Source organism: Alphaproteobacteria bacterium (assembly GCA_018063245.1).
Classification (GTDB): Bacteria; Pseudomonadota; Alphaproteobacteria; order JAGPBS01; family JAGPBS01; genus JAGPBS01.
This window is the reverse complement of record JAGPBS010000011.1, coordinates 1-45422: the sequence shown is the minus strand read 5'-3', so window position 1 is coordinate 45422 and position 45422 is coordinate 1. Positions and strand designations below refer to the sequence as shown.

38 protein-coding genes are annotated in these 45422 nt (G+C 41.1%); 18 read left to right on the top strand and 20 right to left on the bottom strand.

Going from position 1 to position 45422, the window contains the following annotated elements; all coding sequences use genetic code 11:
* From KBF71_02550 to KBF71_02540, 3 genes are all read right to left on the bottom strand, one after another.
* A partial coding sequence (locus tag KBF71_02550; protein ID MBP9877199.1) for a hypothetical protein occupies window positions 1-290 on the bottom strand: 290 nt, incomplete at its 3' end.
* Between the two features lie 583 nt (window positions 291-873).
* Window positions 874-1335 carry a DNA polymerase III subunit chi gene (locus KBF71_02545; protein MBP9877198.1) on the bottom strand — a complete coding sequence of 154 codons (462 nt, stop codon included), beginning with the start codon at window positions 1333-1335 and terminating at the stop codon, window positions 874-876.
* A gap of 11 nt (window positions 1336-1346) precedes the next feature.
* The gene (locus KBF71_02540; protein MBP9877197.1) at window positions 1347-2882 is read right to left on the bottom strand and encodes a leucyl aminopeptidase; all 1536 of its coding nucleotides are present in this window, start codon (window positions 2880-2882) and stop codon (window positions 1347-1349) included.
* A 125-nt stretch (window positions 2883-3007) separates the two neighbouring features.
* Here KBF71_02540 and lptF point away from each other — a divergent pair, with 125 nt between their 5' ends.
* The 4 genes from lptF to rsmA are packed head-to-tail and all read left to right on the top strand — an operon-like array spanning window position 3008 to window position 7424.
* Window positions 3008-4150, top strand: a complete 1143-nt coding sequence (gene lptF, locus KBF71_02535) for an LPS export ABC transporter permease LptF (GenBank protein MBP9877196.1) — start codon at window positions 3008-3010, stop codon at window positions 4148-4150.
* A complete protein-coding gene (gene lptG / locus KBF71_02530) occupies window positions 4147-5247 on the top strand; it encodes an LPS export ABC transporter permease LptG (GenBank protein ID MBP9877195.1) in 1101 nt (366 codons plus the stop codon). Before lptF ends, lptG begins: the two co-directional genes overlap by 4 nt.
* 21 nt (window positions 5248-5268) lie before the next feature.
* Window positions 5269-6564, top strand: a complete 1296-nt coding sequence (locus tag KBF71_02525) for a peptidylprolyl isomerase (GenBank protein MBP9877194.1) — start codon at window positions 5269-5271, stop codon at window positions 6562-6564.
* Window positions 6564-7424, top strand: a complete 861-nt coding sequence (gene rsmA, locus KBF71_02520) for a 16S rRNA (adenine(1518)-N(6)/adenine(1519)-N(6))-dimethyltransferase RsmA (protein ID MBP9877193.1) — start codon at window positions 6564-6566, stop codon at window positions 7422-7424. Before KBF71_02525 ends, rsmA begins: the two co-directional genes overlap by 1 nt.
* Window positions 7425-7426: 2 nt before the next feature.
* Here rsmA and KBF71_02515 read toward each other — a convergent pair whose 3' ends face one another.
* From KBF71_02515 to KBF71_02505, 3 genes are all read right to left on the bottom strand, one after another.
* The gene (locus KBF71_02515; protein MBP9877192.1) at window positions 7427-7717 is read right to left on the bottom strand and encodes a hypothetical protein; all 291 of its coding nucleotides are present in this window, start codon (window positions 7715-7717) and stop codon (window positions 7427-7429) included.
* A gap of 12 nt (window positions 7718-7729) precedes the next feature.
* Window positions 7730-8290, bottom strand: a complete 561-nt coding sequence (locus tag KBF71_02510) for a hypothetical protein (GenBank protein ID MBP9877191.1) — start codon at window positions 8288-8290, stop codon at window positions 7730-7732.
* 62 nt (window positions 8291-8352) lie between these two features.
* Entirely contained in the window at window positions 8353-8643 is a 291-nt protein-coding gene (locus KBF71_02505; GenBank protein MBP9877190.1) for a hypothetical protein, read from the bottom strand.
* A 162-nt stretch (window positions 8644-8805) separates the two neighbouring features.
* Between KBF71_02505 and ispG the strand changes: the two genes are divergently transcribed.
* Entirely contained in the window at window positions 8806-10038 is a 1233-nt protein-coding gene (gene ispG / locus KBF71_02500; protein MBP9877189.1) for a flavodoxin-dependent (E)-4-hydroxy-3-methylbut-2-enyl-diphosphate synthase, read from the top strand.
* A gap of 18 nt (window positions 10039-10056) precedes the next feature.
* Window positions 10057-11646, top strand: coding sequence for an ABC-F family ATP-binding cassette domain-containing protein (locus tag KBF71_02495; GenBank protein MBP9877188.1), 1590 nt, complete (start codon window positions 10057-10059; stop codon window positions 11644-11646).
* An 8-nt stretch (window positions 11647-11654) separates the two neighbouring features.
* Here KBF71_02495 and KBF71_02490 read toward each other — a convergent pair whose 3' ends face one another.
* Window positions 11655-12566 carry a nucleotidyl transferase AbiEii/AbiGii toxin family protein gene (locus KBF71_02490; GenBank protein MBP9877187.1) on the bottom strand — a complete coding sequence of 304 codons (912 nt, stop codon included), beginning with the start codon at window positions 12564-12566 and terminating at the stop codon, window positions 11655-11657.
* On the bottom strand, window positions 12559-13281 hold the full coding sequence (locus KBF71_02485; GenBank protein ID MBP9877186.1) for a type IV toxin-antitoxin system AbiEi family antitoxin: 723 nt from the start codon (window positions 13279-13281) through the stop codon (window positions 12559-12561). The genes KBF71_02490 and KBF71_02485 overlap by 8 nt, the downstream gene beginning before the upstream one ends.
* A 362-nt stretch (window positions 13282-13643) precedes the next feature.
* Between KBF71_02485 and KBF71_02480 the strand changes: the two genes are divergently transcribed.
* The 8 genes from KBF71_02480 to KBF71_02445 all read left to right on the top strand — a co-directional run bounded on the left by KBF71_02480 (window position 13644) and on the right by KBF71_02445 (window position 28116).
* A complete protein-coding gene (locus KBF71_02480) occupies window positions 13644-16916 on the top strand; it encodes a hypothetical protein (GenBank protein ID MBP9877185.1) in 3273 nt (1090 codons plus the stop codon).
* Window positions 16917-17045: 129 nt separating this feature from the next.
* On the top strand, window positions 17046-20861 hold the full coding sequence (locus KBF71_02475; protein ID MBP9877184.1) for a hypothetical protein: 3816 nt from the start codon (window positions 17046-17048) through the stop codon (window positions 20859-20861).
* 332 nt (window positions 20862-21193) lie between these two features.
* Window positions 21194-22165 carry an FAD-dependent thymidylate synthase gene (locus tag KBF71_02470; GenBank protein MBP9877183.1) on the top strand — a complete coding sequence of 324 codons (972 nt, stop codon included), beginning with the start codon at window positions 21194-21196 and terminating at the stop codon, window positions 22163-22165.
* Between the two features lie 51 nt (window positions 22166-22216).
* Entirely contained in the window at window positions 22217-23386 is a 1170-nt protein-coding gene (locus KBF71_02465) for a D-alanyl-D-alanine carboxypeptidase (GenBank protein ID MBP9877182.1), read from the top strand.
* 2 nt (window positions 23387-23388) lie between these two features.
* Window positions 23389-24045, top strand: coding sequence for a dTMP kinase (locus KBF71_02460; protein ID MBP9877181.1), 657 nt, complete (start codon window positions 23389-23391; stop codon window positions 24043-24045).
* Window positions 24045-25265 carry an AAA family ATPase gene (locus KBF71_02455; protein ID MBP9877180.1) on the top strand — a complete coding sequence of 407 codons (1221 nt, stop codon included), beginning with the start codon at window positions 24045-24047 and terminating at the stop codon, window positions 25263-25265. Before KBF71_02460 ends, KBF71_02455 begins: the two co-directional genes overlap by 1 nt.
* A gap of 8 nt (window positions 25266-25273) precedes the next feature.
* Window positions 25274-26047: a TatD family hydrolase gene (locus tag KBF71_02450; GenBank protein MBP9877179.1), complete on the top strand. Its 774-nt coding sequence runs from the start codon at window positions 25274-25276 to the stop codon at window positions 26045-26047.
* Window positions 26048-26115: 68 nt separating this feature from the next.
* A complete protein-coding gene (locus KBF71_02445) occupies window positions 26116-28116 on the top strand; it encodes a sel1 repeat family protein (GenBank protein MBP9877178.1) in 2001 nt (666 codons plus the stop codon).
* 422 nt (window positions 28117-28538) lie between these two features.
* Here KBF71_02445 and KBF71_02440 read toward each other — a convergent pair whose 3' ends face one another.
* The 6 genes from KBF71_02440 to KBF71_02415 form a co-directional block, all read right to left on the bottom strand.
* Complete coding sequence (locus tag KBF71_02440) at window positions 28539-28793, bottom strand: hypothetical protein (protein ID MBP9877177.1); 255 nt, start codon at window positions 28791-28793, stop codon at window positions 28539-28541.
* 541 nt (window positions 28794-29334) lie between these two features.
* The gene (infC, locus tag KBF71_02435) at window positions 29335-29862 is read right to left on the bottom strand and encodes a translation initiation factor IF-3 (GenBank protein MBP9877176.1); all 528 of its coding nucleotides are present in this window, start codon (window positions 29860-29862) and stop codon (window positions 29335-29337) included.
* 160 nt (window positions 29863-30022) lie between these two features.
* Window positions 30023-31996, bottom strand: coding sequence for a threonine--tRNA ligase (gene thrS, locus KBF71_02430; protein MBP9877175.1), 1974 nt, complete (start codon window positions 31994-31996; stop codon window positions 30023-30025).
* A gap of 232 nt (window positions 31997-32228) precedes the next feature.
* Window positions 32229-33467, bottom strand: coding sequence for a type II toxin-antitoxin system HipA family toxin (locus tag KBF71_02425; protein ID MBP9877174.1), 1239 nt, complete (start codon window positions 33465-33467; stop codon window positions 32229-32231).
* A 10-nt stretch (window positions 33468-33477) separates the two neighbouring features.
* Window positions 33478-33798 carry a helix-turn-helix domain-containing protein gene (locus KBF71_02420; GenBank protein ID MBP9877173.1) on the bottom strand — a complete coding sequence of 107 codons (321 nt, stop codon included), beginning with the start codon at window positions 33796-33798 and terminating at the stop codon, window positions 33478-33480.
* 103 nt (window positions 33799-33901) lie between these two features.
* A complete protein-coding gene (locus KBF71_02415) occupies window positions 33902-35065 on the bottom strand; it encodes a glycosyltransferase family 4 protein (GenBank protein MBP9877172.1) in 1164 nt (387 codons plus the stop codon).
* 44 nt (window positions 35066-35109) lie between these two features.
* On the opposite strand from KBF71_02415, the gene KBF71_02410 reads away from it, so the two are divergent.
* A complete protein-coding gene (locus KBF71_02410; protein MBP9877171.1) occupies window positions 35110-35859 on the top strand; it encodes an alpha/beta hydrolase in 750 nt (249 codons plus the stop codon).
* 141 nt (window positions 35860-36000) lie between these two features.
* Window positions 36001-37608, top strand: a complete 1608-nt coding sequence (locus KBF71_02405; protein ID MBP9877170.1) for a hypothetical protein — start codon at window positions 36001-36003, stop codon at window positions 37606-37608.
* A 526-nt stretch (window positions 37609-38134) separates the two neighbouring features.
* Here KBF71_02405 and rpmF read toward each other — a convergent pair.
* The 5 genes from rpmF to KBF71_02380 all read right to left on the bottom strand — a co-directional run bounded on the left by rpmF (window position 38135) and on the right by KBF71_02380 (window position 42412).
* The gene (gene rpmF / locus KBF71_02400) at window positions 38135-38341 is read right to left on the bottom strand and encodes a 50S ribosomal protein L32 (GenBank protein ID MBP9877169.1); all 207 of its coding nucleotides are present in this window, start codon (window positions 38339-38341) and stop codon (window positions 38135-38137) included.
* Between the two features lie 78 nt (window positions 38342-38419).
* Window positions 38420-39034 carry a hypothetical protein gene (locus tag KBF71_02395; GenBank protein ID MBP9877168.1) on the bottom strand — a complete coding sequence of 205 codons (615 nt, stop codon included), beginning with the start codon at window positions 39032-39034 and terminating at the stop codon, window positions 38420-38422.
* Between the two features lie 43 nt (window positions 39035-39077).
* Entirely contained in the window at window positions 39078-39641 is a 564-nt protein-coding gene (locus tag KBF71_02390; GenBank protein MBP9877167.1) for a ubiquinol-cytochrome C chaperone, read from the bottom strand.
* Between the two features lie 56 nt (window positions 39642-39697).
* Window positions 39698-41599, bottom strand: coding sequence for a glycosyltransferase (locus KBF71_02385; GenBank protein ID MBP9877166.1), 1902 nt, complete (start codon window positions 41597-41599; stop codon window positions 39698-39700).
* Window positions 41600-41608: 9 nt separating this feature from the next.
* On the bottom strand, window positions 41609-42412 hold the full coding sequence (locus KBF71_02380) for a hypothetical protein (protein ID MBP9877165.1): 804 nt from the start codon (window positions 42410-42412) through the stop codon (window positions 41609-41611).
* Window positions 42413-42519: 107 nt separating this feature from the next.
* On the opposite strand from KBF71_02380, the gene KBF71_02375 reads away from it, so the two are divergent.
* Window positions 42520-42969 (top strand): outer membrane protein assembly factor BamE, encoded by a 450-nt coding sequence (locus KBF71_02375; protein ID MBP9877164.1) that lies wholly within the window; start codon window positions 42520-42522, stop codon window positions 42967-42969.
* A 92-nt stretch (window positions 42970-43061) separates the two neighbouring features.
* Window positions 43062-43565: a peptide-methionine (S)-S-oxide reductase MsrA gene (gene msrA, locus KBF71_02370; protein MBP9877163.1), complete on the top strand. Its 504-nt coding sequence runs from the start codon at window positions 43062-43064 to the stop codon at window positions 43563-43565.
* Window positions 43566-43769: 204 nt separating this feature from the next.
* Here the strand turns inward: msrA and pyk are convergent, their stop codons facing one another.
* Window positions 43770-45182, bottom strand: coding sequence for a pyruvate kinase (gene pyk / locus KBF71_02365; protein ID MBP9877162.1), 1413 nt, complete (start codon window positions 45180-45182; stop codon window positions 43770-43772).
* Window positions 45183-45422 lie beyond the last annotated feature (240 nt).

The following is a 45422-nucleotide window of genomic DNA, read 5'->3' as shown; positions in this document are numbered from 1 at the left end:
TCTTGAAAGGTGGCAAGAAGCGCCTCGCGATTATCACAGACTTTCGTCAATTTTTGTTCAATGCCGAATTGAATGAGCTTTGTTTCTAATTCTTGTGGAAGGTTGAGTGCTTGCACGCTTGCTATTCTTTTTTCCAGAGGAAGTTTATTTATCTGTGAGGCTTGATATGATAGCATCGCGTCAGATAATTTAGGAACGGGTCTTCCGATTTCGAGTCTGATGGTGTCCGGCTTTTGAGTTGCTTGAGTTGGTAATTGGTCTTGTTTGTTTAATGAAGAAATCAATGTCATGTTTTATGTCTTTCATCGAATATTGTTTTAAAAATAAAGTATAGAGAGAATATATAAAATTATATTATATTTGTCAAGGCTTAATGTGAGGAATTTGTATGATGAGGGCTGGATCTCTTTTTCAGCAGCGTCCTTGAGGCTAACGAGATTATTTAAGCCGGCATGCCGAAGTCATCTGGTGTGTCAATCTTACAGCCATTCGCGCGTAAAGTAAGAAGCCATTGTCTCGTCGAAGCGAAGCGTAGATGGATGGCGTAGGCTGATGAGGATCCAGTTGAATTATAAACAGCAGTATTACCAATGTTTGCACTTGTTGAAGCATTTCTGGATGGTCGCGTCGCGACAAGTCGTTCCTCACCATGACGGCGAGGAGAGAGTTGTAATGCTATTCGTCGCCCCGAACTGATCATAGGTCATCCTTATCGTCACTCAGAGCCCTCCTTTTGGGAGGGCGTGGAGTCTCATATATTAGAATTTAATGCAGAATTTGTTGATATATAGCAGAGATTCCACGTCACACCTTATGGGGGTGACTCTGAATGACGGGTAATTGTTCTCTAATATCGGACGAGTAAAAAATACCCTACTTCTTCGCCCAGCCGGTATCGCTTTGTTGCCAGTAGGTGAGCTCATGGCCAGATGCTTTAGAGAGGCTTTTCCACATGGTGCGAGCATCATCAAGAGCCTTTGCCTCATTGCCATCGAAAAAATGGAACCATTGATCATAAGGAAACTGATAGTCCGCATCAAAAAGACCATTCGCTGTGGTTGAAATCAAAAGATTTGCCTTGTTTTCAGGTCTTTCAGTGGGAATAGAGCAGCCGAGCAGAATTGGTTGACGCTCCCGATGCGTCTCTTCAAGTGAGCCATGAGGGATAAAGCCTTGCGGTTTGTGTGACCAAATGGCCTTAGAAAGCCCCTGGAGAGAGGGCTTGTCAGCACAATAGATGTAAGTCAAAAGGCTCCGCTCATAGGCCTTATCCAAAATTTGAGGTAAGGCCTTTGTGATCGGTGTACGCGATAGATGGTAAAAGCGGATCTCCATCGTCTTGTCACTTACCCTTCAAAGTGAGTCTTAACAAGCGTATTAAGGAGCCTGACGCCGTGAGCTGTTGAGCCTTTGGTATAAAGAGCGCCATTTTTGTAAGCCCAAGCTGTACCAGCAATATCAAGATGAGCCCAATTGACATCTTTTTCAATGAAGCGAGAAAGGAATTGTGCTGCTGTGATACTGCCTGCGCCAACCTTATCAGTTGGGATGTTCTGAAGATCAGATACGCTGCCATCGAGCGCTTTATCAAAAACCTCGTGTAAAGGAAGACGCCAGACTTTGTCACCAGATTCAAGGCCAACTTTATAAAGGTGATCAGCCAATGTATCATTGTTTGAAAAGAGGCCAGCAAACTCATAGCCAAGTGACATAATGATCGCGCCTGTGAGTGTTGCAAGATCGATCACGGTTCCAGGATTATATTCGCGCTGAACATAGGTGAGAATATCAGCCAGAACCAGGCGGCCTTCTGCATCTGTATTGAGGATCTCAATGGTTTTACCAGAGAGACTTGTGACGATATCGCTCGGGCGTGTTGCGCTTCCAGATGGCATATTTTCAACAAGACCAATGATGCCAACAGCGTGAACATTCGCTTTGCGTAAAGCGAGAGCTTTCATGAGGCCTGTGACAACAGCAGCACCAGCCATGTCGAATTTCATATCCCACATGCCTGGGCCGGGTTTGAGTGAAATACCGCCTGTATCAAAGGTCACTCCTTTTCCAACAAAGGCAATTGGTTTATCATCTTTTTTCTTTTTGGATGTTCCCTTGTATTCCATAATCACAACGTAAGGGTCTTTAGGGCTGCCCTGTGATACAGCAAGAAGGGAATTCATTCCGATTTTTTCAAGTTTGGATTTGTTCAGAACCTTCACATCAATACCGATTTTGCTTAAGGATTTGCAGACGTTTGCGAATGTTTCAGGGTAGATGACATTTGGCGGCTCTGACACGAGATCTTTTGTAAGAGAGATCCCGCTTGTAACTGCTTCTAATTCTGCAAAGCACTTCTGAGTTTCTTTGAGGTCGGTTGTATAGACATGAACGGTTTTAATGGTTTTTCTGGCCTCAGCCTTATCGCCATCTTGCTTGAAGTACTTCTCAAAGCTATAAGATTTTAAAAGCATACCGTTTGCGATATGAGCAACAATTTCAGCGGACGAGAGGCTTGATTTTGGAAGCTCATCAAAATGAAGGTGGATATTGTCATGAGCTGGAGCACGTAGTTGGTCGTATAATTTGCCGCCGAGTTCTTCAAAATCGAGAGCTTTTGTTTTCTTTGGATCCAGGCCTTGAAGGATGAGTTTTGTGATGCCTTCCTCTTCAGGGAGAATCAGGCTTGTGACATGACCTTTTTCGGCTTTAAAATCTTGGTGAGCCAAAGCAGCTTCGATCATTTTTTTTGATGACTTTGAAAAGGCAGAAAAAGAGGTGGATAAATGGTTTGATTTTAAAAGGGGTAGTAAAATTTCTTTAATTTTCTTTTTTGCTTTGAGTGTATCAAGCGATTCAGTGTAAAATTTTATCGTAAGTGTCATGGTAAACCTTTGTATTTTTCGTAGATTGTGGTAAAAGAAATAAGTTTCTAAATATTGTAGTCGGTCTTTGGAAATTTCGGTAGGTTTTTCTTTCACCCCCCTTAATAGGATTTGTTATATATCAAATGAAACTTTTTTTCAAATATGGAATCACAAATCTTGCAATAGCACTCGTGGTCATTCTTTTTGGGCTGATTTGCGCCTTGTGGTTGACTCAGTCTATTCGACTCATTGAATTTGTGATTGCGGGTGGTGCGTCATTTTACATGTTTGTGAAGCTTTTGTTCTTAACCTTACCAAGCTTTTTGTATCTGATTTTGCCGATTGCTGCTTTGATTGCCGTTTTGTTTGTTTATAATAAAATGCTCCAAGATAATGAACTTGTTGTGTTGAAAGCCGCTGGGATGAGTACATTGCAGCTTATGAGGCCAGCTTTGGTTTTTGCGATTGTGCTGACTCTGTTTTCTTTTGCTTTAACGATTGAATATGCGCCTCAGGCTCAAAAGAAAATGACGACGATTCAACAGACAATTAAAAACGATTTTTCAGCCTTTATGATTCGGGAAGGTGTTTTTGTTGATATTTCAAAGAATCTGACGGTTTTTGTGAGTGAGAAAAGTAACAAGGGTGAGCTTTTTGGTGTGTTGATTTATGATACGCGTCAGAAAGAAAAGCCTGTAACAATCTTTGCGCAGTCAGGGCAGATTGTTGAACTTGATGAATCAAAGGGGCGTGTTTTGATTTATAACGGATCAAGGCAAGAATATAATGAACAAACCGGCAGAATTGGAACTTTGAATTTTGCTGAGTATAAAATTGATTTGGATCAGTTTAAGCGTAAAACAACAGAGAGTTTCAAGGATGTGAAAGAGAAGAATTTTTCAGATCTTTGGGAGAGTATTGCTGTTGAGGAAAAGCCTTTGCGTAAGAACAAGATGATTATTGAGATGCATCGTCGTTTTACGATTCCTCTTTACATACTCGGTTTCACGGTTTTAGGTGCATCAGTTTTATTAAATTCATCTTTTTCTCGACGTGGGTTTTCTAAGAATATTGTGCTGATTATGGTTATTGCGATGGCCATTCGGTTTTTGGGACTTATGCTTGAAAAGCTCGCGATCAAAAATCCAGTCTTGACGCCTCTTTTGTATATATTGCCGTTGGCACCGATTCTTTATTTTGCAGGATATGGAAGCTATACAAAGCTTTTCACGCAGATGAGGCACGCGACAAATAAGCGCTTATCTCACGGAAGGGGGGCTAGATGAAATATTATTTTTCGCCTGTTCTTTTTAAATATCTGTCTCGGCAATTTTTGACCTGGTTTTTGGTTGTTTTTGCCATTTTACTTTTTTTGATCTGGACGGTTGAAATTGTTGAATTGCTTCGTAAAACGGGATCAAAAGTGGGTGTTTCCTTCGGTCTTGTTTTAGAGATGGCTTTTTTGAAGCTGCATGAATCTCTCCAGAAAGTGTTTCCTTTTATTGTGCTTTTTGCGAGTATGATTTCTTTCCTGCGGTTAAGTCGCAATCAAGAATTAACGGTTATGCGATCCGCTGGTAATTCGATATGGCAAATGATGCTGCCGATTATCTGCTGTGCTTTTTTGATTGGTGTGATTAATGTGACCATGCTTAATCCAGTTGGGGCTTTGATGCTTGAAAAATATAATCGTATCAACACAAAGCACGTTAAAAAACAAACAGATGTTTTGGATCTGTCTGAAACAGGGCTTTGGTTTAAGGAGATGGAAGGGAATGATTTAACATTTCTCCATGCAAAAACAAGTGCCAGAGATCTGTCTGAACTATACAGTGTAACGGTTTATTTTGTGCGTGATTTTAAAGATAATATTGATCGTATTGATGCTGAAAAGGCTGTGATTCAAGGCCAGAGATGGATTTTACATAATGTTGTGCGTCATGACAAAATCCATGGTCCTAAAAAGATGGATGAACTTGTTTTAAAAACGCAAATTGATAAAGAAAATATTGAAGATGGCTTTTTAAAACCATCCTCAATTTCATTTTGGAAATTACCCCATTACATTGAAGTTTTGGGGCGCACGGGTCTTATGAATGATCAGCATATTCTCTACTACCAGACCTATCTTGCACAGCCTTTAACTTTTGTTGCGATGGTGATGTTTGGGATGTTCTTTTCTGTAGGCCATCATCGTTTTGGTAACTTTATGAAAATGATTGCCAGTGGGATGTGCGCGGGTGTTTTGTATTATATTGTAAAAGATGTTCTCTTTGCAATGGGCCTCTCGCAAAGTATCCCGATTTTTATTGCAGCTTGGGCGCCGGCTGTGTTAGGTTTGTTTATTGCAGTTCCTTTGATTATTCATAAGGAAGATGGTTAACTCAATCAAGTTAGGTACAACATGATTTTAGCTCACAAAAATGCTTCTTTATTGAAAAATCTTCAATTCTTTTTGACTCCTATTTTGAGCATCAGCTTTTTGATGCCAGCTGTTTCAGTGGGAGCAGAAAAAGCAAAGATTGCAGCTTTGGTGAATGATGAAGTGATTTCGCGCGCAGAGTATGATGGTCGCCTCAGCATGATGTTTTTTGAATCAGGCTTGCCACGCAATGAACACAATGAAAAGATTCTAAAGACTGAAGCCTTAAGAGCTCTGGTTGATGAGAAACTTCAAACGCAAGAAGCGCTTGAGAAGAAAATCAAAGTAACAGATGAAGATGTAACACGTGGCCTTGAAGCAATTTCTGGACAGAATAACATGGATGTTGATGGTCTGACAGCTCTTTTAAAGCGCGGCAATGTACCAATCAACACAATGAAAAATCAGGTAAAGGCTAATATTCTATGGCAACAATATTTGTATCAAAGAGCATCGGGCGATGTGACTGTCTCGCCTGAAGAAGTAGAAGAAAGACTAAACTATTTAAAAGACAATGCAGGTAAGCCTCAATATTTGGTTGCGGTGATTGATTTGTTGATTGATAAGCCAGAGAAAGAAAAAGACGTTAAAGAGCTTGCAGATCAACTTTATGTTCAAATGAAAAAGGGAACGGCGTTTTCAATGGTGGCGCGTCAATTTTCTCAATCAGCAGCAGCGCCAAATGGTGGTGATATGGGGTGGGTGATGGAAGGGCAGATGATGCCAGAAGTCGATGCTGTTTTGACAAAGTTGTCACCAGGTGAGATTTCACATCCGATTCGATCTCCATTTGGGTATCATATTGTCTTGGTTCGCTCAAAACGGAAAATGCTTGAAGCGGATAACCGTGATGCAATGGCTGATTTAAGACAACTTCACATTGTTTTTGATGGAACAGAGGATGAGGCGCGTAAAGCAGAGCTCCGCCAAGAAGCTGAGAAAATTACAAGTGAGGTGAGAGGATGTCCTGCTTTTGAAGCGGCATCAAAAAAATATGATTCTGGAATGACAGGGAATGTCGATCGTGTGAAGCTCGGTGAGATGCCAGATCAAATGTACATGCTTTTATCGGCCATTGATGTGGGTAAGCCAACGCATTTTCTTGAAAATGAAACAGGTCTTTTGCTTTTAATGCTTTGCCATCGGGATGAGGCTCAGATTGAAATGCCATCTGAAGAGAAAATTCAACAGAAGCTTTATATGGAAAAGATTGATGTATTACAACGTCGTCTGATGCGTGATTTGCGCAATAATGCTTATATTGAGATCAGGATTTAATGACTGCTTCTGACAGAGAAAGACCAACGATTAAAGAGGTGATTGATCGGTACGATCTCATGCCTAAGAAATCCTTGGGGCAAAATTTTCTACTCGATCTATCTCTCACACAAAAAATTGCGCGCTGCGCATCGCTTACCAATGACGATATTGTGATTGAAGTAGGCTCAGGCCCCGGTGCTTTGACAAGAGCTCTTCTGGAATCAGAAGCACATAAGATTTATGCCATTGAAAAAGATGAAAGAGCTATCAAAGCTGCTGATTTGTTGAAGGATTGGTATGGGGGGCGATTTGAGATTCTGAATGCTGATGCTTTAACAATTGATACGACGCGTTTTGCAATGCCAGGTAAGCATCTTAAGATTGTAGCAAATCTGCCTTATAATATTTCCACAACACTGCTGATTTCATGGCTTCATCAGGTTAAGTCTTTTGATTGTTTTGTGCTGATGTTTCAAAAAGAAGTAGCGGATCGGCTTGTCGCAAAGCCAGATACAAAGGTCTATGGGCGTCTTTCGATTTTATCTCAATGGCTTTGCAGCGTTGAGAAATGTTTTGATATTGCGCCAGTGGCTTTTTATCCGCCTCCAAAGATTGTTTCAACAGTTGTTCGATTTACGCCAAAGAAAGATCTGATCTTTGATGCTGAGGATTTCAAGATCCTTGAGACTTTGACGCATCATGCTTTTGGGCAGCGGCGGAAAATGTTAAGGCAAAGCCTGAAGGGTTTTATTCCGGGGACTGAATCTGTCTTACAGAGCCTAGGTCTTGATCCATCTCTAAGAGCAGAGAATCTCACAATCGATGATTTCTTGACGCTGAAGGATTATGTGAAAGAGCGAAAGCACCTTTTGAGCTAATGTTAGCAGCTCTTAGGAGAGAGATGGTAGCTTAAAAGATAGCCTGAGAGCAAGGTCAGTTTATCGATCGCAACTGCTGTTTGTTCTAAAGTTGAAATAGATACAAATTGGACATGGTATAGATTTAAAGGCTTGTTGGCTTGTTCCATTGCAGAGAAAAGATTCTCTTTCAACATGCTAAATTCAGTACTGAGATACCCTCTCTGTACGGTCGTAAATCCATCTTGATTGGCGTGATTGGCTAAGTCAAGGGCCTGCATTATTGCAGTTTGGAGATGTTGTAGAGCTGACATATCTGCCTCTTTTTATTGCTGCTGTGTTTTCAGCTGTTCTATTTTGACAAGAATAGCAGCTTTCTGCTCTTTTGCTTTTGTTAAGAGAGGGGAAAGGGTGTTCAGGGCTCTTCTGGCTTCTCCTGAGGAGAGGAGAGAGAGTTCAAGCGGAGCCTCATCTGGTGTTTGTGGTCTTTGGAGTGTTTCGCCAAGTAGCGGAAATGAAAGCTGCTCATCCAGATTCTTTTCAAGATCTAGCAAAACAGTATCGAGCAGAGCTCGATCATTCATGCTTATGTCATCAGAGTCGCATTTTTTTGCCTGTTCTGTTGCGCGTTCTAATGACGTAATGGCCTGGTTAACGTTATCGAGAAACATCTCAAAGAACACTCCTGCTTGTTGTGTTGTGCGATTTTTTGATTGCGTCAATGAAACAAGTCTTGATTCTAGAGAGGTGATTTGCCCAAGGAGATAATTTTCATAGGCGAGCTGATGATTTGCACGCGGTGTCGACGCTTCAGGATTTGCAGGAATTTGGGATTGGTTATATGAAAAATTAAGTTTTTTTGACGGAACGGATGGTATATAGGCCATGGATGATCTCCTCTCGATCTATTAGACCATTTCGGAGTCAAATAGTCAAGAGGATGACATTTTTAGGAGTTTTGAGGGGGTGTACTCTCATTTGAAAGATGGAGAGATAGCTGGTTCAATGTTTGAATAGCAAGAGCGTTTTCCTCTAAAGTAGAAATGGATAGTTCTGAGATTGTGAATTGAGCTAAAGGCTTATTGATTGTCTCTAGCATTGAGATTAATTCAGTTCGCTTGAAGGCAAACTCAATGTTAAGGAGCTTGCGTTGTGCGTCAGTAAATCCTCCATGATTTGCATGAATTCCTAATTCGAGAATCTGGTCAATTTGTTTTTTAGCACTTTGAATATCTGACATGTTTGATCTCCTTGTTTGCACATTTATTTCATTCTTGTCCTGTAACGTCAGTTGGTCAAGAGGAAACTGTCTAGAATTTTGTTTCAATTGTGGGGCTAATGTATTATAGTCAAAACCAGTGTAGATAGGCTTCAGCGCTTCATTCATTAAAGAGAGCACAAAATGACAGACAGCATCAAAAGACATTTAACGCAGTTGGTTAAAGTTGGCCATGTCCTTGTAGGTAAAGGGCAGCCTGTTGTTGTGCAATCCATGACCGATACGGCAACAGCAGATGTTGAAAAAACAGTGCGCCAAATCATTGATCTGCATGAAGCAGGCTCTGAGATTGTTCGCCTGACGGTGAATGATGAAGAGGCCGCACAAGCGGTTCCTGTCATTCGCGAGAGACTCTTACAGCAAAATGTAACAGTGCCACTGGTGGGGGATTTTCATTACAATGGCCATACGCTTTTGACCAAATATCAAGGCTGTGCGGAGGCTTTAGATAAGTATCGAATCAATCCAGGCAATGTTGGTTTCGGAGATAAGCGCGATAAACAATTCGAGATGATGGTTGATGTTGCAATCAAGCACAATAAGCCTGTGCGCATTGGCGTGAATTGGGGCTCGCTTGATGAAGAACTCTCTCAAAGACTCATGGATGAAAATGCAAAGCTTGCAAATCCTTTATCAGCAGCAGCCGTTGAACGGGAAGCTGTGATCAGATCAGCCCTTCAAAGTGCTGCGCTTGCTGAGAAAATTGGCCTTGCGAAGGATAAGATCATCATTTCATGTAAAGTATCGAAAGCGCCTGATTTAATTGCGATCTATCGTGAGCTTGCCATAAGATCAGATTACACCTTGCATCTTGGTTTGACGGAAGCAGGCATGGGGATTAAGGGCACTGTTGCCAGTGCAGCGGCTTTAGCCCCCTTATTGCTTGATGGCATTGGGGATACGATTCGCGTTTCATTAACGCCAGCGCCAGGGCAAGAGCGCACAACAGAGGTGCGTATTTGCCAGGAGATTTTGCAAAGCTTAGAGGTTCGATCATTTATGCCGGCGGTTTCCTCTTGCCCGGGCTGTGGACGGACAACCAGTACTTTCTTTCGGGAATTAGCTGATCAGATTCAGCGTTATTTTGAAGGCAAGATGCCTGTTTGGCGCAAAGCCTATCCTGGTGTTGAAACCTTGAAGCTTGCTGTGATGGGCTGTATTGTGAATGGTCCGGGTGAAAGTAAGCATGCGGATATCGGCATTAGCCTTCCCGGTAGTAATGAGAACCCAGCTGCGCCTGTTTTTATTGAGGGTAAAAAAGTGAAAACGCTCAGAGGGGATCATATCGCTGAGGAATTTACTGCGATTCTTGATGCATATGTGGCACAGAGATTTAGTCTCAAAAAATCTGCCTAACAGAAAGAACGATGAATAATGATTACGATTACAAATTTAACCCATTGCTATGGGAATAAGCTTTTATTTCAAGATGTGCAATTGTCCATTTTGAAGAACCGTCGCTATGCGCTTTTGGGCGCCAACGGCGTTGGGAAAACAACATTTATGAAGGTTCTCTACGGACTTGAGGAGCCGGATGATGGCGTCATTCAAGTGCCTCAGCATTGTTCGCTGGGCTGGCAAGGCCAGGATCAATTCGTTGAAGATAATGAAATTATTCGCCATATCGTGATGCGTGGAAACCCTAAGCTTTGGGAGGCTTTTGTTGAGCGTGAAAAATTCCATAAGCTTGAAGATTGGACTGAAGAAAATTGCATTGCCTTTGCAGAAGTTGAGGAAAAATACAGTCATTTTGGCGGCTATCAAGCGGAAGGTAAGATTGAGAAAATTCTGATTGGTCTTGGGATTGAGCGTGAATTTCATGAATTGCCGCTCTCAACTCTATCGGGCGGTTTTAAACTCCGTGTTTATTTAGCTCGCGCTTTATTCAATGAGCCTGATTGTTTGCTCCTTGATGAGCCAACCAACCACTTGGATATTTTCTCAATTCAATGGCTTGAGGATTATCTGAAAACCTCTTTTTCAGGCGCTGTGATTTTCATCAGCCATGATTTGAGTTTTGTGAAATCAGTCGCAACGGATATTTGGGATATTGATTATGGAGAAATTCGCGAATACCCAGGCAAGTACGAGAAGTTCGAATTTCTGAAAGAGGAATACCAAGAGCAAAAAAACCGCGAGCGGAAAGAAAAGCAAAGGCGCATTGATCAATTACAAAAGTTCATTGATCGATTTAAAGCAAAGGCTACAAAGGCAGCGCAAGCAAAGTCGAAGCAAAAAATGCTTGATAAGATTGAGTTGCCGGATCAGGATCATTCATCACGTCGCTACTTGGCGCTTGAGTTTGAGGTGGCAAAACACACGGGCAAAGCAATCCTGAAAGCGGAGAAAATCGCCAAAGTTTTTGGGGAGAAAGTGCTTTATAAATCAGTCTCATTCTCTGTTTTCAAAGGGGATAAGCTTGCAATCATTGGTCAAAACGGTATTGGTAAATCAACACTTTTGAAGATTCTGCTGGGCGAAGTGTCAGCCGATGGTGGTACTTTTGAATTCGGTCTTAATACAAATTATTATTATCTGCCGCAAAATCCAGATGAGCGTGTGAATTTGAAAATGTCTGGTTTGGAATGGCTCAAAGATGAGAATCCGAAAGTCTCAGAAGAGGCAATCCGTCGCTACATGGGGCGCGTTCTCTTTTCTGGCGAAGAGGTTCATAAGGAAATTTCTGTGCTGAGCGGGGGAGAGAAGGTTCGCTTATTGCTCGCTGATATGATGATCAAAAAACCGAATCTGCTGATTTTGGATGAGCCGACCAACCATTTAGATATCGAAAGTATTCAAAGCCTGATGAAGTCTCTGAAGAAGTACGAGGGCTCCCTTTTGGTTGTCAGCCATAATGAAGATTTCCTCAAGCGCACAACGAATAAGACGTTGCTTTTAAAGTATAAGCGTTACGACTATATCCCGGCGGTTTACTCACCCGATATGCTGCAGCATGCTGTGTGAGGGGGTGGTTAAAAGGATAGCTTTCGCTTTAAGTCGTCAAGGGCAGGTTTTTGTCTGGATGCTGGTATTTTCCTGATGTTAATAAGCTTCCATTGCACTGATGGGTATGTTTCAATATTTGGTATTCCTGATAACTCCCATTTTGGTTCGCCCTGTTTTAAAGAGATCAAAAATTCCTTTTTATCATTTGTGAGATTGTTGTGAATTTTATCAAGGAGCTGGTCTCTCGCGTTATAAAGATCGGCTAAGGGTATTGTCTCTACAGTCATGCCTATAAATTCTGAATAATATATGCTATCGATGTTCAGTAAATTTGGTTTTACGAGTTCAGATATCGGTCTTTTATGACTGATCAGAAAATAAAGGAAGCCTTTGTGGATTTCAGGTGTATATCCTTCGTTTTCAAATAATAATTTGACATCAAATAGGTCTCTTGGGTGTTGGCGATCAAGGGCGGCACAAATTTTTCCACCATAAAGGTCACCAATAGAAACAACAGGCATATTGACGAAGCTTTTAAATTGTGTCTGAATCGATTGACAGATTGATTTTTGTTCTGCTCCGAAGATCGTTCCTCGCACAACATGATTAATTTCAATTTTAACAAAATCTTGCCCCTTGTAGATATCAAGGCGTTTAACGCGTTGTTCTGAATCGTAAATGAATTTGGGTGCCAAGTCAGGGGCGGTTTCGGAGATTCTTTTTGCAAAGGCTTTATATTTTTCATTGATGTGAAATAAAGTATCCTGCCTGTTATCAAGTGGCAAATAGGTAAGGTCTATATCAACAGACAATCTCGGCATGTCTCGATAGAAGTAATTAATGGCGGTGCCACCCTTGAGGCCGAAATCACTGTCTTGTGCGATGTATGGTAGAATTCTCAATAATATTTTTACTTGATTTTGAAACTTTTCACTCATTTTCTAAGTCCTTGGGAACAACGATCTTGTATTTATGGTTGTAAAATCCATTTTTAGCAAGAGATAATTTTCCGGTACCTAGATTTATTCTGCGTAAGTCTAAATCTTTAACACAAGGTAGGTTCGCCTTCTCTGCGAGGAGTAAAAATAATCGTTTTACTCTTATAGAGCGACAATTTTCAAGGAGCTCTTGAACGACTTGAGGGCGAATATCCACTAAGCCTTCAAGCAGGTGAAAAGCTTCTGATGTGCCTTGATATTTTGGGATTAAGAATAGAGCTTCCATAATAGCTCTTTCAAGAGAAGAAACAACGATTGAAAATCCATCCTGTGTTATGTTTTCAGTGTACAGATTTTTGTTTATAAAATCTGTTGTCATATAAATAAACTCAGGATCCCATGTGTAATTTTTAAACCATAAAGGGAGTTTGATATTTTTCAACCCAAACAAAAAAAACGTTTCTTTGCCTAGTCTAATGTAGTGTGAGCGTCCATGAAGGCTGAGAGCTGATCGTCCACCCACATGTATGGGTAGGTGTAATTGATTTTGAATCGCATTGATAGCGCTATAAAATGAAGGTATTTCATTAAATCTGGATACAGCGCCCTTGCCGATGTTTCGCAGCCAACCTGATTTGATGTAGGTTTTCTTGAGTTGATCAGAGATGCCTAATTGATGCAAGGCTGAGCTTGTCATGATACCATTTTTTGGCATATGACTCATAAGAAGGTTTATTTTTGATCTTTTTTCTATACTCATAATTTAGAATATATCATATTTTTAAACTTAGTCAAGAATTTTCTGTCTCGCCCGACATGCTCCAGCATGCTGTTTGAGTATCTAACTTTTGTCATCCTCGTGCGGCCTATTGCTCCGAAGCCATCGTTTCGTCGTAGCTTCAGCGTAGACGGATGGCGTAGGAGAGGGCGGGGAGAAAAAGAAGTGGAGTTTTTTTTAATAATATTTTATTAAAAAAAACTTATTTTATATTGATTAAATGAGTTATATGTTGTAAGGTATCATCAACACTATTATTATCTATACCAAGCAATATTTTTATTTAAGGACTCGTGATCATGGCTCATTTTAATCCATTCAACCCACAAGAAAATTTACAAATCGATCCAGTCGGCAAGGGAAATGCCCCGAATCCTAATCCTAACCCCAGTCCGGATCTAGTTGCGGTACCTCGCGCTGTCAATACTCAAGATCAAGCTGTAAAGGCTGTTGAGGTGTCAATTATCAAACGGAAAGCAGATCAGCCAGATTATGAAGCAAAACGTCAGAAAGTTGATGTTATGCTTCAAGCAATCGATCCGATGGACAGATCGGATGAAAAAAGAGATGCACAAGCTCAATTTTACTATAATCAAATTTTGGCCTTGATCCCTGAGGCTGATCTTTGTGATTTAAACGCATTTTCAGAAAAAATGGGTAACGGTTTTTGGGATGGATATCAGGTAAAGGCTGATCAAAAACAGCCAGCTGACCTCATTTTCAGCTTAATTCAGAGCTTTGAGCCAAGTGAAAGAGCCAAGTTCTTGACGATTTTAGATGAATTCTGTGATAGTATCGTTAATACTTTTGATCAACGTATAGATTTACAAAGATATACATATACTTTGTTATGCAATATTGAGTTGATTCCTTCAAAAAATAGGCTTGCAAAGCTCACCGTGGCATTTAATACGATTTGTATTCTTGGTGAGGTGAATGATTATGAGGGCGCATTTTACTCTGGGAATAGATTTCTAAACGTTATGCCACGTCTCTCAAAATCACAAGTTGAGGTGATGGGGCAAGTGGTGACTCACTTGTTCCAAAAATTAAGGAAGGTTGGAGAAAATAGTGGGAAACTAGTAAATGAAATTTATGATGGTTTATTTCAATTTCGTGAGGGTAAAAAGGGATTAATCCAGGTTATTGATCTTGCTTCACCTTTTATATCAAAAGATGCTTCTATCTTTAGATATCTCATGACTGTTGCCCCATCTAAAAGAGAAAAAGTTGTCACGGGATTGATTTTGCTGGGTGATTATCCAGATTTATCAAAAGCTGTTCTAGGATTATCTATGGTTGATGAGGAAGAAATTGAGGTGATTGCTCAATTTTTGTCTTTTGTTTCAAAAATAGATCAGGGTAATCCTTATTCTTTGATTGAGAATCTCCTTCAATTTTCAAGTGAGATGCGCGAATCGATGATTATGTTTTTGAAGGCGAATTTTCCTCAGCTGCGTCTTGAGGCTTTTGATCTTTCGAGTCTATTGAACTTTTTGAATGAAACACCTCCATCAGAATGGATATCTTCTCTGGTGCTGGCAAGGGATTTAAGCGGGCTTCTGAAGAGGCCTGTTAGTGATCTATGCGCTTTGCACATTATTTTGGAAGGGATTGATCATCGGTCTATTCGTACATTTTTTGAGATGATGTCTATAAAATTGGAAGGAACAAACGCTCAGTATGCAAGTTTTACTTATTCTGCTTCCATGCCTGGGTCACTTTCTCAAAGAAGACAGGTCGTGCTCAAAGGCCTATTTAACCATCCTATTGAAAGGGTGGAAGCTCTTCTTGATAAGTTGAAGCCATTTTTAGAAAATAATTTAGACTATTTTTCTGATCTGGTAGATATCCTCTCAACTTTGCTGACCATAGAGCCTGAAAATTTGAGCGAGGCGATTGATTTGATTTGTTCCTCCATCAAAAATCTCAATAATGTGAGTCACTCAGCTTTGATGAAGAGTATGACTATTGTTCAATTGCGAGAATTTGTTCCATTATTGAAATGTGTTTTACAGAGTGTTACGGGCAGAGATATCGGAGTGGATAATTTTGTGCAGGTCTTAGAAAATTGTAACCCTGAAGAAAAAATGTACCTTTTAAGTGCGGTTTTACCTTATATACCATCGTTGGGGATTTTTGGTGCTCTCAAAGGGCTTTTATCTATTCCTGCCGCAGAAAGAGTAGAGACTCTCAAGCTTGTTTTGCTTTATATCGATAAAGAAACGATTCATCATGAATCAATTTTTCTTGCTTTAGCAAAGGTGCCAATGATCAGACGCAATCATGTGATGTTTATTGGTCAAGGACCTATGGGGTGTATTAGAAATGGAGCGCTTTTTTATAATTTCTGTGAAATTTTCTTGAAAAATATAGTTTTGGAAGATGTTGAAGAGTCTTTAGATGCTTTAATGGATCGATTAATAAATGACTGGCGTGATCAATTGCGGCACAATCCTGATCAAGAGGAAATTAGGCGATTGGCTGGCTGTATTTCAAGGTTTGCAGGGGATTTAGGTCTTAATCAAGAGCATGAGATTGTTCAGCTCGCGATCAGAACCTCCATTCTGCTCTTAAGCGCAAATAGCGATCTGAAAAATCCCTATAATATTTTGCAAAGATTAGAAGCAAAGAGAGCAGAGCCTATGAATTGGGGCAATATAAACCCGAGCATAGAAATATTAAATGGGTATTCTTTGTCTTTCAATTCTTTCTTTTTTGGATCAGAAATGAAAGAGATTGTCATTCGAGTCGGCCAGTTACCAAAAGTATCACATGACTTTATAGAGCGTCATCTCTCAGCTTTAAAATCCCGATTTGCCACAGAAGAAGGCTTGATTGATCAAGTAAAAGAGCTTACAGGTTATAGCTTTGAGAATATAGAAGAGAAGGCGCTTGCCGATCGACTATTAGCGCGCCATCTTTCTTTTGAAGGAGGTGAGGATGCGATTGTGCCGATTATCACTGCGCGATTCATAGCGATTGCAGCCTACATAGACACTTTGTCAGAGGCAAAAAACTCAGGAGATGATTTTTCTGATCAGGAAATGGCCTTTATCAAAATGCTTAGCTCAATTATGTTGTGTGCAACAGGGAAATCAGATGGAATTGGTAGGTATTATTTGAATGTATTGCCAGCTTCATGCAGATACGGTCAAGGGGCAGCTCCAGCTCCAGAGTCACGTCTTGTTGACTTGCCTCATGATCAGTCAAAATTAGTGATCTGCGAGATTTTGGCTGAGGAGATTGAAAAGATGTTCTCAGGAAGCAATGCTATGATGAAAAGAATAGTTGGTGTTCGTGGAGAGATTCAGGAAGCCTCACACCAAGGGCTCTATCTCCGTAACTTGCTTGGTAAGGACCTGTTTGGATCAACAAAGGTTTACTTTGATCCTTATACAGAGCTGCTTTATGAGCATCTTGTTGCCCTGGACAAACAAGAGGCTATGCAGATATTCTTCACTTATTTTAAGCCATCAAGCTTTGTGCAATTGATTGCAAAGAAGTTTGATCTTGATATTGGTGAAACAGTTGAAGAATTTGTCAGGATCGGGCTGTTTAGGGGAATATAGAAATATTATTGGGATTTTATTTTCTATTGAATAAAAAATATTGATTTTATTCAATCAATGATCTATTGTCTGTTCATAATGCACAAGATATTACCGCCTAAACGATATATTTAAATAAAGGAAATTATGATGTCCAATTTTAATCCATTACAGCCTAATATAAATGCTGCTCCTGTTTCACCAGCTCAGCCTATGCCTCAACCGGCACAAGCAGTACCTCTCAATAGGGCAACAGCTCAAGCATTCGATCCGATGGATATCGATCTGATGGACAGATCGGTTGAAGAAAGCGAAGAGAGAGATGCAGAAAGCCAATTTTATTATGATCAAATTTTGGCCTTGATCCCTGAGGCTGACCTTTGTGATTTAAACGCATTTTCAGAAAAAATGGGTAACGGTTTTTGGGATGGATATCAGGTAAAGGCTGATCAAAAACAGCCAGCTGACCTCATTTTCAGCTTAATTCAGAGCTTTGAGTCAAGTGAAAGAGCCAAGTTCTTGACGATTTTAGATGAATTCTGTGATAGTATCGTTAATACTTTTGATCAACGTATAGATTTACAAAGACATACATATACTTTGTTATGCAATATTGAGTTGATTCCTTCAAAAAATAGGCTCGCAAAGCTCACCGTGGCATTTAATACGATTTGTATTCTTGGTGAGGTGAATGATTATGAGGGCGCATTTTACTCTGGGAATAGATTTCTAAACGTTATGCCACGTCTCTCAAAATCACAAGTTGAAGTGATGGGGCAAGTGGTGACTCACTTGTTCCAAAAATTAGGGAAGGTTGGAGAAAATAGTGGGAAACTAGTAAATGATATTTATGATGGTTTACTCAGGTTGCGTCTGAACAAAGAGGAATTAATCCAGATTATTGATTGTGCCATACCTTTGATGCAAAAAGGGGTTTTTATCCTCAAGGAGCTGATGCGCGTGTCTTCATCTAAAAAAGAAAAAGTTGTCGCGGCATTGGAGTTGTTGAGTGGTCATCCAGGATTATCAAAAGTCGTGACAGATTTAAACACAATCATTGTAGAATTAAATAGAACTGATGAGGAAAAAATTGTGCCGGTCACCCGAGATATGCTTCAGTTTTTGCCTTTTGTCTCAGAGATACAAAAGAGAACCTTTAGTCTTTTGATCACGACTCTTTCTCAATTCTCAGGTAAGATGCGTGAATTGATGATCAAGGTTTTCAAGGCGAATTGTTCTCAGCTGCGCCTTAGGGACTTTGATCTGACTCGGGTATTAAGGGTCTGGAATGAAACGCCTCCATCACAATGGGGATCCTCTTTCGTTCTGATAAATGATTTAAGGCAGCTTCTGAAGGGGAGGCCTCTTGATGATCTATGCGCTTTGCTCATTATTCTGAAAGGGATAGATCATCAAACGATTCGTGCATTTTTTGAGATGATATCTATGAAATTAGAAGGGACAGGAGTTCAGTATGCAGGTTTCACTTATTTGGGTTTCATTCCTGGGACACTCTCTGAAAAGAGGCAGGTTGTTCTCAGAGATCTATTGAATTACCCTCTTGAGAAGGTGGCCACACTTCTTGATAAGGTGAAGCCAAATTTGGTAAACAATGTAAGCTTTTTTTCTGATTTGGTAGATATCCTTTCAGTTTTGCTGGCGATAGAGCCTGAAAACTTAGACGAAGCAATTGATTTGGTTTTTTCTTCTATCAGAGATCTGAAAAATCCGAATTGCTCAGCTTTGATGAAAGGGATGAATGTTAAGCAGTTGCGAGAATTTTTTCCTTTATTAGACCAATTTCTCGTTAATATTAGGCTAGATGATGAAGAGATTCCACGTCTGATTCAAGCCATAGAAAATTGTACCCCTGAAGAAAGGCTTGATCTTTTATCAGTGGTAGCACCTTATATGAATGGGATGACAAAAAGGGGTGTGGTAGGTCGCGCTTTGACTCTCACTGGACTTCTGTCTATTCCTGACTCTGAAAGAGCGGAGACTTTTAGGCTTGTCTTTCCTTATATCAGAGCATTGACTCATGGTCATTCTTGGATTTTTGTGGCTTTAGCGAAGGTTCCGATGGAGAGGCGTCGTGATTTGATTGTTCTTGGCGAAAGGCTTTTAGGAGGTATCAAAGATGCAGAGGTTTTTCATAAAGTCTGTGAAGATCTATTAAAGCAAATATCTTTGGAAGATATTGCTCGGATTTCAGACGAATTATACAGGCTTATTTCAGCTATTCCTCATCATAGCACTCGATTGAGTGTTGTAATAACACTTCTAAAGCAACCGCTTGACCAAAGAGAGGTGGTTTTGGAACGTGTTCTATCTTTATGCTCAAGGATGCCCTATGGTCATGAAGCAGTTGTGGATGCTTTGATATCGATTTCTGAAAATGATCAGAGAGATGTTAACCATCATTTGAATGGACCTTCAAATGATGGTTACGAACTGGCATTGAAGATAAGAGCTATGCAGACATATAAAGAGGTAATAGACTCAGAAGAGGGTCAAATGTTTTTGAGTGCCTATCACGGATGTCTCGATCGGATTGAATGGAAAGGTATGGAGGCTGTTTTCTTTGATTCCACAGGAGAGAAGCCAATTCCTACAGGTGTCCTTCATCTCTATAAAAAGCGTCTTGCTGTTATGCAATGTATTGATGCGCTCCCCTTTGAGATGGCTCAGCGGGCTGTTAGAGAATTATCTGATATTCATATGAATGATCCAATATATTTTGAGAGATTGGTTCAATCTGATATTGCTTTGTTTGTAGCTAGATTTTTTAGGGATGAAATAGAGCAATTAATAAATTACTGGCGTGACCAAATGCAGCATAATCCTAATAAAGAGAAAGTCAGGCAATTGGCTGACTTTATTGCAAGGCGCGGCGCAGGATCCTTAGGTCTTAATGAAGAGCATGAGATTGTTCAGCTCGCGATCAGAACCTCCATTCTGCTCTTAAGCGCAAATAGCGATCCGCTGAATCCCTATCACATTTTCCAAAGATTAGAAGCAAAGAGAGCAGAGCCTATAAATTGGGACAATATGAACCCGAGCATAGAAATATTAAATGGTTATTCTTTGTCTTTTAATCCTACCTTTTTTGGATCCGAAATGAAAGAGATCGTCATTCGAGCCGGACAGTTACCAAAAGTATCACCTGACTTTCTAGATCGTCATCTCTCAGTTTTAAAGGCCCGATTTGCTTCAGAAGAAGGCTTGACTGATCAAGTGAAAGAGCTTACAGGTCTTAGCTTTGCAGAGATAGAAGAGCATGCGGTGTTTGATCAGTTTTTAGCGCGTCATCTCTCTTTTGAAGGAGATCAAGATGCAATTGTGCCAATTGTTACAGCACGATTTTTCGCAATTGCCGCCTATATAGACTCCCTGTCAGAGACAAGAAATCAAGGAGATGATTTTTCTGACCGTGAAATGACCTTTATTAAAATGCTTGGATCCATTATGTTTTGTCCGACAGGGAAATCAGATGGAATTGGTAGATATTATTTGAATGTATTGCCAGCTTCATGCAGATACGGTCAAGGGGCAGCTCCAGCTCCAGAGTCACGTCTTGTTGACTTGCCTCATGATCAGTCAAAATTAGTGATCTGCGAGATTTTGGCCGAGGAGATTGAAAAGATGTTCTCAGGAAACAATGTCATGATGAAGCAGATAGCGGGCGTTCGTGGAGAGATTCAGCAAGCCTCACATCAAGGGTTCTATCTCCGTAACTTGCTTGGTAAGGACCTGTTGGGATCAACAAAGGTTTACTTTGATGCTCATACACAGGTGCTTTATGAGCATCTTGTTGCCCTGGACAAGCAAGAGGCTATGCAAATTTTCTTCACTTATTTTAAGCCATCAAGCTTTGTGCAATTGATTGCAAAGAAGTTTGATCTTGATATTGGTGAAACAGTTGAAGAATTTGTCAGGATCGGGCTGTTTAAAGCTGCGCAAAACTAAACGGTTATAAATAACCTTTGGGCTATAAATTACTTTTTATAGCCCAAAAAATGCCTCGTTCTGGGCTATAAATGATCTAGGTATCGTTTCAGATAAGAGTTGGCCTTCTGTCTCCACGGAATCCCTATAGCAATTTTTTATATCGGAATCGCTTTTAAAAGATTTATTCTCGACTCGAAATTTGCTATAAAGGGACAATATTTAAATTGATAATAGCAAACGCCAGATAAAATTATACTATGAACGAGGAGCGCAGTGTAGTTTACCTACATAAGCGACGAGTGAAGCAGTAGAATTTTAAAATGGTGGTTGCGATAACAACAGGGGGCAGCATGGCGCAGACATCTTTACAAAAAAATCAAACAGAATCAAATAAGGCCAGTCAATTGATTTCAGAAGAGATTGCAGCCCAGCGCGCTGAGACCTTTCAAACCAGACGCGCAACAGTGCCAGCTCTTGAAGACATTCTCTATGAGGCTTTGCCTGTTCTTGATCATGGATTTGTGCGTCTCATTGATTATATGGGCGATGATAGCTCAATTGTTCAAGCTGCCCGCGTGTCATATGGTAAGGGTACCAAGCACGTAACGCAAGATGCAGGGCTCATTAAGTATCTGATGCGCCATTGGCACTCAACGCCTTTTGAAATGTGCGAGATTAAGTTCCATGTGAAATTGCCAATCTTCATTGCCCGTCAATGGATTCGCCATAGAACCGCAAATGTGAATGAATATTCTGCGCGCTATTCTGTGCTTGATAATGAATTCTATATGCCAGAGCAACAACATCTTTGCGCGCAATCTAAAATTAACAATCAAGGGCGGGGCGAGGTTCTCACAGGAGCGGAGGCTGCCCATGTGCTCAATTTGCTCAGAGAAGATGCGCTCAGAAACTATTCTCATTACGAAGAGATGCTCAATTGTGATCAGTCAGGCAATGTGCTTGATGAAAGCCGTGATGGCTTAGCAAGAGAGCTTGCGCGGATGAATCTGTCACTCAATTTCTACACACAGTGGTATTGGAAGATTGATTTGCATAACTTTATGCATTTCTTAAGGCTGCGTGCTGATTCACACGCTCAATATGAGATCAGAGCCTATGCTGACCTGATGACAGATATTCTCAAAAAATGGGTGCCGCTTGCTTATGATGCTTTTGTTGAATATCGCCAAGGGGGCGGGCATCTCTCAAAGACCGGACTTGAGGTTGTTAAGCGCATGATTCAAGGTGAAAAGGTTGAGCAAGCAAGCTCAGGCCTTTCTAAAAGAGAATGGGATGAGCTAACGGCTTTGATTGGGCTTTAAGAGATCAGGTAAGACGATATTATTAAAAGAAAAAGGTAAGTGGAGATTTTTATGAGACAGTTCAATTTAACAACTATGCGTAAGGGCCTATTTGGCCTTTTGACCTCTATCATGCTGGTAGGATCAGCCTGTGCATATGCAGCGCCTCAATTTGAAACAGAAGCTGATCAAGCAATTCTGGTTGATTTGGCAACAGATACAATCGTGTATGAGAAAAATGCGCGCGATAAAATGTATCCATCTTCTATGTCAAAGGTGATGACAATGTTTGTTATTTTTGACAAATTGAAAGCCGGAGAAGTCACCCTGAATGATAAAGTTTCAATTAGTGAAAAAGCCTGGCGTATGGGCGGATCAAAAACATTCGTTGGCCTTGGTGAAGAAATTCCGCTTGAAGATTTGATTCGTGGCGTGATTGTTCAGTCAGGAAATGATGCTTCTGTTGCCATTGCAGAAGGCGTTTCAGCGGATGAAGAGTTCTTTGCACAAGAGATGAATGATACCGCAGAACAGCTTGGTATGGTAGGTTCGCACTTTAAAAATGCAACAGGCATGCCAGATGCTGATCATTATTCAACGGCCTATGACCTTGCGCTCTTGGCGAAAACAATGATTTATAAATTCCCTGAATTTTATCACTATTGGTCTGAGACAGAATATACCCATAACAATATTCGCCAGCCAAACAGAAATCCTTTGCTTTACAAAACAAAAGGGGCCGATGGTCTTAAGACAGGCCATACAGATGCGGGTGGTTATGGGTTAATTGGTTCTGCAGAACGCGATGGTCGCCGTCTTTTGATTGTGGTCAATGGACTCAAAAGTACAAAACAGCGCGAAGCAGAAAGTTCAAAATTGCTTGAGTGGGGTTTCCGGGAATTTGATGTTTTGACTATTCCTGAGAAAGAAGAGACAGTCAAAGAGGTTAAGGTTCTTATTGGTTCAAAAAACGTGGTGAAGCTTGCCTATGGAGCTGATCCGAAATTTACGGTACCGCGCCTTTCTATCAAAAAAGCAAAGTTCGAATTTTCTGTGCCAGATGAAGTGCCAGCCCCTGTGAAGAAGGGACAAAAGATTGGCTCTGTTAAAATGATTTTGCCAGATGCAAATGCCGATCAAATTGAAATCGATTTGGTTGCAGCAGAAGATGTCGACAAAGCAGGCTGGTTTAAAAGATTCTTTTTAGCCATTGGCCGCTTTTTTGCAAGTATCTTTGGGTGACTATGACAACTGATTCAAAAGGTCTTTTTATCACATTTGAAGGCGGAGAAGGCGCTGGTAAAACAACGCAGATTCAGTTTGTGAAAGATCTTTGTCTCGCCAAAGGCTATGAGGTTTTGCTCACCCGTGAACCAGGGGGCTGCAAGAGCGCTGAAGAGATCAGGTCTTTGCTGATTCATGGTGATACAGATCGCTGGGATTCTTTGACAGAGCTTTTGTTGCACTTTGCCTCAAGGCGTGAGCATTATGTGAAGGTGATTGAGCCAGCGATGCAGCGCGGTGTGATTGTCTTGTGTGATCGCTTTGCCGATTCAACCATGGCCTATCAAGGCTATGCAATGGGTTTGGGTCAGGAGAAGGTCCTCGAGCTCTACCGATTTGTTTTGGGTGATTTTGAACCGAATGCCAGTTTGATTTTCGATCTTGATCCCGTTCTTGGGCTGAAGCGTGCTCAGATCAGAGGTGAGGGCGGCGATCGATACGAGCGGATGGGTCTTGTGTTCCACCAGAAAATCAGAGAGGCCTTTTTGGATATCGCTCAAAAGAACAAAGAGCGCTGCCATGTGATTGATGCAAATCAATCAATCGAGGATGTGCGCGGGCAGGTTGAAAGATCGCTTGCAAGACTCCTAGAGTCTTATCAAGGAGGAAAAAGCTAATGTCTCTATTCGGTTTTGAAGAGCCTGAACCAACGCCAGTGCCTGTTGTTCCTGCAAAAGGAAAAGAGAAAGCGCCTGTCGTCCTTGATCCAAAGGAAACAGAGCCAACAATTCCTTACATTGGTCATGAGGAGATTGAGCTCTTTCTCTCAAAATCATACCAAGAAGACCGCATGCCGCATGCTTTGATTTTCTCAGGTCCTAAAGGTGTGGGCAAACAGAGATTTGCAAGGCGTCTCGTTGAATTTCTATTGAGCCAACCCCTGTTGGCTCAAGATTTAGGCCCCCCTCTGTTCGGCGGAGAGCCCGACATTGATACTGCCCCACAAAGTGAAGGTGAGCGTTTTTTTGATGTGTCTCCTGAGTCAGCAGTTGTTGCTCAAATGCGTGCAGGCTCACACCCAGATTTTCTCTTGCTGCCTGATATGGATACTGATGAAGAAGAGCCAGCAAAGGCCAAAACAAAGACTCAGTCAATTTCAGTCTCGCAGATCCGCCGCGTATCGCACTTTCTCCGCCTGACCAAATCTCAGTCTGCTTATCGTTGTGTGATTATTGATGATGCACATGAGATGACAATTGCAGCGCAGAACTCGCTTTTGAAAGTTCTTGAAGAACCGCCAGCTCAAACAGTACTGATTCTGGTCACAGATCGGATTGGGCGCTTGCTCCCGACAATTCTATCGAGATGTCGTCAGTTTGAATTTAGAGCGATGTCAGATGAGATGATTGAAAGCGCGATCCGGATTGTGAAACCAGATTTGCCAGCTGTCCAGAGATCTCAGATTTTAAAATTATCCAAAGGGTCAATCGGCAGAGCCATTGATTATATTCAAAAAAATGCACTGAAGGACTATTTGGATCTCCTTGATCTTTTGAAGAAGTGTGATGGAGCGGCTGATCATGATGTGCTGACCTTTTGTGAAAGAGTGAGCGGTAAAGAACAGCATGAGAAATATCAGTTGATCAAAGAGTTTGTTTTGCTCTGGATTTACAAGTTGAATCATTATGTCTCTTTGGGTCAGATTCCCTATCAAATTGTGGATGCGGAAAATGACTTTTTACTGCGGATGCATCAATATAAATATCCACAAAGAGTGCATGATCTTTGGGTGAGGGTTGTTGATCTTTTTGATCAGTGCGAGCGCTATACGCTTGATCGTAAATTGGTCTTACAGCAGGTCTTGCTTGATATGCATCATGTGCTAAGACAGTCGTAGAGGATTTGATGAGTTTAATTGATACCCATTGTCATTTGGATTATGACGTTTTTAAAGAACAAATGCCGGAGGTTCTGGAAAGATGTCGGCTGGCTGGCGTTGACAAAATGATCACCATCTCAACGCGTCTTTCCAAAGCAGCTGAGATACTTGCCGTTGCTGAAAAGCATGATAATATTTATTGTTCAATTGGCATTCATCCCCATCATGTTCATGAAGAGGGGGAGGAATTTGATCGCGCAAAAATGCTCTCTTACTTAGATCATCCAAAAGTTGTTGCTATTGGAGAAGCGGGGCTTGATTATTTTTATGATAAAGCGCCAAGAGAGATTCAAAAACAAGTCTTTCGTCAGCAATTAGAGCTTTGTTTAGAAAAGGATCTGCCCATTGTGATTCACACAAGGGAAGCCGAAGAAGACACATGGGAAATTCTCTCTGAGATGAGCAATGGCGGTAAATTACGCGGCGTCTTGCATTGCTTTACCTCAGCAGATTGGCTCGCTGAAAAAGCCTTGGAGATCGGTTTTTATATTTCGATGTCAGGCATTGTGACTTTTAAAAAGTCTGATCAATTGCAGGCATTGGCAAAGCGGTTGCCAGCAGATCGCCTTTTGGTTGAAACAGATGCGCCTTATCTAGCGCCTGTCCCGATGCGGGGTTCATCAAATGAGCCATCTTATGTGAAATATGTCGCGATGTTTTTAGCTGAACTAAGGGGCGAGGCTTATGTTGACTTTGCAAAAGCGACAACGGATAATGCGACCAGGTTGTTTCGATTTTGAATTTAAAATATATATATTTTAAATATAATTTATGATATAATAATTGCATATGAATGATGGAGGATCATATGCCAAAGAAAGTTGAATCATTTGATAACAAAGTAGCGGATGCTAAAATTCCGACTTATGGTGATAAGGATGTGAAAAGAGAGTCTAAGGCTGAATCACGTGTATTGAATGATGGGATACAATTTGAATCACAAAAACCTCTGAGTGAGCATTCTGTAAAGGTAGGGGCTCCCAAAGTATCAGCAGAAGCTGAAAAGAAATTTCAAGAAGCCGAAAACTATTTCTGGGGTACGCATGGTTGCCAGAGAGATGTTCAAAAAGCAGAGATTTTATATCTTGAAGCAGCAGATGCTGGCCATGGAAGGTCAGCCTATCTTCTTGGTTGCGAATATAAAGTGGGGAAAAGCTTTACAAAAGATCTTAGTAAATCATTTTATTACATCAAAATTGCAGCGACTTTGGAAATCCCTCTCGCCTTAGAATTGCTTGCTGGCTATTATAAAGATGGAATTGGTGTAGCTAAGGATTCCAGTAAGGCCAAAGACTATTATGAAAAAGCTACCCAAGCAGGGGTGACTGTTAGTCAAATTATTTTGGTTGAGTTGGATTGCGATGGTTTGACTGATTATCAAAAGGGAGAAAAATTTGAAGAGCTTGCTCTAGGTAAGCTTAAAAGCGCCCCTTATGAAGCGATGAGCTATTTAACGCGTGCAAGTGACTTTTATGAGTTAGCCAGAGATCAAGGTGTTTCTGGTGCAAGGGAAAAACGAGCTGATATGGGCTTTAGGATTGCAGAGTTAGAAGAACAAGGATTTGGTATTTGGGGAGAGGATTTAAATAAGGTATTGGTTTATTATCAAAATGCTTTGGAGCAAGGCTCTCCACTTGCTATTGAAAAATTCAAAAAATTCGAGACACTCTTAGAGGCGCAATATACCTCTGGAGCTGGTGTGCAGGAGCAATTTGATGATCAACCTTTACTTCGTTTTTTGCGAGAGAAATTTTCAACATTTGAGGATACAGTGGAGCATTTATATGGAGCTAATGCAGGAGGCTTTTTTGAAAGCAGGGCCAATTTCCTTAAAGCTGCTGGGTATTATTTTATCTCAGGAGATCAACAAAATTACCATAAGATGATTGATCAGCTTCAATTAAAGAAGCAGGAATTGCTGCAATCAAAAGAGCCTTCTATCCCTAAAATGCCTGTAGGGTTTGATAAACTATCAGATAACATAGATCAAGCCTTTATACATGAACATTTTTGGAATTATTTAGACAATTTAGCATCTAAGTCTCCTAATAACTATAGTAAAGCTGAGAACTATCGAATTTATAAAGACATGAATGAGGGGCAATGTAATGGGTATTCACTCTATTATGCAATGTTAGCTCTTTCAGGAGCCAAAGGACAACTGCAAGATAAGACAGAGAAATATGCTGAATTTATGAATCAGATTGTGAGTAATCAAAAGGTGTTTGAGCCACCAGAAGGTTTTTCATATATTAAGTTTGAAAAAGGTGATCCGCAAGGGCTGACAGAGGATGAGATCAAAAGGCTTCAATTTACAGATCAATTGAAAACATTTATACAGATGATTCGTTATGCGGAGCAAAATTTTGCTGAGATTGAAGAGATGACTTTAGGTAATAAAAGAGGTGAAGGTGTTAAAATTGCGCAAACTAACATCAAAATGCTCATGGGAGAGGAATTTGACTGTAAGGTTGATTTGTTGACTCGTGGTGCGAAAGTTAAGCAAGGGCTTTATGACTTGATCTCTTTGATGAATGTGGCTTTAACAGAGAATAATGTCGGTCTTCTCACTTATTCAACATCTTCAGGTGCTCATATTATTTCGATTACCTATCGAGAAGGAAAGTATTTTTTCTTTGATTCAAATCATTCGGGAGCAGAGAAAAATTATGATTTAAGATATAGCGCAGTTGCTTGTGAAACGTTGGATGAGATCATAGGCTTGATCATTAATAACGATATGATAGAAGATCAACTATCAGGTCTTTTGGGTATGCAGCTTGTTGAGCGGACTGATGTGAAGAGTTAGGGTATTGTGTAAGATTTATCCCTGAGTTTGTTTCCAATACTATTTACCTTAACACTCTTTGTCACACCCGCGACCTGTCGCTCCGAAGCCTTGGCGTAGGGGGGAAGGCGGGTGTCCAGGAATCTTACAACTAATAAGTCATCAATTATGATTTATAGTTAGAGAATCGTCATTCAGAGCCACCTCGTTTAAGAGGTGGCGTGGAATCTCAGCAACACCAAAAAATAGTGCAATATTTACAGGCTCTCGAAAGAGAGCCCTCTGAGTGACGGCACTCATTTATCTTACAATGCTGAATTTATTTCAGCCTCTTTTTTTAACTTTGACCAGGCCCTGAACAAGTTCAGGACCTAACTGCGTTTCGTTACCACATAAAAAAACCCCTTCATAGAAGGGGTTTTTTATTCAGTAGAGTAACGTGATTACTCAGCTTTTTCGCCAGCTTTTTCGTCAGCAGGTTTAGCTGCTTCTGCAGGCTTAGCTGCGTCAGCAGGTTTTGCTGCAGCTGCGTCAGCGCATTCTTTTCTAGCATCGCCAGGTTTGCAATCAGCAGGTTTTGCAACTTTTGCAGCTTCAGCATTTTGTGCTGGAGCTTGAGCAGCAGGAGCAGCAAGAGCTACTGATGAAGCGAGAACCATTGAAGCAATGATTGAAGCAATTGAAAGAGTCTTTTTCATAATTATTCCTTTCCTAAAGATGAAAATGGGATATGGATTTTTGATATCCCTGCGTTATTGTAGCAAAGATTATTTCTGACATCTACGAAAATTTTTATGTTCTTGATCTTTTTTTTGACAGAATGCGTTATTAAAATAAAAATCATTAAAAACATATGGTTGCGTTCTTGTTTCTTTGAATTAAAATGATTTTTTAGGGGGAGGTGAGTGAAGTTGGAAGAAATAATTCCATTGCTGTAAAGGTCTTGTAATTCGTTGATGAAAGAGTATTTGATTCATCATCCTGCGCCGAGCGCAGTTTCTCTTTCCGTCATCCTGAGGCCCGCAAAGCGGGCCGGGAGGATCCAGTCCTGAATGATCAACAATAGCATTTGTTGAGACATCTCTGGATGGTCACGTCGCTTCCGTCTTCGCTACGCTTCGACGAGATGTCGCTCCTCACCATGACGGTGACGGTTTACAGATCGCTCTTACACAACTTTCATCAGCTGCATTATATGATTTCTACAGCCTTAACAATCTAACAAGGGCTAAGTTAACACTAAGCTTTCGGTGAGAGGACCATCATAATTTGCTTGCCTTCAAGCTTTGGCGCTTGATCGACTTTTGCGATGTCTTCCATATCTTCTCTGAAACGTGTGATAACAGCGAAGCCAACTTCGTTGTGCGTAATTTGACGTCCTTTAAAGCGGAGTGTGACTTTGACTTTATTACCATCTTCAATAAAACGGCGTGCATTTCTCAGTTTGACGTTATAGTCATTGTCATCAATGGTGGGGCTGATCTGAATTTCTTTCAGTTCAACAATTTTTTGATTCTTTTTGGCTTCTGCCTTTTTCTTTTGGGCTTGGTATTTATATTTGCCGTAATCCAGAATTTTACAGACAGGCGGGTCAGCATTGGGAGAAACTTCAACAAGGTCAAGGCCAGCAGCTTCAGCTTTTTGGATTGCTTCTTTTGTGTTGAAAACACCTAACATATTTCCCTCATCATCAATAAGGCGTATTTTTGGTGCTTTGATTTGGTAATTGATTTTAGCCAATTCATCAGTTGGTGGACGTTCTCTCATTTGTTTAACTAAACCATTCCTTTCGTGGATGTTATTAGATACCCTTTGATTCATATAAATGTATGAACCAAAGGGTATAATAGCATATTTTTCTTAAAATTATAGCAATAAAAGAAAATTTCCATTTTTTCTTAAAAGAATCCCTGCATAATAGATTCTTTTAAGAAACTTGCATTGGCAAGAGATGCCCGAGTGGTGATCTTGCTTCATCAACCAATTGTGTTAATGCTGTCTCTAGCTCAAGTGTTTCTTGCGTATTGTCACTGCCGAGCCTGCGAAGTGTAATTTTATGCTCATCAGCTTCCTTTTTGCCGAGAACCAAGATCAATGGCACTTTCTGAAGACTATGTTCGCGAATCTTGTAGTTAATTTTTTCGTTTCGATTGTCAAGTTCAACACGAAGACCAGCTTTTTGGAAACGCTCCTTGACCATGAGTGCATAATCATCAACATCATTCGTGATGGTGCAGACAACCATTTGCAATGGCGCAAGCCAAAGTGGAAACTTACCTGCACAATGTTCAATCAAAATCCCGATAAAGCGCTCAAACGTTCCAAGGGCAGCTCTGTGGAGCATCACTGGCCTTTGTTTTGAGCCATCTTCAGCAATATAATGAGCATCAAGACGTTCTGGCAGAACAAAATCGAGCTGGAATGTACCGCACTGCCAATCTCTACCAAGTGTGTCTTTGAGGACAAATTCAAGTTTCGGACCATAGAACGCGCCTTCACCCTTGTTTAGAATGTAGGGATGTCCAAGAGCATCCATTGCTTTTTTGAGGCTTTCTTCTGCTCTGTCCCATGTTTCATCGCTTCCTGCTCTCACTTCCGGACGGTCAGACAATTTAATGATGATATTTTCAAAGCCAAAATCTTTGTAGATTTGATAAAGAAGCTCTGTAAAGAGTTTCGTTTCTTCAAGAATTTGGTCTTCACGGCAGAAAATATGGGCATCGTCTTGTGTAAACTGGCGAACGCGCATAATGCCGTGCATGCTTCCGGATGATTCATTTCGGTGACAGCAGCCAAATTCAGCCATGCGAATCGGTAGATCACGATAGCTTTTGATGCCTTGTTTGAAGATCTGAACATGACAAGGGCAGTTCATCGGCTTTAAGGCAAAGGTTTTGTCTTCCTCTTCCTGATGAATCACGAACATATTTTCGCGGAATTTTTCCCAGTGGCCTGATTTTTCCCACAGCATTTTATCAACCATCTGAGGCGTTTTGACCTCTTGATAGCCGCCATTGTTAAGCCTTTCACGCATATAGTGTTCAATCACGCGCCAGATGGCAAACCCTTTTGGGTGCCAAAAGATGGATCCAACGGCTTCTTCTTGCAAATGAAAGAGGCCAAGTTCTTTGCCTAAGCGGCGATGGTCGCGCTTTTCAGCCTCTTCTAAAAAGGTGAGGTAGGCATCAAGCTCCTTCTTGTCGCGCCAAGCTGTACCGTAAATGCGTTGCAGCATGGCATTGCGGTGATCACCGCGCCAATAGGCGCCAGCAATACTCATCAGTTTGAAGGCTTTGCTAATCTTGCCTGTTGAGGGAAGATGCGGGCCACGACATAAGTCAATCCAGTCGCCTTGACGATAGATAGTGATGGTCTCCGTTTCAGGCAGATCACGAATCAGTTCAGCTTTATACTTTTCGCCTTTCTTTTCAAAGAGTTGGATAGCGTCGTTCCGATCCCAGACTTCGCGCGTAAAGGGCGAATCGCGATCGATGATCTCTGCCATTTTTGTTTCGATCTTTGAAAGATCATCAGGCGTAAAGGGTTCGGCTCTTGCAAAGTCATAATAGAAACCATTTTCGATTGAAGGTCCAATCGTGACTTGCGTTCCTGGAAAGAGCTCTTGAACAGCTTCTGCAAGGATGTGCGCTGTGTCATGACGTAAAAGCTCGAGGGCTTCATCGCTTTTAAGAGTAATGATTTCGATTGAGGCATCTTGATCAATAGGCAATGACAGATCACATAATTTACCATTGATTTTGATTGCCAAAGCAGCTTTTAAAAGGCCTGTGCCGATTGTCGCAGCAATCTCTGTACCTGTCACACCCGCAGAAAAGTTGCGTGTTGTTTGATCAGGCAGCGAAATAAGAATTTGCTTTTGACTGTCTGCATTGGATAGCATTTTAAAAACTCCTTGTTTAATACCAATCGCCATTTTAAAATTCTACTGCTTCACTCGTCTCTTATGTAGGTTAACTACACGGCGTTCCTCGTTCATAGTATAATTTTATCTGGCGTTTGGTATAAGATTAGACATAATTGTCACTGCCAGTAGCAGTATCTTTCAGCTTAATTTTGAAAAAATAGAAAAACAAGTAAAATCTTACTTTTGGAGAGATTGTTGAAGAAAAATTTTATATTTCTAAGTTAAATGCGGAGGCCATCCGGTCACATTCTTTTTTTGAGAGGCCAAGAGATGATGCGACATTTCGCCATTCTGAAACAGTGGTATGGACTTCATTTATAATTTGAATGGCTTTTTCCTCAGAAAGTCTGAATTCTTTAATGACGCTCATTGCATTATCAATAGATGCAAAATGATTATTAAAATGAATCGCTGTCGTAAGAACATGTGCTTTTAAATCAATCGGTGTAGGGTTCAGGTCAAAAGCTGGTGATAACCGCCATCCCTTGTGTCGTGCATAGAGAAAGCCATGATTACGCAAATGATCATCAGTGTTGGATATCATAATTGTAAAAATAATGCGTCTCCAGAGTTCTGACATATCTGCCGTTGGTTCTGCCCCATTTTGTGCGATTGCATAGGCCAGTTCAATATAAGAATGTTCCTCGTTATCTTGTGCGCCAAGCATGCTCATTGCAGAAAGATATGGAATGCGTTGTTCTTTATTGCGATCAAATCGTCTGATAATTAAAACAGGCTTGTCTTGAATGATCTCTAATCTCCAGTCGGGTGTTTGAATTCCGGCCATTCTTGCGAGTTTCAAAGCAACAGCTTCCCACAGTACAACGTTAAATTCATCATCTTTTCTAGGGAATTTAGCGATCGCAAGGCTGTTATCTCTATCTCGAACTGAAGCTTTAGGACGCGCACCACCAAGAGATGATCCAGGAGCTAATAAGAGTCTTATATCCTCAGCGCTTTCATCGTCTTTTACAAATCGTTCACTTGCAGATAAAAGGCGAGGAAGTGAAATAAGTGGTGGAATGGCTGAATGAAGATTGGATTGTAGGAAAACAGTGTCATCCGGTTCAATTGAAAATCGTAAAGCGCCTTGACGTGCCTCATCATTGACGCCTAATAGATAATCAGATTCTAAAAGCGTAATAGGGTGTCTCTGTTCAGTTTTTGCTTTTAAAATTTCAGCTCGCCGCATTAGAACTCTGCCCCATCGATCTGGGGCGGAATCTCCAATGGCACCAAAAAGATGAACGTCATTTCTGGTGTGGAATGAGCCTTCTGTTAGTTTTAAGGCAGGCTCGAGGGCAAATCTTTCGGGATGGTTCAGCCAGTTTTTATCATATTCAAAAGATGCGCTTTCTCGAGCACCACGTACATGAAACCAGAGTGTGCCGACGCGCATTGTATCGGCACCAAGGTCAATAGAAACGATAATTTTTGTGTCAGACATTTTGGCGCTTTCATTTTGCCTTGCGGGGTAGGCGAACTCTTTGAGGAAGTCTCTCTTCCTCAAGTTGGCGCCCAATAAGGTCGTGTTTTGCATCCATTAAATCACTGAGTTGATTTGTCATGTCAAGCACAAATAGAACAGAAGCATAACTGGCAATTGAAGTTGCCGGCTCTCCTTTTTCGATTTTTTGGATAGTTGATCTAGAAAGGCCCGCTCTTTCAGCCATGAGTTTCGTTGTAATACGTCTGCGTTTGCGCGCATCACTTATCCCAAGGCCTAAATTCTTGAGAGCATTGATAACAGGAAGAGGTAAGTGAGGTTTTTTTTTCATTAATGTCTCATATAGCAGTCTTTAAATTGTATAATGACTATTATAACGTACATTAAATAAGATGTCAAATTTTTTAAGATCCAAACCAATCGCCATTTCTAAATCAGCAAAGTGTCTTGTACAATTCGAGTGTTTTTTGACACATAATGCGGATATCAAAAGTTGATGCTGCGAATGTACGGGCTTTTTTTTCTTTTTCACGACGCTCATCATCAGGCATAGAAAGGATTGTTTCAATGCAAGCTGCAAGGCCTTTCGGATCATCACTTTTGACAAGGTAGCCTGTTTCATTTTCAATGATTGTTTCATGAGCAGCGCCGTTTTCCGTCACAATGACAAGACGTTCCATGGCCTCAGCTTCTACAATAACGCGTCCAAAGGCTTCGGCTTCAAGTGAAATGCTTAAAACAAGATCTGAGAGCGTATAAGCAAGAGGCATATTTGCGCAATGATCAATAAAACGCACTTGATCGATGAGGCCGTAAAAAGTTGCTCTCTCGATCAGGCTTTGTTTGTAGGCTTTTCGGCCCTGATCACTTCCGACAAATACAATCATCCAATCCTTTGAGGTGAGGTATTTCAAAGCTTCAAGGGCAAACGTTTGTCCCTTCCAATGGGTGAGGCGCGCTGGCATCAGAATGATTCTTTTCCCCTCAGGGATAACCCAGGTTTTTTTGAGAGCAGAGATGTCTTCATCACTGATATTGTCAGGATTGAAGTGATCTAAATCAACGCCACGATAAATGCGCGTGAGTTTAGATTCAGGCACTTTGTAGTTGGACAGTACGTAATTGGCCACATAGTCTGAGTTGGCAATAACGCGATCAGCTCTGCCCATGACTGAATTGTAGAATAATTTGAGTTTACTCTTGAATTTGTAAGGCGAGTGAAAGGTTGTCACATAAGGGATGCCTGTTAATTTTGAAGCAAGATAACAACTCCAAGCCGGCGCTCTGGAGCGTGCGTGAATGATTTTTACGCTTTTTGACTTGATGAGAAAGGCAAGGCGAATCGCATTGATCATGATCAAAATTGGATTTTTTGTATAGACATTCCAGGTGAAACAGTCGATTTGCATCTTTTCCATCTCTGTTTCAAGTCGTCCGCCACCTGAGCAAACTAAAGGTGTTGCGCCTGCTTCAAGCAGCGCAGTTGCGATTTCAAGCGTTGTTCTCTCCGCCCCGCCGACACCCAAATGAGGAATCACTTGTAAAATGATATCATCCTTTTTAAACTGGGGGTAGGGGTGGGCTAATTGATTCTGCATGTATCACCTGATGACTGTTTGACCACTTTGAAAGGGTTTTTGAGATGTCGCATTCTTTGTTTTTAAATCATCATAACCATAGCATAGCCTATGAGCATCATAAAGGAAAAACACCTGGCGTTGTTTTCTTGAGTGGTTTTAGATCGGATATGACAGGCACCAAAGCCCAAGCTCTCAAAGACCATTGCAAAGAGCATAATATCTCCTATACCTGTTTTGATTACACAGGGCACGGCTCTTCAACGGGTGACTTTTTAGAGCTCTCCATTGGGGATTGGATTGCTGATGCCCTTGCGATTTTGGATGAAGTGACAGAAGGTCCGCAAATTCTGATCGGCTCATCAATGGGCGGTTGGATTATGCTGCATTTAGCTCTCTTAAGGCCGCATCGTGTCGCGGGATTGATTGGTATTGCGCCTGCGCCTGATTTTACAGAAAATGAGATTCGCAAAAAGCTACCGCCAAAGCAATTGCAAGAGATTGAAAAGAATGGCGTTTTGCATTTGCCATCTTGCTATGATGATTCAACTTTCCCAATCACAAAGAAATTACTGGAAGAAGGCAGAGAGCATTTATTGCTCACCCATGATGTGATTCCCATTGAGTGCCCTGTTTCCATTTTGCATGGCATGAAAGATGTTGATGTACCTTATCAAAACAGCATTGTCCTGGCGGATAAATTGAAGACTGACAAGGTGAAATTGACTTTTGTGAAGGATGGTGATCATCGCTTCTCAGCCGCAGAAAACCTAGCTTTACTCTTCCGAGAGGTGAGGGAGATGCGGGGTTTGTGAAAAAAAATCCCACAGAGAGCCGCATTTTATGGTATAAAGAAAGTAAGGGGAGAGGTGAGCTTTTTCTATATTGACAAAGCAGGGCAGAATTGATATTCATGCCGACAGTATTAATCATGTCAAAAAGAGAAGGAAAAGCGAATGTCATTTGTCCAAAAAAGCACAAGTTCAGAAAATATCGATCGTTTAGCAGGTAATCCTCAAGAGGTTGTTTCGGTAACGGTAAGTGTGCCAGATAGTGGCGCTAAAGTGAGTGAGAGTTCTGATTCGGAAAATCCGGTCTCTCTGTTTGAGATGAAAGCCGCTGTTGCTTCTGGAGATGAAGGAAAGACGGTAGCAGAGATCTTATATCGTGAGATTGGGTTTAAGGGTGATATCTTTTTAAAGTATCCGAAGTTTCTTAAAAAGATTGGGAGTCTTCCGGATGACAGAAAAAAAGTTCTGGTTTCTTTTTTCAATGACATGTCTGATTTGGCTTCATTGTCAGACTATTTTTTTGGGTATGATCATTTTGAAGAAGGCCAGCATGATACGTGGGAGGCTTTTTTTGGAATGCCGTCACACAAATTGCAAGCCCTGATACCTGTGGCTCAAAATATTCTGAGCCAGGTTGATCAATTTATTGACGACGATGTTTCTTTAAGAAGAGATGAGGGCGAAGTAGATGCTGAAGGTCATGCTGTTTTAAAAAAGAGTAGTGTGAGAGTCCATTTTATGCATTATCTCGCAATCATTTCAGAATTGCCTCAAGATTTGTGGGAGAAAGCGACGGTTCTTCTAAGAAGCATGTTGATATATACAGCTTTGTCATGGAATGATAGGCATCATTTCCTCTTTGATCCAGATAGCCTTGAGGTTTTGGTGCGCTTTTTTAAAAATAAGGACATTCGAGAAATAGGCGCATTTGTTGAACAACGTTTTGCGTATTTTGATCAGTTCTGTGAACGTCTCCCGAATCAACGTGCTAGTGGTTTAGATTTTGCATTTTTGGTGAATTTAATTCCACTTGAGATTCTGGTTCCTTTTTATCAAAGGGTTGAGCAATTATTTAAAGAAAGCGAATTGCCTGTAATACAGTCAGATCTGGAGAGTCACACATGGGATTTTTTCTTAGGTTTATTGTCAGAGATGTATGTTGGTCCCAATTCCCTCCAAAATTTAGAGACTAATTTTTGGATTTTTCAGCAATTTAAAAAAGGGATGACTCTGAGTGACATTGGTTTTGCAGGATATATTATTCTGCCTCTATTGTCTTTAATGTCATTTCCAGAGGAGCAAGTTGCGCTTCTGAAGAGTGCAGAGTCGGCTGTTTTAAAGATCACATCTTTTGAAACGCGATTTTACTTTTTAAAACTTTTACTCAACTTACCGATTGAGGCTCAGCATAAGTTAGTTGAGTTCAGTCAGAATGAAGATCAATGGTTTGATTTAGTATCAGCGCTTGATAATGTTATGGCTGAAGATAATTCAGAAGGCTTAGACTCAGACTCAGACTCAGGTCCGGGTTTTGATCTTGCTCTCAATTTTCTTTACGTAATTGTGTATCGCATGAATTTTGATATGGATGAGCTTAAGAGCTATTGGACAAAAGTGTTAAATGGGTCTGATGATGGGAAGGCACACTTTTTATATGAATATTTCGACATGTCGGATTTATCTGAGGAGCATGACGACTTTATGCGCGAATTGGATGCAGCAGGCATTCGACTTGGCTATTTGGATGCAGAGGGGCAGTCTTATTATAGCTAGGCCGTGGAGAAAAGGGTTTGAGAAATCTACCCATATCGTCATGGTGAGGAGCGACTTGTCGCGACGCCTGTCCCGCCGAAGCTTTAGCGTAGGAGGACGACCATCCAGAAATCTCTCAACAGTGTCTTACGTTGATCCTTCAGGACTGGATCCTCGCGGCCCGCCTTGCGGGCCTCAGGATGACGAGGATCAAGTAAAATAACAACATGTGTGTCATGCTGAATTTATTCTAGCAACTCTCTGTCATCTGCGTGTTCGCTATTTTTCATCCCTGCGAAGGTGTATAGTAACGGATGATTGCATGGGCAATAGATCCGTCATTGCGAGGAGCGTCAGCGACGTGGCAATCTTTTCTTTCAGGTCCATGAGATTGCCACGCTCGTTTCACTCGCTCGCAATGACGTTTTTTTGTATTACCATCGGCGTTTTTATATGGCAACGGATCAACATAAAAATCATGCCGAAAATAAATTCGGCATGATTTTTAGAAATTTGGAATAATTTTTGAAACTTTAGTCTGAAAGGCTTATGCCGCGTTTTCGTCAGTTGAGTTCATGTCTGTGTGAGACACAACTTCACGTCCGTCATAAAAACCACATTCATGACATACGTGGTGAGGTCTTTTGAGTTCGCCACAGTTTTTGCATTCGTTCATTGATGATGGAACGAGAGCGTGATGTGAGCGACGCATATCTCTTTTTGACTTGCTGGTTTTTCTCTTTGGAACTGCCATTTTTACACCTATTTTAACTTTTTAAGAAAATCTGAATGTTCATTTCTACCTTAAAAATTTAAAAATCTCAAGCTTTTTCTAAGATTTTTTTTCGATTTTAAGATTTTCTAGCTTTTTAAAGGGGTTTTCAGTCGATTTGACCGTGTCAAACTTCTGCGACATTGCATCAAATGCCTCGTTGAGTTCGTTTAAATCCATCATCTCGATCTTCGGAAAAACTTCAATTTCGAGCACGAGGTACTGAATGGCAATGTCGCCCACATCTAAAAATCCATGATGGATCATCTCAAAGTCATCTTCAGATGAGATGCCGTGGTTGATGAGGTCTTCAAAATAAGCTGCTTCCATCTTGGCATGAAGCTCAGGGCTTACATATCGCACATCGAACTCACCCTCATATGTTTGCGGGAGTAGGGCATCTGTATTCACACATTTTTGTGTGTAGTCGGCTTTTAAAACAAAATGGACATCAATTGTTGTGTCGCGTTTGACTGTGTTTGGGAAAACTTCAAGCTCAAGATTTTCAACAGATACAACATTCAAAAAAACTGCAAGAGAGGCTCTTTCAGTTATCGTTGCTTTGAAAAGCGAAGAAGGACCTTCCCCCGGTAGCTGCAAATCGCGCATTCTGAGCTTGGGGTGAAAAAGATGAGCGGGTTCTTTGCTCTCGGTGTTTTTTTGATTGTCTTGCATTCGTTTTTCCTTAGTATCTATAGATGCTGGTATTCTATAGGTTTCAGTTTAAATTTTCAAGGAAATTCAATGGATAGAGGGGGTTTTTATTCATAAGAGATCTAAAAGAGTCTGTTTGCAGGAGTTTGATTTGATTCTGGGTGTAGAGAGCAAGCCTGTTTGCAACCATTTGATGTTGATCATTTAAGTTGTAAATGTTTTTGAGAATGGCTTGTGTGAGATCAGCTGTTGCAGCTGCGTTTGGTTTTGCGAGAGCATCATCATAAGCAAAGGCTCGGCCATAGAAAGATTCAGCCATTTTTTTAACTTTTTTACCAACAGAAAGATCACCAACGCCCATTTCTCTGAAATTGCGATCCATATCGGCGAAGAATGTGTCGAATAGGTCTTGACAGAATTGATCATCAGTTTCTGATTTTCCTTTAAAGAGATGGATGATCATAAAAACATGCAGCAGAATCATTTCGAAACGGCCATCGATTGTATCAGGGATATGAAGGTCTGTGTAGAATGCAGGCTGACGTGCTTGCGCAACGAGCTTGCTGTAAAAGACAAACATATCTTCTTTTGAATAGGGTTGTTGTTTTTGTTTTTTAAAAAGGAACATGTGGCCTCCGTGCAATTTGTTTTTAAAATACTGCATTCAGCCCAAAAAGGGAAAGATTATTTTGTGGGTTCTTTTTGCTCTTCAGCAAATTTTTTGGAAACGCCATGCTGTGTTTTTTCCCATTTGAAAGGCTGGAAAATGAGTTGGAAGAGAGCGCGATAGCAAGCCATGCCAATGAATAACCAATAGAAAGGAGAGGCAAAAGAGTAATGACTTAGGTCATAGAGTTTTGCTTTGAGCGAGGCGATGAAGATCATGATGACAACAACAACGGTACCCATGATGAGGTTCACTTCACCAAAGAGTCTCATGAATTCAGTGAAAACAGCATGCTCTAGTTTTGTGTCAAAAAGATAACTGAGAAGCATGATGATGGAGTAGGTGATGTAACTGAGGCTCATGGCAATGCCGCCCATAATCAGAAAATTGAAACTCAAGTAGTTTTTAAGGCCAATCTTTTTGATCAGTTTGAAAGGGTGGCGATTGTGTACCAGAAGTGTTTGCATATGGCCTTTGTTCCATCTGGTACGTTGCTTGATCCAATTGATAAATTCAACAGGGGCTTCTTCTAGCGTATGAGGCGGAAGCATCTTTGTTCTGTAACCCAATTGTGAAATACGAAGGCCAAGATCAGCATCTTCGGTCATATTGTACGGATCCCAGGCGAGCATTTCATGAAGAAACTTTGTTTTAAAGTGATTGCTTGTGCCGCCTAAAGGGATTGGCATATTGTACAAATCGAGAGCAGGCATGATGAGTTCATACCAATATGAATATTCAAGCGTGAACATTTTTGTGAAAAAGTTCTCTTTAGAATTATAAAAATTGAGCCGGCATTGATAGCAGGCGATATCTGTTTCACCTCGTTCATCTGCTTCTTTGTACACAGAATAGACATAGCGGAGTTGATTTGGATCAGGATCATCCTCAGCATCAAAAACAGTGACATACTCGCCTCTCACGAATTTCAAGGCATAATTGCAAGCTTTTGGTTTTGTCTTTGGGCCGCCAGGAGGCACGACAATAATTTCGTAGTAAGACGCAATGCGGAGCTTTTTGAAGATTTCAATTGTTTCAAGATCATCTTCTTCAAGCACAATTTTGATGTCGAGTTTTTCTTTGGGGTAATCGAGTTTGTCAAGGTTTTTAACCAGATTTGAAAGGGTTGTCTCATTTTCTTTATAGATCGCAACCATAATCGAATAGATGGGCAGCTCATCATCCGTTGCCATTCGGGTTGGGACGATATTGTTCTGCTTTATAAAAAGGCCAGTCACTGCTAAAAAGAGCCGAAAGACAAGGGCAATGAAGATATAAAGATTGACTGCAAAATTGATATAAAAAAGACCTTGAAACGGGAAAAAGTAGCAATAGACAACCATCATAACCAAAGAAACGCTAATGAGTGTTCCCTGAATGCGGGTAAAGGTTTGTTTGGCGGAATATTCACGATACTGCGTTAAAAGCCCATTGACGCTATCGTTGATATAGTCTTTACCAAAGATTTTTGAGACTGCCCATAGGATGTCGAATTTTGATGTAATCACAATCTCAGTCTTTGGGCCCCATTTTTGACGGATACGATCAAAGTTTATAGGTGAGGGATTGGCTGTTGCAACAACGATATGGCCTGCGCGTTTTTGAAAAGGTATTGTGAGGGAGGTGAAATAATCTTCACGTTCAACCATATTTAAAATATTGATATCAATTTCATCGGTGGTGAAATTAACGAACCTCAGATTGTATTGCAGAGCGAGCTGCTGGTAATATTCAAGCGGACGCAGATTTTCATTAAAGAGGAGAATGTCTCCAATTTGTGAGCCCGTTTGGGCCTGCAGTTTAAGCGCATCTTTGAGTTGTTTTTTTGTGATGAGGCCAGCTTCAACAAGCCTTTCTCCAAATTTCATTTTTGGAGTGGTTTCAGCATTTTGAGGATTCTCTTCGTCTATTAATGCCATGTGAGGTGCCTAAAATTCTGTCCAAAGGGATAGGAAGGGCTCGGAGCCTATTGCGATTCTGCGACCATAGATGGCGCGTTTATACCCAAGCTGCAGAGAGATATGATCTGTGAAACGATGGGTGATGCTCGGTGCGATTTCAGCAAGGTCGTAATCTGAGTAAGGCCTGTGGTGCTGATTGCGTGGGCTGATCTTATTCAGGCTCTCAATCATGAAGAGCCATTTTTTTGTCCCAGTTTCGATCCCGAATTTCATATCGAAGCGAATTTGATCGGCATTTCTGCCTGGATTGTAGCGATAGGCAACGGATGTATCAAAAAAGTTCACACCATTTAACCAGTTTGTCCAATATTGTCCATAGAAGAGGCGAGGCTCATAACCTGGTTGATGGCCCTGTACGCCTTTGAATCTTTTTTCAACATCATGGAAATTAATCAGAAATTGTCCTGAGATAATCTTTTGGTCCCATTTGTGGATTTTATAGTGTCCCCAAAATTCGACCTCGTTGAAAGCATGGCGATTTGAGCCATGTTCAGGATTTGTGAAAAGATAGGTGACGTTATTGCCAACAGAAATTGTATCGGTAAGCCCATATTCCATGAAGTTTTCGATTTTGGTTTCACGGTAATGGTCTTCATTTTTGGTATGGTTGTTTTTGGTCCAGCTTTTGTCAAAATCAAAATGCCTGAGCGTTGTTGCCGTAAAAAGACTCCCCTTTTGGCGTCCCCATGCATCAGCAAAAGCTTGATTTGCAGAAAGGCAGGATAATAAGAGCGCTGCACTTGTGAGAGATATTTTAAAAAAGTGTGGCATGATGCAAGAGCCTTTTTAGAGGATTGGGTTTCTTATTTATTTTACTTTGATTCGGTCACTATGCTAGCATATACTTACTTAAAGTTGAATAAACATAGGATGAATGAATGTATCGTCAGTCTCAAAAGTTTTTTACCCTCTTTTCAGTCGCTGTGATGAGTTTTGCCTTGCAAGGTTGTTTTGAAAGGTATCAGACCCACGGACATAAGGTTGATCCTGATCGCTTAACTGAAGTTCAAATCGGACAAAGCAATATGGCTGAGGTGCGCGATATCCTAGGTCCGCCAACCAATAGCGGTAGCTTTGATCGACAATCAATGTACTACATTTTTCAATTCACAGAACATAAAGCCTTCCTCAATCCAAAAGTGCTCGAAAGACAAATTGTCAGAGTCGATTTTGATGATAATGAAATCGTCAAAGATATAAAAATTGTTGATGAACAGCAAGGCAAACATTTAGAGCTTGTTGAGCGCGAAACGCCAACCTCAGGTAAAAATCTCAACGTATTCCAGCAGATGCTTGGGAATGTGGGCAAATTCCGCAAAGACAAATAAAAATGGATCAGAGAAGAGGAACTCCGTCTTCACTTCGTCACTTGTGTAGGTCACCTACACACTTGTTATCATAAACATGAGGAAATCAAATCATGGATCATAATGAAGAAAAAGCCATCTTGGCTGGAGGATGCTTCTGGGGTATGCAAGATTTGATTCGCAAAATCCCAGGCGTTATTCGGACACGCGTTGGCTATAGTGGCGGTGATATTCCCTATGCAACATACCGCGATCATGGTACACATGCAGAAGCAATCGAAGTTATATTTGATCCAGACATTTTGAGTTACAGGGGATTGTTAGAATATTTCTTTCAGATCCATGATCCAACAACGCTCAATCGTCAAGGGAATGACCTTGGCACCTCTTATCGCTCTGCAATCTATTACACATCAGATGAGCAAAGATATACAGCTGAAGATACAATTTCTGATGTGAATGCATCGAGTCTTTGGCCAGGCCGCGTGGTGACAGAAGTTGAACCAGCTGGTGATTTCTGGGAGGCTGAACCTGAGCACCAAGACTACTTGGAGAAATACCCTGAAGGGTATACGTGCCATTTTCCAAGGACTGGTTGGGTGTTGCGGAAAAGGTGATAATACCAAACAGAGACTGCTGCAAAAGTCAAACGCCGTCACTCAGAGGGCCTAAAAGGCCTGTGGAGTCTCTGCAGTCTCACCACATAAATTTATCTAAGTTTTTGATTTTATGGGATTCCACGCCACCTCTTGAGGAGGTGGCTCTGAATGACGAGTGGATAAATAGTATCCTTGATTTATACTTCAGATTCTCCTTTGCCCTCAAACCCAGGAAACTCTCAGCACATTTGTATTGCCGGGCGTGCCAAAAGGGATGCCAGCAGTGATTACCAATCGCTGACCTTTGTGTGCAAGATCATGCCTCACTGCAACCTCTGATGAGAGTTCTGTAATTTCGATGAACTCTTTGATGTCTTTACAAATCACAGGATAGACGGCATAGCAAAGGCAAAGGCGCCGGGCTGTTTTTAAATTAGATGTCATGGATAAGATTTGAACATGAGGACGCTCTCTGGCTGCACGCAGGGTTGTAAAGCCTGATGTTGTGTAGGTGACAAGGGCTGCGGCTTCAATCTTTTGAGCAACATCGATTGCGGCTGTTGTAATCGCATCAGCAAGATTGTGATCAGATTCAAGGGTGCGCATCTGAATCTGTTGCTGATATTCTTCATCCTCTTCAACGCGGCGTGTAATGCGATCCATGTAAGACACAGCTTCAAGTGGGAATTCACCAGAGGCGGTTTCCGCAGAAAGCATAACAGCATCAGCACCATCGTAAACAGCTGTTGCAACATCAGATGCTTCTGCACGTGTTGGAGTTGGTGATGAAATCATGGATTCCAGCATTTGCGTTGCCACAATCACTGGCTTTCCAGCCATGCGGCTTTTGTGGATGATTCTTTTTTGGAGAGTGGGAACATCTTCGGCAGGGAGTTCAACGCCAAGATCGCCCCGCGCAACCATGAGAGCATCGGATAGATCAATCAATTCATCAAGATAATCAATCGCAGAGGGTTTTTCGAGTTTCACAATGAGAGAGGCTCTGCCCGCAATGAGTCTGCGTGCTTCCGCAATATCTTGCGGTCGCTGTACAAAGGAAAGAGCAATGAAGTCAACACCAAGATCAAGAGCAAAAGCAAGATCGTTTTGATCTTTTTCAGTGAGAGGTGAGATCGGTAAAATAAGGCCTGGGACATTGACTCCCTTGCGGTCAGAGAGTGTTTTGCCAGCAAGAACAATGCAGTCTGCAAAATCAGCGCCATGTTTTTTGACTTCGAGCTGCACTTTGCCATCATCAAGAAGAAGTTTTGCCCCTGTTTCGAGAACTTCAAATATTTCAGGATGAGGCAGGCACACGCGCGTTTCATCTCCGGGATCAGGATTAAGATCGAGCCTGAAAGCTTGACCAACGGTTAAGTGTATTTTTTTAGCTGCGAAGGAGGTGATGCGTAATTTAGGTCCTTGCAGATCAGCAATGATACAGATGGGATGATTTTTTTTATCTTCAATCTGACGAATTGTTTCATAGACAATTGCGTGATTTTCATGAGTGCCGTGGCTAAAATTAAGGCGAAAGATGGTAACGCCTTTGTCAAATAAGGCTTCGATCATCTCAGGACTTTGACTAGCTGGCCCAAGAGTAGCAACGATTTTCGTGAAGCGATTTTTTTTCATGATGATAAAGGTCCTATGGTCATCTTTCCATCATAGGACGTTTGTGGCGGGCTTTCAAAAGAAAAGTGAGGGTGTGCTCTGAGTGATAGATTTAAGAAATATAAAGAGTCGTCACTCAGAGCCCTCCTCCAGGAGGGCGTGGAGTCTCTTCAGAGTGTAAAAATAAGTGCAATTTTAATTGATGTATTACTGAGATTCCACGTCGCCCCTTGTGGGGGCGACTCTGAATGACGGTTAAGT

Excerpts from the sequence above, each read along its gene's own strand:
- KBF71_02545 (MBP9877198.1), bottom strand. The coding sequence starts at position 1,335 with ATGGAGATCCGCTTTTACCATCTATCGCGTACACCGATCACAAAGGCC.
- KBF71_02540 (MBP9877197.1), bottom strand. The coding sequence starts at position 2,882 with ATGACACTTACGATAAAATTTTACACTGAATCGCTTGATACACTCAAA.
- lptF (MBP9877196.1), top strand. The coding sequence starts at position 3,008 with ATGAAACTTTTTTTCAAATATGGAATCACAAATCTTGCAATAGCACTC.
- lptG (MBP9877195.1), top strand. The coding sequence starts at position 4,147 with ATGAAATATTATTTTTCGCCTGTTCTTTTTAAATATCTGTCTCGGCAA.
- KBF71_02525 (MBP9877194.1), top strand. The coding sequence starts at position 5,269 with ATGATTTTAGCTCACAAAAATGCTTCTTTATTGAAAAATCTTCAATTC.
- rsmA (MBP9877193.1), top strand. The coding sequence starts at position 6,564 with ATGACTGCTTCTGACAGAGAAAGACCAACGATTAAAGAGGTGATTGAT.
- KBF71_02515 (MBP9877192.1), bottom strand. The coding sequence starts at position 7,717 with ATGTCAGCTCTACAACATCTCCAAACTGCAATAATGCAGGCCCTTGAC.
- KBF71_02510 (MBP9877191.1), bottom strand. The coding sequence starts at position 8,290 with ATGGCCTATATACCATCCGTTCCGTCAAAAAAACTTAATTTTTCATAT.
- KBF71_02505 (MBP9877190.1), bottom strand. The coding sequence starts at position 8,643 with ATGTCAGATATTCAAAGTGCTAAAAAACAAATTGACCAGATTCTCGAA.
- ispG (MBP9877189.1), top strand. The coding sequence starts at position 8,806 with ATGACAGACAGCATCAAAAGACATTTAACGCAGTTGGTTAAAGTTGGC.
- KBF71_02495 (MBP9877188.1), top strand. The coding sequence starts at position 10,057 with ATGATTACGATTACAAATTTAACCCATTGCTATGGGAATAAGCTTTTA.
- KBF71_02490 (MBP9877187.1), bottom strand. The coding sequence starts at position 12,566 with ATGAGTGAAAAGTTTCAAAATCAAGTAAAAATATTATTGAGAATTCTA.
- KBF71_02485 (MBP9877186.1), bottom strand. The coding sequence starts at position 13,281 with ATGCCAAAAAATGGTATCATGACAAGCTCAGCCTTGCATCAATTAGGC.
- KBF71_02480 (MBP9877185.1), top strand. The coding sequence starts at position 13,644 with ATGGCTCATTTTAATCCATTCAACCCACAAGAAAATTTACAAATCGAT.
- KBF71_02475 (MBP9877184.1), top strand. The coding sequence starts at position 17,046 with ATGTCCAATTTTAATCCATTACAGCCTAATATAAATGCTGCTCCTGTT.
- KBF71_02470 (MBP9877183.1), top strand. The coding sequence starts at position 21,194 with ATGGCGCAGACATCTTTACAAAAAAATCAAACAGAATCAAATAAGGCC.
- KBF71_02465 (MBP9877182.1), top strand. The coding sequence starts at position 22,217 with ATGAGACAGTTCAATTTAACAACTATGCGTAAGGGCCTATTTGGCCTT.
- KBF71_02460 (MBP9877181.1), top strand. The coding sequence starts at position 23,389 with ATGACAACTGATTCAAAAGGTCTTTTTATCACATTTGAAGGCGGAGAA.
- KBF71_02455 (MBP9877180.1), top strand. The coding sequence starts at position 24,045 with ATGTCTCTATTCGGTTTTGAAGAGCCTGAACCAACGCCAGTGCCTGTT.
- KBF71_02450 (MBP9877179.1), top strand. The coding sequence starts at position 25,274 with ATGAGTTTAATTGATACCCATTGTCATTTGGATTATGACGTTTTTAAA.
- KBF71_02445 (MBP9877178.1), top strand. The coding sequence starts at position 26,116 with ATGCCAAAGAAAGTTGAATCATTTGATAACAAAGTAGCGGATGCTAAA.
- KBF71_02440 (MBP9877177.1), bottom strand. The coding sequence starts at position 28,793 with ATGAAAAAGACTCTTTCAATTGCTTCAATCATTGCTTCAATGGTTCTC.
- infC (MBP9877176.1), bottom strand. The coding sequence starts at position 29,862 with ATGAGAGAACGTCCACCAACTGATGAATTGGCTAAAATCAATTACCAA.
- thrS (MBP9877175.1), bottom strand. The coding sequence starts at position 31,996 with ATGCTATCCAATGCAGACAGTCAAAAGCAAATTCTTATTTCGCTGCCT.
- KBF71_02425 (MBP9877174.1), bottom strand. The coding sequence starts at position 33,467 with ATGTCTGACACAAAAATTATCGTTTCTATTGACCTTGGTGCCGATACA.
- KBF71_02420 (MBP9877173.1), bottom strand. The coding sequence starts at position 33,798 with ATGAAAAAAAAACCTCACTTACCTCTTCCTGTTATCAATGCTCTCAAG.
- KBF71_02415 (MBP9877172.1), bottom strand. The coding sequence starts at position 35,065 with ATGCAGAATCAATTAGCCCACCCCTACCCCCAGTTTAAAAAGGATGAT.
- KBF71_02410 (MBP9877171.1), top strand. The coding sequence starts at position 35,110 with ATGTCGCATTCTTTGTTTTTAAATCATCATAACCATAGCATAGCCTAT.
- KBF71_02405 (MBP9877170.1), top strand. The coding sequence starts at position 36,001 with ATGTCATTTGTCCAAAAAAGCACAAGTTCAGAAAATATCGATCGTTTA.
- rpmF (MBP9877169.1), bottom strand. The coding sequence starts at position 38,341 with ATGGCAGTTCCAAAGAGAAAAACCAGCAAGTCAAAAAGAGATATGCGT.
- KBF71_02395 (MBP9877168.1), bottom strand. The coding sequence starts at position 39,034 with ATGCAAGACAATCAAAAAAACACCGAGAGCAAAGAACCCGCTCATCTT.
- KBF71_02390 (MBP9877167.1), bottom strand. The coding sequence starts at position 39,641 with ATGTTCCTTTTTAAAAAACAAAAACAACAACCCTATTCAAAAGAAGAT.
- KBF71_02385 (MBP9877166.1), bottom strand. The coding sequence starts at position 41,599 with ATGGCATTAATAGACGAAGAGAATCCTCAAAATGCTGAAACCACTCCA.
- KBF71_02380 (MBP9877165.1), bottom strand. The coding sequence starts at position 42,412 with ATGCCACACTTTTTTAAAATATCTCTCACAAGTGCAGCGCTCTTATTA.
- KBF71_02375 (MBP9877164.1), top strand. The coding sequence starts at position 42,520 with ATGTATCGTCAGTCTCAAAAGTTTTTTACCCTCTTTTCAGTCGCTGTG.
- msrA (MBP9877163.1), top strand. The coding sequence starts at position 43,062 with ATGGATCATAATGAAGAAAAAGCCATCTTGGCTGGAGGATGCTTCTGG.
- pyk (MBP9877162.1), bottom strand. The coding sequence starts at position 45,182 with ATGAAAAAAAATCGCTTCACGAAAATCGTTGCTACTCTTGGGCCAGCT.